The following is a 57,360-nucleotide window of genomic DNA, read 5'->3' on the forward strand; positions in this document are numbered from 1 at the left end:
ACAAGCTCCTGGATCAAGCGGGGAATCCCTGACATGACCTATGCGAATTCTCCCCTGCTGCAGTCGGGCAGCCAGACATCTTCGAAGACGAACCTCTCAGGAAACCAGCAAAAGGGAGACGGTGGTGAGCCGTCCTCAGGAAAACCAGTTCCTGAACCTGATGCGATCGCTCACGGGTAAGAATCCGGGCACAGCACGGACCGGAACCGGTCAGGGCTCAATCGCAAGGCTGTGGTGCCGCTGAAAAATGGCGATGGGGCGGCATTGACAACAGGATCGGAGGCCGGTCCGCAAACGCAGTCGGCTAATGCCGGTTTCCGGTGTTCCTGCAAAGTCCGGTGGGGCAGGGGCCATAACCCCTGGCGTTCTTGCAAATGGAACGAAAGATTCCGATGCCCACTCCTGCAGACGGTGAAGGAGCGGACACAAGCGGTACGAAGGCGTCGGCTATTGTTGATGGAGATGTTCTTGCCGGCGTACTGGAACAACTGGCGGGTAGGGGCACGCCAAATCCCCAGGCCGGAAGGACCGGTGCTACCGGGCAGCCTGCCGGACAGCCAACGCCACAGAGTAATGCGCCAGCCGCGCAGGCGGGCAATGCCAAGCCACAGACCGGGCACCGGGACAACAGCTACGGGCGACAACGGGGTCCGAAGACCTTTTCGCCAAGTTTCGGCATCAAACCGCGAAACGTTTGTTTCCGAGGGCCGGGGAACCGACAAGCAGACCGTTGGATTGAAATCTCCAATCGATGCGGCGTCGGTCAAGATCGTTCGGCAGGAAACCCATTTCGCGCCTTCCTACCGCCTGTCGCCCATTCAGCAGGTGGGTGAGGGGATTGTGGCAAGCCTGAAGGCGGAAGCCTCACGAGCCGCGGCCGAACCGCAAGGGCTTTCGATAAAGCCGGAGGGCGAGGCCGTCAAAACGCTGGGAATCAAGCTGACGCCGATCGAACTCGGCACGGTCAAGGTTACCCTGAAGATTACCGGTGGCAATGTCGAAGTCACGATGACGGCCAGCAATCCGCAAACCGCGGAATTGCTGAAGGCAGGATCGACAATTGCTCGACCAGATGCTTCGCGCCACGGGCCACAAGGCGGACTCGATAACAATCCAGGCTGCGGGCCGATGACCGTATTACCGGCCCGCAGAATACCGGACAATCCCAGTCCTCCGGGGGATCTTTCTCCCAGACGGACCAGAACTCCGGTAACGGTTCGCTCCCGAACCAGTTACAGCAGGGTGGCCGCCAGGAAAATCAAGAGCAAAGCCGTCAGGCCCAGGATCAATCCGCAAGCGATGACCGCACTAGGAGTATTGAAGATGAGAAAACTGGTGATCAGCGCCACGATGGCGGCGTCTATCTTTTAGTAGCCTGTCGGTTTCGGTTACGCCGGCATCTGCGGGAAATCCAGAACATCTGCGAACAGGAAATGGTTGCGGCCGCACGGAAGTACCGGGTTCCGCTCGGGGTGCTTTATGCGGTCGGCCTGACCGAAACCGGCCCGGCGCAATTCCCTTTACCCTTACGCGCTCAACATTGAAGGCGCGGCCGAGTTTCCGCCCTCGGCGGCCGCCGCTAAAGCCGATGTGATCAAGGCGCGCAAGCAGGGCAAGAAACTGATTGATATCGGTTGCATGCAGATCAACCAATACTATCACGGGTCCAAATTTACGTCGGTCGATCACATGCTCCAGCCCCGGGCCAATGTGCAGTATGCGGCGCGTTTCCTGAAGGAGCTGCGTCAGCGCCAGGGATCCTGGACGATGGCGGTCGCACGCTACCATGCCGGCCCGAACAACGATCCGGCACAAAAGCGGTATGTCTGCAAGGTGATCCAGAACATGGTTGCGACCGGCTTCGGAAAGTGGACCCAGAAGTCCCGGGAATTCTGCGGCTGAAGCGGGGAGCGGATGTATTGCTTTGAATAATATTTAAAATTAAAATAATTAGTTTCAAACTCAAATAAAATATCCATCTATTTTTCAATGCAACAGCTTCGCGCAAGATAAACCCTCTTGAATGGTCTCCAGTAAGTTTTGGTAACGGGAGACGTTCCATGGGTCTTTATGGAGTAATGCGCACAGGTGTTTCAGGCATGAATGCTCAGTCGAGCAAGCTTGGAACGGTTGCGGACAATATCGCAAATTCCAGCACCACCGGCTACAAGCGCGCGGCGTCGGAATTCTCCTCTCTGGTTCTGTCCCAGGGAAGCGGCACCTACAATTCAGGCGGTGTCGAGGCCCAGACGAAATACGCCATTACCGACCAGGGTGCCTTGAGTTATACGACGTCCAGCCTGGACCTTGCGGTTGAGGGCAACGGCTTCTTCGTCGTGTCCGACAAGGACGGCAGCCCGATGCTGACCCGGGCCGGCTCCTTCGTTCCCACCGATGAAGGCTATCTGATCAACACGGCCGGCTATTACCTGCAAGGGTACCCGATTACCAACGGCGCGACGCCGACGACCGTTGCCAACGGCCTGGGCGGCATGGAACGGATCAACATTTCCAGAACCGGCTGGAAGCGGTCCCGACCGACGAAGCGACGCTCTGGACCAATGTGCCCGAAGACGCGACGATTGTGGCGGCCGCGGACCTTCCCTCCGCCAACGCGGCGACCGCGACCTATTCGGCCAAGACCTCTCTGGTCGTCTACGACAATCTCGGCAACGAAGTGACGCTGGATGTCTATTACTCCAAGGTCACGGAAACCGCGGCGGACTCCGATTGGGAAGTGGCCATCTACAATGCCGCGGATGCGGCGGCCGGTGGTGGATTTCCATATTCTGCCGCGGCGCTGTCCACCCAGACCCTGACCTATGATGTCACGACCGGCGACCTGGCTGCGGCGAGCCCGACTGTCATCAACGTGACCGTTCCCAACGGCGGCACCTTCGACATCGACCTGGCGGAATCCACTTATCTGGCCGCAGATTTTACCGTGACCGAGGTCAACGCGAACGGCAATGCCCCGAGCTCGGTGGAAGACGTCGAGTTCGATGAAAACGGCACCCTCTATGCCCTTTATGCCAATGGCGACCGGCGCGCGATCTATCAGATTCCGCTCGCCGACGTAGCCAGCCCCGACAAGCTGACCCCGGTCTCGGGCAACCTCTACCGGGTTTCCAACGAGTCCGGTGACGTCCGTGTCGGTTTCCCGGGTGAGGGCGGTCTCGGCAGCCTGGTCGTCGGCGCCCTGGAAAACTCCAACGTTGATCTAGCCAGTGAACTGACCTCGATGATCGAGTCCCAGCGCAGCTACACCGCGAATTCCAAGGTGTTCAAGGCGGGCTCTGATCTTTTGGAAGAACTGGTCAACCTGGTCCGCTAAGGCACGGTAAAATTCGAGAGTAATATGTCATGAGCCTGTCAGTCGCACTCCAGGTCGCCCAGTCCGCGCTCGCGGCCCGACAAGCGGAAACCGCAACGACCTCCCGCAATATCGCGGGAGCGCAGGATGCCGGGTATTCGCGCAAGTCCGTCATGCTCAGTTCGGTCTATTCCGAAGCCGGGCAATCCGGCGGGGTCAGGGTAGAGGGCGTGGCCCGTACCACCGACAGCGCGCTTTATACCTCGCTGTTGACCTCCACGTCCGTGGGATCTTCACAGCAGGCTGTTCTCGACGGCCTGGAACGGCTGCACGAGACCGTCGGCGACACGGCGTTGGAAATGTCTCCGTCGGCACGCCTCGGCGATCTCAAGACCTCGATCCAGGCCTATGCCGCGGATCCGAACAATACCATCCTCGCTCAGGATTTTCTGCAGACCGCCAAGGACATGGCCAGAGCCCTGAACGAGGGCACCGATCTGATCCAGTCCGTCAGAGCAGACGCGGATGCTGCCATCGCGGATTCCGTCGATGAAATCAACCAGCTGCTTGGCCAGCTTGAGAACCTCAACACGGTGATTGTCCGCGGCACCCAGAGCGGTGCGGATGTGACCGATGCTCTGGACAGCCGCGATCAGGTTCTGCTCTCGTTGTCGGAAGAAATCGGCATCCGGACCCTGAAGCAGGACGACGGCGGGATGGTCGTCTACACCGACAGCGGTGTGACCCTGTTCGAAACCACGGCCCGAACAGTCAGTTTCGACAGGACCAACACATACAGCCCAACAACCGTCGGCAATCAGGTCTATATCGATGGGGTTCCGGTCGCCGGACCGAATGCGATCATGCCGATTACGAGCGGGCGGTTGCAAGGCTTGACGACTCTTCGCGACGATGTCGCGGTGACCTATCAGAGCCAGCTCGACGAAGTCGCGCGCGGATTGGTGGAAGCCTTCGCAGAAAGCGACCAGGTTGCAGCGGGTCCGGATCAGGCGGGTCTCTTCACCTATTCAGGCGGGCCTGCAATTCCGGCGGCGGGTACGCTCGTCGTCGGGCTGGCCGGCGATATCCAGATCAACGCCAATGCCGATCCGGATCTTGGCGGAGAACTGGATCTGCTCCGGGATGGGGGCATTTCCGATCCGCTTGATCCGAACTACGACTACAACCCGAGCGATCTCGCCGGTTACAGCGGCCGCTTGCAGGAATACCTCGACGCCCTGGATGCGCCCCGGGTCTTCGATAGCGGCGTTGAGCTCGATCCGACCGATACCCTTTCCGGTTTCGCGTCGTCATCCGTCAGTTGGCTGCAAAGCCGGCGCCAGACGGCGACCAGCGACCTCGAGGTTCAGTCCGTCATCGTTTCCAGAACAGCGGAATCCCTTTCCAACACCACCGGCGTGAATCTCGATGAGGAGATGACCCGTATGCTCGACATCGAACGAGCCTATGCGGCCGCCGCCAAACTAATCACCGCCGTCGACAGCATGCTCGACGACCTTCTGGCCGCTGCGAGGTAAGCCGCTATGAAAATGACCTACATTTCGACCATATCCATGTCGGACGGAGCCCGGCGCCAGATGATGGGCCAGGCCAGCAACGTCAACAAACTCCAGACGGAACTGTCCTCCGGCCGGAAGTTCGATGTCGGGCTCGATCTGGGCAGCAAGACGGGCGAAACCGTTTCACTGCGCTCCGAGTTCGAGTTTCTCAACACCATTGCCGACACGAATGGTCTGACGGCATCGCGGCTCGATGTTTCACAGGCCGCCATGGATGATATCCGCACCGTTGCGGAAGACTTTCTGGCGACCCTCGTCGCGGTGCGAGACAGCAACGGCAGCAACGCGGTGACCCAGACCGAAGCGGCAGGCAATCTTGAATTGCTGATGTCCCGTCTGAACACCCAGTTGAACGGCAATTACCTTTTCGCCGGGATCAATTCCGACGTGGCGCCGATCAACGACTATAATGATCCCCTCCAGCCCAACAAGGTCGCGGCCGATGCTGCGTTTCTCGGACAGTTTGGGTTCACCCAGGCCGATCCGAACGTATCGACCATATCCGGAGCAGCCATGACGGCCTATCTGAACGGGCCGTTCGATGCGCTGTTTGCCGACCCGAATTGGGGCAATGATTGGTCGAGTGCGTCCGATCAGACCGTTGTCAGCCGGATTTCCGCGAGCGAGGAACTGACCACGTCCGTCAGTGCCAATGAGGACGCCTTCCGCAAACTGGCCCAGGCCTTCACCATGATGTCGGATCTGGGCAACGAAAACCTGGGACCGGATGCCTACAAGGCCGTTGTCGACAAATCTATTTCTCTGATTGGCGAGGCGATCGTTGGCGTAACGAACCTGATGGGGTCCATGGGGACGGCCCAGGAACGTGTCTCGGTGGCAAACGACCGGATTTCCATCCAGACGGACATTTTGAACGAACGCATCAATGCGCTCGAAAACGTCAATCTGGAGGAGACGTCGGTACGCCTGAACACCGCGATCACTCAGTTGGAAACGACTTATGCGATCAGCGCCCGGATCCAGCAGCTAAGCATTCTCAACTATTTCTGACCGCGCGCCGGCAATCTGGCCCCCAAGCAACGACCTGAATAACGAGAGAGGGTTCCATGTACAACTTGTCCTATGCCGAGACCATGGACGATATCTGTGCCGACGAAAAACTGAACGAGCTCGAGGCGATGAACATCGTCATCGCCAAGCTTGAGCAGGCGAAAGACAGCGGTCCAAACTCCCGGGAAACCATTGAAGCCCTGTTCTTCACCCGGCGTCTATGGGGCTACTTCCTGGAAAGCCTGACCGACGACAACAATGAACTTCCGACCGCGTTGCGCGCGCAGCTGATTTCGATCGGTATCTGGGCGATCAAGGAAACCGAGCGGATCCGACAGAACGAGAGTGAAAGCCTTGATCCGCTTATTCAGATCAACTCCATCATTCGCGACAGCCTGAACGGATAAATCTATGAAAATTGGTATGAAAGCGGGCGAGCGCCTGTTCGTGAACGGAGCCGTCCTGCGCGTGGAGCGCAAAACCAACCTGGAACTGATGAATGACGCGGTCTTTCTCCTGGAGAACCATGTCCTTCAGCCGGAAGACGCGACGACGCCCTTGCGCCAGCTCTATTTCGTTCTGCAAACCATGGTCATGGATCCGGTCGCCGCACCGACGGTCCAGGGCTTGTTCGAAATGATGATGCGGTCCGCCAAATCCGTCTTTTCCAATGCGCACATTCTGGAGACCTTGCAAGAGGTCGAAACCCTGAACGAGCAGTCTCGCTGGTTCGAGGCCATGAAGGTCGTGCGCAGTCTCTATCCGACAGAAGCCGCCTTGATGAGCGGCGGCGAGACCGAAATCGAACAGGTCGTTCGCCTGGCCTGTGCCTGAAAGGAGTTTCCGACATGACCGTATCCGCAGTATCCGCAGCGACCGAAACGGGGCAGTCCACGACGGCCAATGCCGCCAAGGAACAGCTTACCGTCGATTATAATGCCTTCCTCCAGCTGATGATGGCGCAGATGCAAAACCAGGATCCGACCGACCCGGTGGATTCCACCGAGCAGCTGGCCCAGCTCGCGAGTTTCTCCCAGGTGGAGCAGTCGATAGAAACCAACTCCAAGCTGGAGACCATGCTGACCAACATGTCTTTCGGCCAGGTGGATGACCTGATCGGCCGCACGGCGACCGATACCAATGGCACTTCCGGCACGGTCACTTCCGTCGAAATTTATTCCGACGGCACGGTCCTGGGTCTGGACACCGGCAAGGGCATCCTGCTGGGTGCCGGCGTGACGATCAGCTGACCATGAATGAAGTCGATGCACTCGACCTGGTGCGGGCGGCGATCTGGACAATCATTGTCGGCTCGGCGCCTGCGATCGTACCCGCGATGGTCGTCGGGATTGCCATTGCCTTGTTGCAGGCACTGACTCAGGTTCAGGAAATCACGCTGACGTTCATCCCGAAAATCGTCGCGATTCTGGTGATGATCATCATCGCCGGCCCCTTCATCGGCGGCCAGATATACGGCCTGACCGTGCTGATTTACGGACGGATAGAGAACGGCTTCTAAAACGTTCACTTGGTATTGGAACTCGGATCGAACATCTTTCAGGTGCTTCGACCGAGTGCTTCTTTCTACAGTTGAAGCGCTTCGGCTATTCGGTCGGTGAAGGCCTTGGTGCCGAGCGGCCCGCCGAGGTCTTTGGTACGGGTATCCGGTACGGACAGAACCATGTCGATCGCTTTCTCGATAGCATTGGCGGAAGAGATAAGCCGGTCGTCGGTTTCGCGCCGGCCAATCCAGTTCAGCAACATGGCACTGGATGAAATCAGCGATACCGGATTTGCAATATCCTTACCGGCGATATCCGGAGCGGACCCGTGTTGCGCTTGAGCCATGGCATGGTCGGCACCCGCATTCAACGAAGCGGCAAGGCCAAGTCCCCCGGCAATTTCGGAGGCCTGGTCGGACAGGATGTCACCAAACATGTTGGTGGTCACGACAACATCGAATTCGCCGGGGTCGCGAACCAGATAGGCCGCCATGGCATCCGCGAGGCGTTCTTCATAGTCAACGTCCGGAAAGCCTCTCGCCACCGAACGCACGCATTCCAGAAACAAGCCGTCCGAAACGCGCAGCACATTCGCCTTGTGCACGGCCGTGACCTTCTTCCGCCGTTTCCGAGCAATGGTAAAAGCCGTTTCGGCGATACGCAGCGAAGCTTCCCGCGTGATTTTTCGAACGGATAGTGCGATGTCCGGCGTCGGCATGAATTCACCCGGTCCGAGATACATGGATCGATCTGAATAAAAACCTTCGGTGTTTTCGCGCACGATGACGAGGTCGATGAGTTTGTTCAGGAGAGACTGCAGACCTGGACGGGAATGGGCCGGCCTGATGTTGGCATAAAGATCGAGTCCGACCCTGAGTGCACCGGACGGATTAATCCCGCCTTTTTCGCGTGCCGGATACTCATTGTGGGAAACCGGACCCATGAGTATGCCATCAGCCTCGGCGGCTCTTGCTAGGGTATCATCAGGGAACGTGGTCCCGTGGTTTTTGAGAGCCTCGAAGCCGGTTGGTAGATTTTTGTAAGCAATGCCAAATCCGAACTTGGAGGCAGCTGCGGACAGAACGGTACGTGTGGCAGCCGTGATTTCCGGGCCAATGCCATCGCCGTCCAGGACGGCTAACGTGAATTCGGGCGTAGAGCGGGTTTCCTTGGACAATCCGGGGTTCCCCTTTTTTTCAATTTTGTAGGCAGCCTAATTCCGGGCGGTTTTTGCCTTGTTAACAGCTGGGGCTTTCCCCAAACTACCCTGATTTCTGATTAACGAACCCGTTATCGGGGCAGGGCACAAAGTTCACGCAAGCTTCGCCGGTCATGGTGCCGACAGTTCTTTCCGATCGAGAGAAGGCATGTCTGACACCACCCTTACTTCAGCCGGCACGAGTACACCCGACAGCCGGCGCGATATCGGCTTTGCCGTCGGCATTGTCCTGATCCTGGCAGTCCTGTTTCTGCCTATCCCGACCTTCCTGATCGATGTCGGTCTGGCCATGTCGATCGCACTGTCCGTGTTGATCCTGATGGTGGCGCTCTGGATCCAGAAACCCCTGGATTTCTCTTCTTTCCCGACAATCCTGCTGATTGCGACCATGCTGCGCCTGTCGCTGAATATCGCGACCACGCGCGTCATCCTGGCCAACGGCCACGAAGGCCTGACCGCTGCCGGTTATGTCATCAACGGCTTTTCCCAATTCGTGATGAGCGGCGACTTCGCGATCGGTCTGATCGTCTTTGCCATTCTGGTGACGGTGAACTTCCTGGTGATCACAAAGGGCGCCACCCGTATCGCGGAAGTGGGCGCCAGATTTACCCTCGATGCCATCCCGGGCAAACAGATGGCGATCGATGCGGATCTGTCCGCGGGCCTGATCAACGACAAGGAAGCGCAGCGCCGGCGTAGCGAACTGGAGGAGGAAAGCTCCTTCTTCGGCGCCATGGACGGTGCCTCCAAGTTCGTTCGCGGCGACGCGATCGCGGGCCTGATCATCACCGCCGTCAACGTTCTGGGCGGCATGGTCATCGGGGTGACCCGTTACAGCATGAGCCCGGGTGATGCGGCTGACGTCTTCACGAAGCTATCGGTCGGCGATGGTCTGGTTTCCCAGATCCCGGCGCTGATCGTTTCCCTGGCCGCCGGTCTTCTGGTCTCCAAGGGCGGGACGAGAGGGTCCACGGACAAGGCGGTTCTCGGACAGCTCGGCGGATATCCGCGCGCGCTTTATGTTGCTGCGATCCTGATGGCGATCTTCGCCCTGATGCCGGGCCTGCCAATGCTCCCGTTCGCATTGCTCGCCGGCCTGATGGGTTTCACCGGTTACGCGATTCCCAAGCGTATAGCGGCGAAGAAAAAGCAGGAGGATGACCAGAAGGCCCTGGACGATGCCCGCAACAAGCAGGAGACCCGGGAGTCGGTCAAGGAATCTCTGAAGACCTCGGAAATCGAGCTCTGCCTGGGCAAGCAGATTTCCAGTCAGTTGCTCGCAAACCACGGCGAGCTGGCTCGCCGGGTCGGCAAGATGCGTCGCAAATTCGCCGAACAATACGGTTTCGTCGTACCCGATGTCCGGGTGACGGACAGCCTGACCCTCGATCCCAAAAGCTACCAGATCAAGATCCATGGAACGATCGTGGCCCAGCAGCAGCTCAAGGTGGGTGAATTGTTGGTCATGCCGTCCTCCGATGCCAATCTGCCGGTGCCGGCGGAGGAAACCCGGGAACCGGCGTTCGGCATGCCCGCCTTCTGGGTGCCGCTCGCCTATAGGGACGAGCTGAAGCGCGACGGCCTTGAACCTGCAGACAACAACACTGTGATCCTGACCCATCTGAGCGAGGTGATCCGGAACAACCTGCCGCAGCTCCTGTCCTACAAGGACATGCGCAACCTGTTCGACCGGCTGGATCCGGAATACCGCAAGCTGCTGGACGATATCTGTCCGGCACACACATCCTATTCGGGCCTGCAGGCGGTGCTGAAGCTGTTGCTGTCCGAACGGGTATCGATCCGCAACCTGCACCTCATCCTGGAAGCGATCGCAGAAATCGTTCCGCATGTCCGCCGTTCCGAACAGGTGGCAGAACATGTCCGCATGCGCATCGCACAGCAGATTTGTGGCGACCTCTCGCAGGGAGGGCCGCTGAACGTGCTACGGCTGGGAAACCGCTGGGATCTGGCGTTCCACAACGCGCTTAAGCGCGATGCCAAGGGCGACGTGATCGAATTCGACATTGAGCCCCAGCTGGTCGAAGAGTTCGGTAACGAAATGTCCGAAGCTGTCCGCAAGCATCTGAAGGCTGGCCGGAGCTTTGCAATCGTCGCCACTCCGGACGCACGGCCTTATGTGCGCATGATCGTGGAACGGATGTTCCCGACGCTACCTGTGTTGTCTCATCTCGAAATCGCCCGGGGCGTGGATGTCGCTTCCCTGGGCAGTGTCTCATGATCGCCAGCGGCCTCATCCTTGGCGAGGCTGGAACCGGGGTCCTGTTGTCGGTGTTTCTGCTGTTCTGCCGGATCGGCGCCTGCCTGATGGTGATACCGGGCTTTTCGAGCGAACGCGTCGCTATGCGCATCCGTTTGTTCATCGCGCTCTCGGTCACTCTTGCGCTGACGCCGTTGCTCTTGCCGACGATGCAGGCAGCGCTTCCCGACCAGACGCTGGCGACCACCGCGCGAATGATTGCCTCGGAACTTTTTATCGGATTTCTGATCGGTTTCCTCGGCCGGATTTTCCTGGTTGCCTTGGAAACGCTTGCGACCTTCGTGTCGATGGCCGTTGGCTTGTCCAACATGCAGGGCGTGGCGATCGAAGGCAGTGAGGTTCTGCCGCCATTGGCGAACCTGATGACACTGACCGCGACTGCAATGATCTTCATATCAAATCAGCACTGGGAAGTGCTGAGGGGGCTAGCGGCGTCCTACACGGCCTTGCCGCCGGGCGGGCCGATGGATGTGGGCAGCGCTGTGGAACGGTTGAGCGAGCAGCTGGACACCACCTTTGTCCTTGCGCTCAGAATCGTCAGCCCATTCGTTGTCTATACCGTGGTGGTCAATCTGGCGATCGGGCTGGTCAACAAGCTCACTCCGCAGATCCCGGTCTACTTCATTTCCATGCCGTTCGTGATCGCCGGCGGCATGTACTTCCTCTATCTGGTCTTCTCGGAAGCGATCACCCTGTTCCTCGACGGATACTTCACCTGGCTCAAATTGGGATAAATGAAATGGCACGCACCAGCCACGACATCGAACGGATTTTCAAACTACAGAAACAGATCCATGTCCTGTCATCATGGCTTCTTCAAAAACTCGACGGGCAGGCAACGGAACTGGCCGACAAGGAACAGCGAATCCTGTTCGCACTCTCCAATGGCGACCTGGCGCGCCATGACATTTTCATTGCAAGGGCCGCCGACCGGCTGAAGGCCATTCTGGCGGAGCTCGGTGAGTTGACCGAAGCGCGCGACAAGGTTCAGACAGAATATGTCCGCCAAAGGATGATGCTCAAGGTCATGGAACAGCGCCTGGCCAGGATGCGCGGCGACGAACAGCGCAAGACGGAAGACCGGGAGCTGACCGACCTTCTGGAGCATCACCTGCGCAGGTCCGCGTAAGGCTGCCGCAAGTTCCAGGCGATAGAGATGTAGAGAGACGGCGAGGGCGCATTTAGCCCCGCTATTCGGAAAAACACGGTCCATAAAGGGCCGGGATGCATAGTGCAGGAGTGTCCTTATGGCAATCGCGCCTCCATCCGACCTCGTTCTCGACGTGGTTCGCGCTGCCGATCCGGTGGAACGAAGTGCTGCGGCCGGTAAGCTGCAGCGCCTTGCCACGGCAGGCTATGCCGACGGGTCGGGCTTCCGTTCCGCAATCGACGACACGATGTCGTCCTCGTTTCGCACAAATGGGGCTTCCGGTGCTGCGGGGGGTAAATCGCCGGCCGAAAAATTCGAAGCGCTGGTTCTGCATCAGTTTGTCGAGACCATGCTGCCGGATGATGCCGGTAACGTTTTCGGCGAAGGCGCGACCGGTGAAATCTGGAAATCGATGCTGGCCGAACAGGTCGCCAATCAGATGGCGGCAAGCGGCGGCATCGGGATTGCCGATCTCATGTCGGATACATTGAAGCGGGGGACTGAATCCTGATGTCGGAAGAGCTTGACCGGGATGTATCCCTGACCGTGTCCAGTCCTGTGGCAGAGGCTATCCTGAAAGCCGCGATCCATCGTGCGTTGAACGTGGTGGAAGCGGAAACACGGGCCTTGCGTGACGGCGGGGGGACTGATCTGAAGTCTTTTGAATACCGCAAGAGCCAGGCGCTTCTGGATTTGAGCCGTGCCCGCCAAACGGTTTCTTCAACAGGTTTAGGCCAGGAGATCCGGGACCTGTTGGAAAACCTTCGCCTGGCCTTGAAGGACAATCTGCTCTTGTTGTCCCGCCATCTGGCCGCCGTAAAGGAAATTGCCGACCTGGTTGCGCAGAACATGCTGGACGCCGATTCAGACGGCACCTATGCCCGCCCGTTCCCGGAGTATCTTCATGATTAAATGGATCTTCGTCGGGATCTGGATGCCGCTTGCAACGGTGGCATCCGGTTACGGGACCCAGTACTGGCTGAATGACAGGATGGCCCAGGGTGCGTCCCAGCAGGCCCAGCTCGGTGGCCTGGACTACGAGACCGTCCAGCCGGTAAACGTGCCGATCCTGAAAGACGGTGCGCTGCAGGGTTATGTGGTGGCCAATCTGGTGTTCACCGCCGACGCAGACGTTCTGCGAAGCCTGTCTGTTCCGCCGCACCCGTTTCTGGTCGATGAAGCGTTCCGGCTTCTTTATGCCGACAAGGCTTTGGATTTCAAAAACCTGGAACGATATGACCTGGACGGCCTGACCAGGCATCTAAGGCAGGCTGTCAATACCCGCATCGGTGACGATGTGGTCAAGGAAGTGCTGGTCGAGGAATTCAATTACTTCACCAAGGCCGACGTGATCACCCACTAGACAACGGTCTACTGATCCGGCTTTGGACACTGTCACGCGCACCGGAACGGCCCGTTCCGGTGCTTTTTGTTTGACAGTCGTTTCCGTCCGTTGGCAGCAAGCGCTTGAAAATGTCGAGGTTCAAGGAGCGGTCAGTATATCGGCAGATCCTGTCGCGACGATGGGTAAGGTTATTTGGGCCGGGTAGCGAAATACGGAAACTGTCAGTGCCGGTACTGTTGCGCGCCTATGCCTGGCAGCGGCTTCACGACGTCTGGCCTCTCGGTTCCGCACGTGCATCGTCCAGGGCGTCCAGGAGCCGGCGGGTGTTTTTCGCAGGATCGTCCGATGCGTTGGTGAACTCGATGTAGGAGACATTCACCGCATTCTCCGGTTCGCCCAGAACCAGCGAGAAATAGACCCAGACACCCTGGTGGTAGAACTCCAGGTCCAGGCTGATGGTGGGTGGCCGATCCCAGTCGAGATCGACGCCGGCGGCCATGCCATAGCGCAGCGTATCGTCCTTGAAGTAGAGTTCGGCCGAGGATCGGACGAGGTCCGCAATGTTACCGTGCTGTTCGGTGCGGACAAATGCCACGAGATCGACAACATCGACCAGCTTCATTTCGCTGGTAAAATCCTTCAAGGCCGCCGCGAGAGCTTCCTTGCGTTGTTCATCGGCGGTTGCGGTTGCGGCGGCTTTGCCGTTCCCTCCCGAATGATCCTGCATCGCGCACGTTTCCTGATGCCAGAGAATGTCCGACTGCTTGATATCACTACCCTGCACGGCGTGAGTACACATAGCAGATGATTTCTGCAACAGCGCGATAGAATTCTGGAGGAATCATTCGGTCGATTTCCGTGTTCGCGTAGAGCGAACGGGCAAGCTCGCGGTCTTCTATGACCGGAACCTGGTTTTCTTCCGCGATCTGGCGGATCTTCAAGGCGATCAGGTCTTGCCCCTTGGCGACCACGATCGGAGCGGCGGATTGTTCATTGTCATAACGCAGGGCGACCGCAAAGTGGGTCGGGTTTGCAACGACAAGTGTAGCGCCGGGAACGGCGTTCATCATACGGTTGCGTGCCCGGTCGCGGGCGAGAGAGCGCTGGCGGGCCTTCACGATCGGATCGCCCTCCATCTGCCTGTACTCGTCCTTGATCTCCTGCTTGCTCATGCGCAGGTTCTTGCGCCAGCTAAAGCGGGACCAGACGATATCGACGGCCACCAGCAGGATGGTGACGATGCAGACGCCGCCGACCAGCTTCATGGACAGCTGGAGAATGATTTCGGGAAGGGCGCTCGGGTCGGTAAACATGGAATTCAGCAAGCTCGGAAGACCGGCCTTGAACTGGAGAAAGGCCACGATGCTGACGGTTGAGAACTTGAACGCGGCCTTGAGAAATTCGACAGCGCCCTGCATGCCGAAAATCCGGCTCCAGCCTTTTGCCAGGGAAATGCGCGACGGGTCCGGTTTGATCCGGTGCGCCACGATACGGGGTTTGTTCTGAAGGAAAGCCGCCGCGAGACCTGCCAACGTGAGCGTTCCGATGATCGGTGCGAGGAACCGCATGGTTTCCATCGCGAGCGCATGGGTGAGCAGAATTGCATCGGCACCATTTCCAAGTTTGAATCCTCCCGCGTTATCGATCAGGTGCATGAGAGCCGATCTCAATGTCCCGGTATCGGCGGTTATGATGAAGGCTCCGATCAGCAATGTGGCCAGGAACGATGCCAGGATGGGCGCTTCCTTGGATGTCGGAATGTTGCCCTTCTCGATGGCGTCCTGGATCTTCTTCTCAGTCGGCTCCTCTGTTTTTGAGTCCTTGTCGGTATCTTCCGCCATGGATGGGCTATCCCGGTTCCGCTTTCAGCTATCGGGTTCGGACCTATGCGAAATAGGCGCCTTCATCCTGCTTCGGATTGAGGTCGATTTCCCCGCGCCCCGCCATTTCCAGCGCGAGATTGGTGATGAAACTGCGGGCTTCGAGAACATCGCGTTGGGCCGCCGGTTCGCCGCCGGCCAGTTCGTGTTCCGCGATCCTGCGCGAGCGCGACGTCAGCGAGGACAGTATGACCTCCCGGAATGTAGGATCTGTGCCCTTCAGGGCCATCACAATCCGGTCCGTGGGGATCTGGTCGAAAATCGCCATGCGCGTCCGCGCATTGAGATTGATGATGTCGTCGAAGGTGAACAGGAGGCCCTTGAGCATCTCCGCTGTTTTCGGGCGCACCTCGTTGAGGTTGTCCAGCGCGTCCTCCATATGGTCGCGGTCCATCTTGTTCAGGATGTCGGCCATCCGGGCATAGGAATCCGCTTCAAGCGTACCGGACAGATTCATCATGAAGTCCTCATGCATGGTCTTTTCGACCTCCCGCATGATTTCCGGAACCACTGCCTTGATGGAAAGCATCCGTCTGACCAGCTGGTTGCGCATCGGCGCGGAGATCTGACCGAGGACCTTTGCCGCGGCTGCAGGTCTGATCTTGGTCAGGATGAGCGCAGCGGTCTGCGGATGCTCCTTGGTCAGGTAATTGGCGAAGACAGTTTCGGAAACTGTCGCAAGCCGGTCCCAGATATTCCGGTTCGAATTGCCCAGAACATCCGACATGATATCGGACAACTGGTCATCCGACAGAACACCTTCCAGCAGTTTCTCCACTTCATTGGCCGACCCGTAGAGGGTCGGACCGTTGGAAAACTGCTCGATGAATTGCTCCGCGAGCTTGTCCAGCTCTTCGGATGCCACGGTGCCGAGCTGCGCGGCCGTCACCGTGATCATCCGTATTTCTTCCTGATCGAAATGCCGCAGCAGCCTCGACGAACTTTCCTTGCCGAGCGACAGCAGAATTGCGGCTACGCGTTCTACGCCATTCAGCGGTTTGGCAGGCAGTGTTGCCGGTACAGTTGCAGTGGCATTCATCGTTTATTATCCGTCCTCAGGCTTCCAGCGCGCCGGTTTGGGAACTGATGATTTCGGTCAGGGACACACCGAAACGGGAGTTGTCATCTTCGACGACCACCACTTCGCCTCGGGCGATCACTCGGCCGTTGACGACGATGTCGATCGGCTCGCCGACACGGTGGTTCAGGGGAATGACAGCGCCCCGGCCGAGTTTGAGCAGGTTGGAAACCAGCATTGTCGCAGATCCGAGGACCACCTGGATGTCGACCGGGATCCCGAGGATCGTGTCCAGGTTGCGATCATCGCCCATCAGTTCGGTATCGGCCTTGCCTCCGTGCGCTTCTGGCGCTTCGACCTTGGCGAAATTGGCAGGCTTGGCGGCATGGATACCGTTGTCCTTTTCGACCACGTCGTGGTCAATCGTAGTATCATTCATCACAGATCATCCTTCTGGGACATGGAGACGGAACGAAACGGGCTACCGAACGTGTCGTCGATCCGGTGGATCCGCGTCGCCCTGGGTGCGGCAACGCCGGCGGTTTCGGGGCGCGGCGCGGAGGCCAGCAACGGATGGGGAAGGTGCTTTTCGGCCTTCGCCTTCTCGCTGAAACCGGCACCGTCGTCGGGTTTTCGCTGTGCCATCATGGCGGTTGCCTTGGACAGTTCTTTCAGTTCTGCGCGAAGAACCGATTGCTGCCTTTTTGCCTCGCGGGTCAGGCTGTCGATTTCGGCAATCAGTTCGCGGGCATCATCCATGCGGCTGCCAAGTGCATTGAGCACCTGTGCTCCGCGGACATTCAGTTCCTGGATCGAGACCTCGATCCCGTCGAGCGCCAGCGCGGTCTGATCGAAGATACGCTGATAATCCATGTGGTAGGAGCCGAGCCGTTTCAGCTCGCGATACATGGCAACCATTTTCCAGGTCGTAATGACCAGGGCGAGCAGGAGCACGCCATCAACGAGAGCGGAGATCATCGATTAGATCCTTTTCTTCATGGATCAGGTCTTCGACCTTGAGGGTGTAGGACCCGTCGAGCTGACCGAGCTGACATGTGAAAATCGGCTGTCGGTTGCACTTCAGGGTGACCGGCGTGCGCGCGGTTGCCTGGAGCTCAATGACCTGCCCGATTTCCAGGTTGCAGATTTCGGCAAGGGTCAGTTGCCGTTCTTCCAGGATCGCCTGCAGCTTCACCTCGGTCCGCTGGATCTCGCTGTGGAAGTGCTGGGTCCATTTCTTGTCACGCGTCGACATCTCGCCGGAAAGCACCTGCGACAGGCCCTGGCGCAGCGGGTTGAGCGTGGAGTGGGGCATGACGACGAAGACTTCGCCGCCGCGTCCGATCGCCTGCAACAGCAAGCGGGCGACAACCGCCGGATTGTTGCGGCGGCCGACCACCGCGAAATCCATTCGGCTTTCGATCCGCTCGATCTTCAGGGTTGTTTCGGCGATCGGCTTGAAGGATTCCTCCAATGCCTTGGCCGCGACCTCGAAAACCGTCCGCGCGATCCGCGTCTCGATATTGGAAAAGGTGCGTTCCTCGTCGATGGGCGGTTCGGTGCCATCGGCCCCGAACAGGACATCGACCATGGTGAAGATGAAATCCCGGTCGAAACCGACCAGCACCCGGGAATCCCATTCGGGAGAATAGAGGACGGCAACCAGGGCGTTGGCTTCGAATTCGTCGAGAACGTCTCCGATCCGGTCGTTTTCGATGCAGCTCACCGAAACGTAGGACGGGGATGCGGACTTCTGGCGCATTGCATCGGCCATGACCCGGGCCATCCGGTCGAAGACCACTGGCAGCATGGGCAGACGGTCCACCGAGATCCCTGCGGCATCGAGCAGCCGGTCGGTGATCATGGCGCGTTCGGAACTGGATGCGTCCATTTGGGCGGTATGAGCCTCCAACATGACTTAGGCGGCTCCCTTCTGACGCATTTCCTGCACGTTTTCTGAAACCGGCGTACTGGCGCTGAGCGTTTCGCTCTCCACTTCGTCGATGGTCGGACGATCCGTATCGGAAATGGTCTTGCGGCCGTGTTCCAGGGCAATCTGGGGGGCGGCGCCGTTCATGAAGGCGAGCAGGGTCTGCTTGACGACGATATAGGGGCGCAGCCGGGCTTCGCGAACACCCTTGATCTTGTTCGCCAGCGGCGCGACCAGGGCATAAGACAGAAGAATTCCGAGAAAGGTTCCCACCAGCGCCGCCCCGATCAGGGAGCCGAGCAACTGCGGCGACTGATCGATTGCGCCCATGGCCTTGATGACACCCAGCACGGCGGCAATGATCCCGATTGCCGGCAGAGCTTCCGCAAGGGCGCTCATGGCATGGTAGGGCTTCATCTGGTCCCGATGAATGGTGTGCAGTTCCTCGTCGACCAGCGCCTCGATTTCATGCGCCCGAGCGTTGCCGACGATGATCAGCCGGAAATAGTCACAGACGAAGGTCGTCAGGCTCTTGTTACGCAGGACCGAGGGAAAATTCTGGAAAATCGCCGAATTGAACGGTTCCTCGATATGGGGCTCGACTTCGTTGCGGCCCTTGGCGCGCAACTCGCGCATGAGACCGTAAAGAAGGGCAAGCACATCGAGATAATCCCGCTTCTTCGGCACTGCGTTTCGGGCCGCTTCGCCGCTGGCCGTCACCGTGTCGAGGATCGACTTCATGGGATTGCCGACAATATAGGTGCCGATTGCGACGCCGACGATGATGACGATTTCCCAGGGTTGCCAGAGAACCGACACCTTGCCGCCGAGGGCGGCGAACCCGCCGATCAAAGATACGCCTGCAATGATCAGGCCCAATAAAATAGTCACCGAGCAGCTCCTTGATGGTGCATGTGAGGCTTCGATGACGGAAGATTAGGAAACGAGACTTGCCTGAAGCTGGCGCCGGAAAAGCCGACGGCGCGACCAGCCTGGCGTAAGCTCCGCGCGCAATGGTTCTTCCACGCAAGTGAATGAGCGAAAGAAGACCGCCATGATCAGCACGCTGCTTCAATACCAGTTGGTGACGTCCGACCTGTCCAGGTCGCTGAAGAACGTCACTGCCGACCCCATGGTCGAACGCAATACCGAGTACTATCTGGAAAACATCGACTCCATTAAATCCATCGATGATTTTCTCGGTGACGACCGGATCTTCGGCTACGCGATGAAGGCGTTCGGCCTGGAAGACATGACTTATGCCAAGGCCTTCATGCGCAAGGTCCTGGAAGAAGGTATCGATGAGCGCACCTCTTTCGCCAACCAACTGACCGATGACCGCTACCGGCAATTCGCCGAGACGTTCAATTTCGATCGTTACGGCGAGACGGCGACCATCTTTTCCCGAGCGCAGGAAGGCGTCACCGAAGCCTACGTACGCCAGACGCTGGAAGAGAAAGAGGGAGCGTCGAACGAAGGCGTTCGTCTTGCGCTTTATTTCTCACGCAAGGCGGAGGAAATCGATTCCGCATATGACATTCTTGCCGACAAGGCGCTTGCCGAAACCGTCTACACGGCTCTTGGTCTGCCGGACGAATTCGCCATGTCTGATCTTGGAAAACAGGCGGCCTATATCGAAGACCATATCGATATCGAAAAGCTTCAGGACCCCGAGTACCTGAATGATTTCCTCGAGCGGTTCTCAACGCTTTACGACCTGGAAAACGGCCAGAACCTGCAAACCGTGCCGAACCTGCTCGTGTCGGGCGGGTCCACGTCAGTTGTCAGTTTCGGCGAAAACCTGCTGGCCAGCATCCAGAATCTCAAGCTTGGAGGATCGTGACCCATGCAATCGGCTCTTTATGTGGCGCTGTCCGCCCAGGTTGCCCTGTCGAAACGGCTCGAAACCGTGTCGCGCAACGTCGCCAATATGAACACGGCCGGGTACCGGGCGGACGAGGTCAAGTTCAAGGAGATCCTGGACAAGGCGGGGCCGGATAAGGTCAGTTTCGCCAGCGGCGGTGAGGTTTTCATATCGCGCCAGGTCGGCAGCCTGAACAAGACGGACAATCCGCTCGATATCGCCGTGGAGGGGGAAGCCTTTCTCGCGGTCCAGACACAGAACGGTGTGGTCTATACCCGCGACGGCCGGATGCAGATGGGAACCGATGGCGTACTGAGGACCCTCAACGGCCATGACGTTCTGGATGCAGGCGGATTACCGGTCATCATCGATCCGGAAGGTGGCCCGCCGAACATTTCCCAGAACGGCGAAGTCACCCAGGGCGAGGACGTGCTCGGCACCATCGGTCTGTTCCAGTTCGCGCCGGATGCCAAACTGTCCCGCCGCGATAACTCCGGGGTCATCCCGGACAAGCCTGCCATCCCGGTTCAGGAGTTCAGTTCGGATGGCATTCGACAGGGGTATGTCGAAGGCGCGAACATCAATCCTATTCGGGAAATGACCAAGCTGATCATGATTACCCGCGCTTTCGAAGGGGCGACGGCAATGATCGACCAGAGCAATGACACTCAGCGAACGGCGATCCGGGAACTGGGAGAAACGTCATGACCTGGGTGGCGCCTGTTTCTGTCGAGCCGACCGGTCCGACCGGTAAAACGGGTGCCCCGGTGCCGAAGCCGACGCTTGAGACCGCCTCGGCCGAAAAGGCGCAGAGTTTCGGTTTCAAGGACTTTCTGGACGTCATCAATCCGCTCCAGCACATTCCAGGCATTTCCGAACTCTATCGGGCGGTGACCGGTGACGAGATATCCGATGGCGCGCGTTATTCGGGCAATGCTCTTTACGGCCTGGCGCTCGGTGGACCGATCGGCTTCAGCGTCATGACCGGCTATTCCATCGCGTCGTCGGCAATTGCCGGCGAGACAAAAGGCGCTGGTCCGGATCCCCAAATGGCTTCCATTCCGGTTCCGCAGGAAAAGCCCGTACCGGTCTCACAGGCGGCCGAAGTAAACACTTCACCGACCGGTGGCGAGGTTCTCGGCGCAGAGGTTGCCCGGGTGACCGGGCCCGGCAATGGAACGCCCTTCGACCTGACCGCTCTGCTGACCGGGATTGCCCCGGACCCGAAACCGGCAACCGCCGTGGAACGGACAAAGGACGCGGATGCAAACAAGGATGCGCAAACGGTTTCACCTGAAGTCAGTCTGGAAAAAATCGCCGCTCACAAGGACAACCACCTTCCGGTCGATGTCCTGAAGGCCCTCCAGGAGAGGTATCTGGCACGTGCCAATGATGAATCGGCTTGAGCGGGTCGCGGTTTCACTGTCGACCGCTGAAAATGAATTCGGGGCGGTCAGGATCGGCGGGCATGTGACGCAGGTAACGACTGGCGCTATCCGGGTATCCGGGTTGTCCAGGTCGGTCTGTCTTGGGGATCTTGTTCTCATTGAAGGCCAGGACCGGGTCAGGCAGGGGGAAATCATCCTGCTCGATGAAAAGGATGTCCTGGTCAAACCGTTTGAACGATCAAGCGACATCGGTATCGGCGCGTCGGCCTGGCGCATGGGCGGGCTTGCGGTCCATCCGGATCCCTCGTGGAAAGGGCGGGTCGTCAATGCGCTCGGCAAACCGATTGACAGCAAGGGACCGCTCAAGACCGGTCCAGCCGGATTTCTTCTCGACCGGGATCCGCCCCAGGCCATGGAAAGGGCGCGGGTCAGCAAACCGGTCCGGACCGGGGTGAAGGTGATCGACCTTTTCACACCGCTTTGCGTTGGTCAGAGGATCGGCATTTTCGCCGGCTCCGGCGTCGGGAAATCGACCCTGCTTGGAATGTTGGCCGGCTTCGGCGAATTCGATACGGTCGTCGTCGGCCTTGTCGGCGAACGCGGCCGCGAGGTGCGGGAATTCATCGACGATGTGCTTGGCGATGCGCTGGAAAATTCCGTTGTCGTGGCCGCAACAGGTGACGAAAGCCCGATGATGCGCCGGCTTGCACCAAAGACCGCCATGAGTGTTGCGGAGTATTTCCGTGGGCTCGGCCATTCCGTTCTTCTGATCGTGGATTCCGCGACCCGCTTCGCCCATGCGGCGCGCGATGTCGCCATGGCGGCCGGAGAACCGCCGGTTTCACGCGGCTACACACCGAGTGTCTTTTCCGACCTGGCCAAATTGCTGGAACGGGCCGGCCCCGGCGCAGAAGGCGAGGGGACGATCACCGGTATTTTTTCCGTTCTCGTGGATGGCGACGATCATAACGATCCGGTTGCCGATAACCTTCGCGGGCTTCTGGATGGTCATGTCATCCTGGACCGTGCGATCGCCGAAGCTGGACGCTATCCGCCGGTCGACATTCTGAAGTCGACCTCGCGCCTTTCCCAGCGGGCATGGACCGACGATCAGCGCGAGCTCATTCACCGGCTGAAAGGCATGATCGCGCGGTTCGAGGAAACCAGGGATCTTCGACTCATGGGCGGCTATCAATCCGGTATGGATGAGAGCCTGGACAAAGCCTGCGAACTCGTGCCGAAGATCTATGAGGCCCTGCGCCAGTCGGCAAAGCCGGCGGAGGCCAGCGATCCGTTTACCGATCTTGCACGCGCATTGTCCGCCTGACCTTTCAAAGCATGCAAGGTCTTATGTGCTGCCTGTCCGGGGACATACCATCCTGTTCGGGTTGTTGCGCGGGCTAATAAAAATACCAATAATTTTCTGGAAAATTTTACAAGAGATGTTATACTTGCAGAGAAAAAGAAATAAATAAAATACAGTTTGAATTTTAGGTTCTTTTTGCAACGAATTTTCGGTTATATAAGCTTTGATTTTATTATGATATTGTCGCCTATGATAGACTTTTGGCGACTCTAGTATTCAATTTCCAGTTTGTTTACACTTGGAAACGTTGAACAACCTCCAGCAATAAAATACGACTCTCTGTAACGTGATAATTGCGGAGTGGGCTAATGTTTGTGATTGTTGACGACAGGGAAATTGTGACTGCGGGATACGCATCGGCTTTCGAACGGGAAGGCTATGCTTCTTTGGAATTACATTCTTCGGAACTTGTTGATTGGCTGAACATTGCGCCGGAATCCGATCTGCAATCAATCGAAGCTGTCCTGCTGGGCGCAAGCGAGGATCGCCTGTCATTTCCCGCGCAGATTCGCAGCCGATGCAGTGAAGCCCAGATCATAGCTCTGGAAGACAATCCCAATCTTGAACGCACGCTGGAACTGTTTGCCGTTGAAGTCGATGACGTCTTGCGCAAACCGGTCCATGTGAAGGAAATACTGGCAAGGGTAGGCGCCTTCCGACGCCGCCGGACGACCGAGAGCAAGTCCGTCGATGCCGGACCGATCCAGGTCTTCTTCGACGGCCGCGATCCGGAAGTCGGCGGCGACGTTATGGAATTGCCGCGCCGCGAACGCCGGATCCTGGAATACCTTGTCCGGAACAAGGGGCGCCGGGTCACCAAGACCCAGATCTTCAACGCCGTCTATGGCATGATGAATGAAGGCGTCGACGAATGCGTCGTCGAAAGCCACATTTCCAAACTTCGTAAGAAGCTGCGCATGCGCCTCGGCGAGGATCCAATCGAATCCACCCGTTACATCGGTTACATGCTGAAGACATCCGCGACTGGTGACATGGAGCAGCCTGCCTCAAAAGCGAAAACGCTGGACGCGGAAGCGGCTTCCGACTGGCTCAAAACTACAGCAGTAGGCAAGAAGGCTGTTGAGCTGGTGGCCTGATCGGGGGGCAGTCGTTTTTCAACGCGGACGGGTATTGATCGCTTCGATCCAAGATCCGTTTTGTGCGAAAGGTTTTGACAAGTCCTCCTTGTTTTGGTCGAGTTGGGCCAAAGAGCAGGTTAAAGCCTGCCTCTGAGGGAGGAAATGCTGATGCATTCAGCGAACCTGACCAGGTCCCATGCCGATCTGGTCGAAGCGGCGGTTCGGGAAAGCATCGCCGCGGCCATGTCGGGCGTTGTGGCGTCCTGGCGGCGGTCGATGGTATACCACGGACTGGATCCGAGCCTGCGCGGCCCGGCTAAACGGGTTGCTGAGACCGATTTGCGACAAGCGCGGGACAAATACGGCGCGCTTCTGGACATTGCCGGTCCCAGTCTCGAACATCTCTTTCGAATTGCCGGTCAGGCCGGGTGTTGCGTCGTGCTGACCGACGATACAGGGTTGATCTTGGACAGCAGAAGCAATGCGGGCGACCGGCAAAGCTTTGAAGGCTGGGGGCTGACCGAAGGCGCCGTATGGAGTGAATCCGCGGAAGGCACGAACGGGATTGGAACCTGTCTTGCCGAAAAACGCCCGGTTATCATTCACAAGGACCAGCACTTTCGGGCCGATAATACAGCGATGAGCTGCATGGGCGCCCCGATCCATGATCCCCAAGGCCAGTTGATTGCCGTTCTGGATGTGTCCAGTTGCCGGAACGATATGTCCACCTCCTTCGCCCAGGTGCTCGGCGCGGTGGTCAACGACAGCGCGCGGACGATGGAAAACGACCTGTTCCGGGCAGCCTTTCCGAAAGCGCGTATCCTCGTTGCCGACGGGAACAACGGCCGTAACGGTCTTTCTCTCCTGGCGGTGGATGAAGACGATCTTGTGATAGGCGCCACGCGACAGGCCCGCAAGCTTCACGGTCTGACCAGCGAACGGATCGAGCAGACATTGCCGCTGTCCGATGTTCTGGGAGATAGGGCGGGCAGGAGCCCGGAATCGGGCGCTCAGAAAGCCGAATTGCGCAGGGCCTTGTCTCGCTGCCGCGGCAACATATCCGCCGCCGCGCGTTTTCTCGGGATCAGCCGGGCAACGATGTACCGCCGGATGCAACGGTGTGGGCTGGCGTCCGACTAGGCGTAGTGCCTTCCGCATCTTGCAAGTGTCTCAAAAGTGAAACACCTGAATGACAGCGGATGAACGCGGCTCTTTCGGCTGATGCATGCGTCATGCACAATTCACGTTAACGGTATGTCTTGTAAACGGTAGCGTGTATTGTCAGAACTGACCTGCAGACGAACACAAAGGGAATTGGTCGCATGGATATGAATGGCAGTTACCGCATTCCGGCATCACGGGAGACTGTCTGGGCCGCACTGAACGATCCTGAAGTGCTCAAGGAGTGCATTCCGGGTTGCGAAAAGCTGGAAATGACCAGCCCCACCGAAATGACCGCCACGGTGACCTCGAAGATTGGCCCGGTGAAAGCCAAGTTCAACGGTGCTGTCACGCTGGAAAACATCAACCCGCCGGAAAGCTATACAATTGCCGGTGAGGGCAAGGGCGGCGTTGCTGGTTTCGCCAAGGGGTCAGCGGACGTGAGCCTGGCCGAGGACGGCGCCGAAACGGTTCTGACCTACACCGCTCGCGCCCAGGTCGGCGGCAAGCTCGCTCAGCTTGGCAGCCGTCTGATCGATTCCACCGCCCGCAAGATGGCCGATGATTTCTTCGGGAAATTTACGGAAAAGGTCGGTGGCGGCGCAGCCGCAGACGACGAACTTGATGCAGGCGTGATGGAAGAGGCCAAGACGAAGGCAATCGAGGAATTGCCGTCCGAAGCCTTCAAGGCGGTGCAGGAAGCCGAGCATGTCATTGAGGAACGACTGCACGACGTGGAGGAAAAGGTTGAGGTCGCCGCCGGCAAGGGCGTTCTCGGCGGTCCGATCGTCTGGGGTTTGATCGCCCTGGCCGGCGTCATAGCGATCCTTGCTGTCATGAGCTGAGCGAAAGGTTGGTCGGGCGCTGTAGTTATTCAAGCGCTGAAGGAACGGACCAGAATTTTTGAGTTTATCCCGGGTGGCGCATCAATGACCCGGGTTGAAAAATGAGGGAGAAAAAAGATGTCGAAAGTGACGATGCGACTGAACGGCAAGACCGTGTCCGCCGATGTGGAAGACCGGACACTGCTCGTTCATTTCATCCGTGAAACCCAGGGCCTGACCGGCACGCATGTCGGCTGTGACACATCGCAGTGCGGCGCCTGCGTTGTCCATGTGGACGGCAAGGCCGTCAAGTCCTGCACCATGCTGGCCGCCCAGGCAGACGGTTCCGACGTCCTGACGGTCGAAGGCCTCGCCAGCGGCGATGAGCTGCATCCGGTTCAGGCGGCCTTCCGTGAAAACCATGGCCTCCAGTGCGGGTTCTGCACGCCCGGTATGATCATGACCGCAGTCGACATGATCGAGCGTCATGGCGCCAATCTGGACGAAAAGACCATCCGCCACGAGCTTGAAGGCAACATCTGCCGCTGCACTGGCTACCACAACATCGTGAAGGCGATCAAAGCGGCCGCCGACCAGATGGCTGGGATGAAGACGGCTGCGGAATAATTCGTAACGGCAGGGCTGCCGTTTCGCGGCAGCAGGTATTTTCACATGACTTAGGCCTATTTCGGAAAAATCATGGGCAACTACCGTCTTCCCGAGGAGGGGAACGGTGCCATGCAGCAGATCCGGTAATCAGGCGGGAATGATTTTCCAGGGAGGAAAACCATGGGAGTTCAAGGTATCGGGGCACGCGCCCTCAGGAAAGAAGACAAGCGCTTCATCACCGGCAAGGGCCGGTATACCGATGATATGGTTCTGCCGCGCATGACCTATGCGGCCTTTGTCCGTTCGCCGCATGCCCACGCGAAGGTGAAAGGCATCGATGCCAGCGCTGCGCTTGCCATGCCGGGTGTAGAAGCGGTCCTGACCGGGGAGCAACTGGTCGGCGACGGGATCGGAAACCTGATTTGCGGCTGGATGATCCATTCCAAGGACGGATCGCCGATGAATATGGGCGCATGGCGCGCGTTGGAACCGGAGACAGTCCGTTTCGTCGGCCAGGCGGTCGCCGTGGTGATTGCCGACACCCAGGCACAGGCCCGTGACGCGGCCGATGCGGTTGTCGTCGATTACGAAGAACTGCCCGCCGTCGTCGACATGAGCGCTGCCATGGCGCCCGGCGCACCGCAATTGCATCCCGAAGCACCGGGCAATCTGATTTATGACTGGGAAATCGGTGACGAAGCCGCCACGAATGCGGCATTCGAAAGCGCCGCCCATGTCACGCGCATGGACATCACCAACAACCGCCTGGTTCCAAACCCGATGGAGCCGCGGGCAGCCCTTGCCGACTACGACACGGCGGAAGAGCATTATACGCTCTATACCACATCGCAAAACCCACACGTTGCGCGCCTTGTTCTGTCGGCCTTTTATAATGTCGCCCCCGAGCACAAGCTCCGGGTCATCGCACCCGACGTGGGTGGCGGCTTCGGCTCCAAGATCTTCATCTATCCGGAAGAAATCGTAGCGCTCTGGGCCTCCAAGCGCGTCGGCCGTCCGGTGAAATGGGTCTCCGACCGGACCGAGGCTTTCCTGACGGACGCGCACGGCCGCGATCACAAGACAGAAGCGGAATTGGCGCTGGATGCCAACAACAAGATCACCGGCTTCCGGGTCAAGACGGTCGCGAACATCGGCGCTTACATGTCCCTGTTCTCGTCGTCGGTGCCGACCTATCTCTACGCGACGCTGCTGTCGGGCCAGTACGACATTCCGAACATCCACTGCAACGTGAAGACGGTCTATACCAACACGACGCCCGTGGATGCCTACCGCGGAGCAGGTCGGCCTGAGGCCACCTTCCTCGTCGAACGCATCATCGAAACGGCCGCCCGCGAAGTCGGTCTGTCGCCGGCGGACTTCCGCCGCAAGAACTTCATACACGCGTTCCCGCATCAGACGCCGGTTATCATGTGCTATGACGCCGGCGACTATGACGCCACGCTTGATGCAGCACTGAAGGCGATCGACTATAACGGTTTCCCGGCCCGCAAGGCAGAGGCCGCGTCCCGCGGAAAACTGCGCGGCATGGGCCTGTCCTGCTACATCGAGGCCTGCGGCATCGCGCCGTCGGCTGCGGTCGGATCCCTCGGCGCCGGTGTCGGTCTCTGGGAATCTGCCGAAGTGCGGGTGAACCCGGTCGGCACCATCGAGGTCCTCACCGGTTCCCACAGCCACGGTCAGGGTCACGAAACGACTTTCGCCCAGCTCATCTCCGAACGCTTCGGGGTGGATACCGATACGGTTTCGATCGTTCACGGTGACACCGACAAGGTTCAGTTCGGCATGGGTACCTACGGGTCCCGTTCCGGCGCGGTCGGGATGTCGGCCATTGTCAAGGCGCTCGACAAGGTTGAAGCCAAGGCCAAGAAGATCGCGGCCCATCTGATGGAAGCCTCGGAAGGGGACATCCAGATCGAGGGTGGCGAACTGAAGGTCGCCGGGACCGACAAGAAGCTGACTTTCACCGAAGTGGCCCTTGCCGCCTATACGGCCCACAACCTGCCCGAAGGTATGGAACCAGGCCTGAAGGAAGGTGCCTTCTACGATCCGAGCAACTTCACATTCCCGGCCGGCACCTATGCCTGCGAAGTGGAAGTGGATCCGGATACGGGCAAGACGGAAATCGTCAATTTCGTCGCCGCCGACGATTTCGGCAAGGTCATCAACCCGATGATCGTCGAAGGGCAGGTGCATGGTGGCTTGACCCAGGGCATCGGCCAGGCGCTGCTCGAAAACGCCGCCTATGACGAAAACGGCCAGCTGCTCACCGGGTCCTACATGGACTACGCCATGCCGCGAGCCGACGATGTGCCGTCCTACAATCTGTTGACCACCGAAACCATCTGCCCGGGCAACCCGCTCGGCATGAAGGGGTGCGGGGAGGCCGGTGCGATCGGTTCGCCGCCGGCGGTCATTAACGCAATCACCGATGCGATCGGAAACAACGACCTTTCCATGCCGGCGACGGCGGAGAAGGTCTGGTTGGCGGCACGGCCGGGCCTCAGTCAGGCTGCTGAATAGGTCGCAAAAGTTCAAACGCGGGGTCGGGAGAACTTGCCCGACCCGGCACTCTGGTTTTAATTTCCGGCATCGGAATCCATCCTGCCGGACACCTTGGCCGACAAGGGGAGAAAAACATGTACGAAACGACTTATCATCGCGCCGGTTCGGTGGCTGATGCCGCTTCCATGATGGCGTCTGCCGACGACGGCAAGTATCTCGGCGGTGGTCAGACATTGCTGCCGACCATGAAGCAGCGGCTTGCAGCGCCGAGCGATTTGATCGATCTGGCGAAAATCGCCGACCTCCAGGGCATCAGCGAAGCCGGCGGAGCGATCGTCATCGGCGCCGCCACGACCCATGCGGAGGTCGCATCCTCCGCGGCGGTCAAGTCCAAGCTCCCGGGCCTTGCGACCCTTGCCGCCGGTATCGGCGACCCGGCCGTCCGCCACAAGGGGACGATCGGCGGTTCGATCGCCAACAACGATCCTGCAGCGGACTATCCGTCCGCGCTCGTAGCCCTTGGCGCGACGGTCAAGACCAGCAAGCGCGAACTCGCCGCCGAAGACTTCTTCACCGGCATGTTCGAAACCGCCTTGGAAGACGATGAAATCGTCACCTCGGTGTCGTTCCCGGTCGCTGCGAAGTCGGCCTATGCCAAGTACCCGAACCCGGCATCGCGTTATGCCATGGCCGGCGTATTCGTCGCCAAGGGAGCGGACGGTTCGGTCAAGGTGGCGGTAACGGGCGCAGGACAGGACGGCGTCTTCCGCGTCGGTGAAATGGAGAGCGCATTGAGCTCGAACTGGTCACCGGATGCGGTCGCCGGAATTTCGGTCTCCGCCGATAACCTCCTGAGCGATATTCACGGTTCCGCCGCGTATCGGGCCAACCTGGTTACGGTCATGGCGAAGCGCGCAGTTGCCGCAGCCGACTGAGAAGAACGCTGCAGGCACTCGCTAGCTTTTTTAGGAACGTATCTGCTTGGGCCGTCCGGTTATTTTCCGGACGGCTATTTCATTTTACGGCCTCGGCCAATTAAGATATAATGTGTTTTGTTGTCGGGGTTTGTTCTCACGCCAACATTTCGAAGTTGCTTACGCGAGATTAGAGAAAAACTTTATATTTGTTTGTAGAATTGCCGCGCTAGCGAGAAAAGATCGCTAATACACTTTTTGTTCATCAGGTAAATCGGGATCCAATATTTGAAAATGGAGCAACGCGACAAAGAACACGGCAGACAGGCCCACGGGCACAAGCGTACAGAAAATCCAGTCAGTCAGGCATTTGCCCCCATTCGCTCGGCTTTTGTTGGAGTCGGGATGGTCAGCCTCGTGATCAATCTGTTGATGTTGACCGGCCCCCTGTTCATGCTTCAGGTTTATGATCGGGTGCTTGCTAGCAACTCTGTCCCCACACTCGTGGCGATAGGCATGCTCGCACTTGTCCTTTATATGTTTTACGGACTTCTTGAAGGGCTGCGTGGGCGGATCATGGCACGTATCGGGCAAAGAATCGACGCCCGCTTGACCGGTCCGGCCTATAGAATTTCCAACATTCTGCCCGTCAAAATCGGACGGAAGGCCACGCGGTTCAGCCCGATTTCGGATCTCGATGCGATCCGTCAATTTCTGTCCGGCCATGGCCCCGGAGCCATATTCGACATGCCATGGATGCCGATCTATCTGACTTTGATTTTCCTTTTTCATCCATTGTTGGGCATGGTTGCATCCGGTGGCGGACTACTGATCGTCGTGTTCATTGGACTGAATGAAGCCATGTCACGTCGACCGGTTGCGGATGCAAGCCGAGAGTCATCCCGACGTGCGGCTGATGTGGTAATTGGCCAGCGAAATGCAGAAGTCATCTATGCGATGGGAATGGATGATGCCCTCACTGCCAAGTGGCAGGCCGAGAATGACACCTATCTTGCTATGCAGCGTAAAGCCGCTGACCGGTCCAGCTTTTTCAGTACACTTATCAGAACGGTCCGATTAATTCTGCAATCAGGAATGTTAGGTACCGGGGCCTGGTTGGCAATCAATCAGGAGATTACGCCGGGCGTGATGATCGCCGCTTCGATCATGACTTCCAGGGCGCTATCGCCAATTGAACAGGCGGTTACCCATTGGCGCAGCTTCGTCGCCAGCCGTCAGGCGATCGTGCGTTTGCGTGAAGTTCTGGCAGCCACGCCGTCGAGTGCGGACATGCTGGAGCTTCCGCTCCCTTCCAAGATACTCGAACTGGAGCAGGTCGCTTGTGGCCCCTTCGGGGAACAGTTGCCCTTCGTCGTCAATGTGTCTTTCAAACTTCAGGCCGGGGACGGCCTCGGCATTATAGGGCCGTCCGGGTCTGGCAAATCGACCCTGGCGCGGTCATTGGTTGGCGCGGTTCCAGCGCTGAAAGGTGCTATTCGCTATGATGGCGCAGAACTCGGCCAATGGTCTTCGGAGCGCCGAGGTGAATTTATCGGCTATTTGCCCCAGGATCTGCAGCTGTTTGACGGGACGATTGCCCAGAACATATCAAGGTTCCATAAGGATGCCGACCCCGGCGCAATTATCGAAGCGGCCAAGCTCGCCGATGTGCACAATTTGATCGTCTCCCTGCCTGATGGCTACAATACCGTAATAGGGCAGTCGGGGCGTAACCTATCGGGCGGTCAGAGGCAAAGGATCGCCCTTGCTCGTACCCTTTACGGAAATCCTTTCTTGATCGTGCTGGACGAGCCCAATTCCAATCTGGATGCAGAGGGAGAAACCGCACTCGTCAACGCAATCAAGACGATGCGGGACCGCAAATCGATCGTAATCATCATCGCGCACCGTCCAAGCGCCATTGCGACAGTTGACAAGATCCTGTGCATGCGGGAAGGACGAATGACAGCTTTTGGGTCGAAGGACGAAGTCCTGAAAAAGGTCGTGCAACCGGTGCCAGCCGCAGCAGCTGCGCGGGGATAACTATGCAAGATAGCAAGAAAGCACCACTTGGATTGAATAGCGACCAGTTTTTGCGGCGAACGATCAGGCGCCATCTGCTGATTGCCGCTTTCACGGCGCTAATCGTGGTCGGAGGCATTGGCGGGTGGGCTGCAATTGCCGAGATTTCGGGAGCGGTTATCACCCCCGCAACCGTTGTTGTGCGGAGCAACGTGAAGCATGTGCAACACTGGGAAGGCGGGATCGTTAAGGAGATCTTGGTCAAGGACGATGACATCGTCTCAGAAGGCGATCTCCTCATTAGCTTGGACGATACGGTGACACGCGCGAATCTTGGCGCAATCACTAAGCAACTCAACGAACTAAAGTCACAGGAAGCGCGACTTCTAGCCGAACGAGACGGTCGAAAACGGATCGCATTATTGGAAGATACTATTCCGGACGACATCATGCGGGGTCAACAGCTGTTGCTTGAAGCGCGTCAGGCCAGTATTGCCGGCCGGAAAGACCAGTTGGAGGAGCAGATCCGCCAATTCAACAAACAATCGGAGGGGCTGCAGGCACAACTGGAAGCCAAGGATGCGGAGATAAAACTCATCGATGATGAACTTGTAGATCTTGATGCCCTGCTCGCAAAAAAACTGGTTTCCAAGAGCCGGGTCAGCGCGCAACGTCGGGAACGTGCACGGCTACAGGGGCAATATGGTTCTCTTCTGGCGGATATCGCCCGGATTAAGGAAGGTATCAGCGAGCGCAAGATCCTGATCCTGCAGACCGAGGAAACCTATCGTGCAGAGATTTTGGAAAGTCTACATGAAACCCGCTCGCAGATTGCCCAGTTGGAAGAGCAAAAGATCACCGCGGAAGACACACTGACTCGCATCGATATCCGTGCGCCACAGGACGGGTATGTTCATGAATTGGCCGTCCACACCATCGGCGGCGTGATCTCGCCTGGCGAGACGATTATGTCTATTGTTCCCCGTGCTGATCTGCTTGTTATTGAGGCAAAGGTCAAGCCGGTGGACATTGACGACATAACACCAGGAATAGATGCCATAATTCGCTTTCCGAGCTTTGATCGGCGTACCACACCAGAGCTGAAAGGAAGGCTATGGACCGTGTCGGCGGACCTATCGGAAGATCAACGAACAGGCAACAGCTATTACACGGCTCGCCTAACCATTGAAGACGAAGAACTGGCTCTTCTGGAGGGAAAGGTTCTCGTCCCCGGTATGCCGGTGGAAGTGTTCATGAAGACACAGGACCGGACCGTTTTGAGCTATCTCATCAAACCCGTTACGGATCAGATCGCCCACGCCATGCGGGAACACTGATAGACAAAAAGTAGCTGACTAGGTGTGAGTTTCGAGGAGGTTGTTCATCCGAATTGCAAACCTGAAGGTGTTTGTCGCCAAACTCTCACCGGAAGGTTTCAAGGCTGAACAACCCGCACAAGAATGCCCGAACTACTCCGTTGAGTTGATCAGGAATGAGCCCCCGTGTTGTTGAAGAGGGGGCGGCCTTTGAAGACCGGCGTCGCCGAATTCGCGCTGAGCGAACGTCGAACACTCAATTGGCTGATAACTACTGTAGCTCCGAGCAGATGGTTTGAAAAATCGATCCTTCCGTGCGAAGTGACCGGCGCGAGCCCTCGAACGAGCTTCTGCATCTGGACATCAAGAAACTCGGCCTGTTCGAGCGGACAGGACACCGGATTACCGGATCGCGCCAGGGCCGCAACCAGGGCGCTAGCTGGGATTATGTGCATGTGGCCATCGATGATGCGACACAGCTTGCCTATGTCGAGGTTCTGCCCGGCGAGACCCGCCGCTCGACGGCGTGTTTCCTGATCCGGGCTTTGCGCAAGTGCAGGGCTAGGGGCGCCATGGTACAGCGTGTCTTGATCGACAAATGGCTCCAGCGATATTGCCGAGCTATTCCCAAAGGCCATGGAAAGGCTGAACGTTTCATCCTGACCAAGCTGCGTGAATGGGCTAACGCCATCCCCTTCAATCCCTCCCTCACACGAGAGATCAACCTGTCCAGATAGCTTGAATGGTACAACACAAAACGACCACCTATGGGCATCAGTGGCAAAACACCAATTTAGGCTCTCCACGGAACAAGCAGTTGAAAGCTAAAACCTAGAGCCGAATGATCGGCACGCTCGCTCCGGCCTTGAGGGCAGGAGCATGGGGCGGCCGGACGATCAGGGCACCGGACCGTGCGAGAAGGGCGAGCATGGAACTGTCCTGTTTGCCGAATGGCGTGGCGATCAGTTTGCCATCGGGGCCTTGCGAGAGATCGGCCCGGACATAGTCCTGGCGCCGATCGTTCTCGCCGAGATCGGCGCCGAGTATTGCCTGGACCTCGTGAGCGGCCGCCTGGCCTTGGCCAAGCATCGCTGCGAGCAGAGGTTTCAGGAACAATAGCCCGCAAACCAGGCTAGAGACCGGGTTTCCGGGAAGTCCCAGAACCTTGGTCCCACCCAGGTGCCCCGCCATGAGCGGTTTTCCGGGCCGCATGGCGATCCGCCAGAAGGCGAGATCCATGCCTTCGGCGCCGAGCACATCCTGAACCAGGTCATGATCGCCAACCGAAGCGCCGCCCAGGGTCACGAGGATATCCGCCTGCGCCTCGATCGCCTTACGGACGTGGCCGGCCATGGCAACGGAATCGTCCGGTGAGATGCCGAGGTCCAGGGGCACGCCGCCGCAATCCTCGACGAGTGCCGAAATCCCGAGATGGTTGGAGGCGATGATCTGGTCCGGACCGGGCTCCGTTCCCGGCTGCACCAGTTCGTCGCCGGTCGCGAGGATAGCGACCACCGGCTTCTTGTGAACCGGCAGGCGGGCGTGGTTCATGGCGGCGGCGAGAGCCAGGTCACGATAGTCGAGCTTGCGCTGCGCCTTTAAGAGAATTTCGCCTTCTTTGAAATCGAGCCCGGCCGGCCGCACGTAGGCACCAAACGCGGGGCATTCGAGCGCCGTTACAGTGTCGCCGTCCCGGGTTGTATCTTCCTGGATCAGGATCGTATCGGCCCCTTCCGGTACCGGTGCCCCGGTAAAGATCCGCACGGTCTCCCCGGCGCCGATGCTACCGGCATAACTGTGGCCGGCCGGCGCTTCGCCAATGACCTGCAACTGAGCCGGGATTTCGGCGAGATCCGCGTGCCGGACGGCATAACCGTCCATTGCCGACGCGGCGAACGGAGGCTGGGTCCGCGTCGAGGCCAGATCCTCACTCAGGATCCGTCCGTTGGCGTCTGCCAGCGAGACCCATTCGGTCGGCCGCGGTGTCACGCCATCCAGCAGATGGGCCAGCGCTTCGGCAACGGGCATCAGGCTCATGAGATTACGTCCCGCCGGTGCCGCCATCGGCGGACGTCCAGTGACCGGATTTACCGCCGGCTTTTTCCAGAAGCCTGATATCACCGATGATCATGCCGCGATCGACCGCCTTGGCCATGTCGTAGATGGTCAGGCAGGCGACGGAGCAGGCGGTCAGCGCCTCCATCTCGACGCCGGTCTGGCCACTGACCTTTGCGGTCGCCTGAACCCGCAGGCCCGGAAGCGTATCGTCCGGCGTGATGTCGATGCTGATCTTGGACAAGAGCAGGGGATGGCAGAGCGGGATCAACTCGTGGGTTTTCTTGGCCGCCATGATGCCGGCAATGCGTGCCGCACCGATCACATCGCCCTTCTTGGCATTGCCGGAGCGGATAAGCTCAAGTGTCTCCGGACGCATGATAACGGAGCCGCAAGCAACCGCGATCCGCGATGTAACGTTCTTCTCCGACACGTCAACCATGTTCGCCGAGCCGGTATCGTCCAGATGGGTCAGCTTGGGTGTCTGGTCATTCATGGATCGAACCTTACTCCGCTGCCTTCAGCGTGTTGTGCCGCAGGAGCGCACGCGTCGCTTCGGCTACATCGTTCTGGCGCATCAGGCTTTCCCCGATCAGGAACGTAGAGATGCCGACCTTGTTCATCCGATCCAGGTCGTCAGGTGTGAATAGCCCGGATTCGCCAACGATGATCCGATCGGACGGAACCATCGGCGCCAGATGCTCGCTTGTCTCGAGCTTTGTCTCAAACGTCTTGAGGTTCCGGTTATTGATGCCGAACAGCTTCGAATTGAGCCGGAGCCCGCGTTCCAGTTCCTCTTCGTTATGGACTTCCAGAAGGACGTCCATCCGCAGTTCGAAAGCCGCATCCTCAAGCGCCTTAGCGGTTTCATCATCAACGGCGGCAAGGATGATCAGGATGCAATCCGCGCCCCAGGCGCGCGCCTCGTGGACCTGGTAGGTGTCATAGAGGAAGTCCTTGCGCAGCGCGGGAAGGGTGACGGCACTGCGGGCCGCGTTGAGAAACTCAGGCCTGCCCTGAAAGGACGGCGTGTCGGTCAGCACCGAGAGACATGCCGCACCGCCGGCTTCATAAGCCTTTGCAAGGGCAGGGGGATCGAAATCCTCCCGGATCAGTCCCTTGGACGGGCTTGCCTTCTTGATCTCCGCGATCAGGGCGTAGTGGCCGTTTGCAAGCTTGGCCTCGATTGCCTTTTGAAATCCGCGTGGCGCTTCAACGTCCCGGGCTGCTGCCTTGAGGTCGGCCAAGGAGACAGAACTCTTGGCAGCATCGATCTCCGCCCGCTTGTAGGCTTCGATTTTTTCCAGAATATCGGCCATGTCTTTATCCGTTGGACGTTGCGACAAGCCGTTCGAGACGGTCTGCCGCCGAGCCGCTGTCGATCGATTCTGCTGCGGCGTCGACGCCGTCTTTCAAGGTGTCGCAGTGGCCTGCGACCATCAGCGAAGCCGCGGCATTGAACAGCACGACATCCCTGTAAGCGTTTTTGGCTCCGCTCAGAACCTCGCGAAGCGCCTGCGCGTTTTCCGCAGGAGTACCGCCCTTCAGGTCGGCCGGGTCTGCCACCGGAAGACCAACGTCGTTCGGGTTGATTTCAAAGGACGTGAGCTTGCCGCCATCAAGCTCCGTGACATAGGTCGGCCCGGTGGTGGTGATCTCATCCATGCCGTCAGACCCGTGAACCACCCAGACCCTCTCGGAGTTGAGGTTCTTCAGCACTTCCGCGATCGGCTCCACCCACTGATGGGCGAAAACGCCGACCAGTTGCCGTTTGACTCCTGCCGGATTGGACAACGGGCCGAGCAGATTGAAGATCGTCCGCGTCGCCAATTCGACGCGGGTTGGACCAACGTGCTTCATGGCGGCATGGTGCAAGGGCGCGAACATGAAACCGATCCCGGCCGACTTGATGCAGTCTGCGATCTTGTCCGGGCCGATATCGATATTCACGCCCAGTTCCGCAAGCGCTTCTGCCGCGCCGGATTTCGACGACAGGGACCGGTTGCCGTGTTTGGCGACCGGAATCCCGCAACCGGCGACCACAAGGGCCGTACAGGTGGAGATGTTGTAACTGCCGGTGTTGTCACCGCCGGTGCCTACAATATCGATCGCATTTGCCGGAGCGCTGACAGGCAACATCTTGGAACGCATGGTCTCCACGGCGCCGGTCACTTCACCCACAGTTTCACCGCGCACCCGCAAGGCCATCAGGAAGCCGCCGAGTTGCGAGGGCGTTGCCTCGCCGGACAGGATGATCTCAAAGGCCGAGCGTGCTTCCACGGCGCTCAGGGCTGAACCGTCGGCAACTTTGGCAATGAAATCCTTGAACGTCTTCATATCCTGTCCACTCTTGCGAGGTTACCGCCGGGTATCAGTTGCTGTCTCCAAGACCCAGAACACTGGCAATACCGGCTTGATTGACCTGTATGCCAGCCTGGGTCTCGATATTGGAGATGTACTGATTGAGCAGTGAGTCCTGAAGCTGACTTGCGAGTTGCGTTTTGAGAGCCGCGTTCGTGGGGTCTGCCTCGTTGAATTCCGTGGTGTTCCGGCCTGTCACCTTGATGACCAGCCGCCCGGTCTTGTCCGCAGCTTCCACGTCAAACACGGAGCCTTCCGCCCCGTCGAATGCCTGGCTGGCAGCAGCTCCGCTGATATCTCCGGCCGCAACATTTCGGGCAATGCCGTCGGCGGTCTTCAATTCCAGACCATTGCTTTCCGCAAGAACCGCCAACTCGGTCCCGGATTTGGCCTTTTCGGCCAATTCGGTCGCCTTTTCGGCTAACCTCTTTTCGGATTCCGCTTCTTTCCAGGCCGCTATCACCTTGTCCTTGACTTCATCGAGCGTGCGGTCGCGCGACGGGATGACTTCGTCGACCTCGTACCAAAGGAAGCCGTGGGTGCCCAATTGCAGCGGATCGTTCTCTACGCCGACATCACTGTCGAAGACACCGGAGACCAGGCCCTTGGCGTTCGGCAGCTCGACCTCCGCCTCCGCCTGGTTCTTTCCGGTGGAATCGATTTCGTCAGGCGTGGTCGTATCCAGGTGGAAGCGTTCTCCAACTTCCTTGAGCGTTGCACCGCCCGCGCGGGCGTCTTCGATCTCCCCAAGCAGATCGAGGACTTCGCGTTCGGCCTGCTCTTTGGCGAGCAAGGCCTTGATATCGTCCTTGACCGCTTCGAAAGGCTGCGTCTTTTCCGGCTGAACTTCCAGAACATTGAGAATGACGGATGAGAAACGTCCGTCCACGATGCCGCTGGTCGCACCTTCGTCGAGCGAGAAGGCGGCATCGCCAATGGCCGTGTCGAGGAAGTCCCCCTTTGCCATCAGACCCAGATAGACGTCGTTGTCCGTCAGGTTGAGGTCCTTCATCAGATCATCGAAAGACATGCCGGCGGCCAGTTTATCCGCGGCCGCCTTGGCGTCTTCAGGCTTGGTGAAAGACAATTGCCGAACCTTGCGTTTCTCCGGATCGTGATACTGCTGTTTGTTGTCATCGTATTCGGCCTGCGCGTCGGCGTCGGAGACATCCTCCGGACGGGCAATGGTATCGGGCGTCAGCTGCAAAAGGGTGATCTTGCGATACTCGGGCGCCTTGAACTTCGCCTTTTCCGTTTCGAAAAAGGCCATCAGCGTGTCCGCGTCCGGTTCGGCGATCTCGCCGAGATGAGACGGCTCGATGACCACATAGGCGACATTCCGGGTTTCGCTCTGATAATCGTGCAGCACCTTCAGATAGGCGGTCGGAACCACCATTCCGCCGGAAATCGCCTGGGCGAGTTGTTGGCGCTCCGCGAGCGAGCGCTGTTCCGTGACGAAGTCGTCCTCGGACATGCCGTTGTTGCGCAAAATCTGCTTCAGCAAGTTGGGGTCATAGGAGCCGCCGGACTTGAACGAGGGATCCTGCTGAATTTGAACGGTGAGCTTTTCATCGGAAATACCGAGGTTCATCGTTCTCGCATTCTCGTTCAATGCAGCCTCGGCAATCAGAGTACCAAGGGTCTGCTGTGCGATCCCCAACTGGGCGCCTTCCCTCGTAGTTAGCTGACGCCCGAGCTGCTGGCTGAACCGGCTGAGATCGCGGCGATAGGCACGGTCGAAGTCGATCAGGGAGATTTCGGTTCCACCCACCTCGGCAGCGACATTTTGCCCAAAGCCTCTGAACACATCGGCAACGCCCCAAACGGCAAAGCTCAAAACCAGCAGGCCGATAAAGATTTTGGCAACCCAGGTGCCGGCGCCCTTGCGCAGCGCGTCGAGCATGATTTCTCCCGTCTTTTCCGTTTTGCCGGCACTATCACTGCACCGGAAATCCTTTTCGGCTCTTGGCCGAAGCGGGCGGATCATAATGAGGCATGCCCACTCCGGCAAGGCGCACAAGCAAATGAAAGCAACGCAATCGCATGCAATAATTTGCAAGTGCCCGGCTGTTATGGGTTATAGAGGCGCATCAGACGCAGAATTCAAGCTTTTCAGGGAGATTTCGTAGGGATGACAGCGCAGATCAAGCCGCTTGTAGCTGGCAATTGGAAGATGAATGGCCTGACCGCCAGCGTGAATGAACTGGACAAGATCGCTGCCGGCCTTTCGCCTGATCTCGCCGGCAAGGTCGATACGATGATCTGCGGTCCCGCCACCCTCACATATCTTCTGGCCAAGGCCGCCGAAGGAACGCCCCTGCAGATCGGTGGTCAGGATTGCCATTATGCCGAGAGCGGCGCACACACCGGTGACATCTCCGCGGAAATGTTTGCCGACATCGGAGCCAGTGCCGTCATTGTGGGCCATTCGGAGCGTCGGACGGACCATGGCGAAACCAATGCGACCGTAAAGGCCAAGGCGGAAGCAGCCTGGCGCGCCGGTCTGACGGCGATCGTCTGCGTCGGCGAAACGGAAGCCGAGCGCAAGGCCGGCGATACGCTCAAGGTTGTGGAATATCAGCTCGCCGGTTCCATTCCCGAGGATGCCACCCCTGAGAACTGTATTGTTGCCTATGAGCCGGTCTGGGCCATCGGTACGGGCCTGACACCGACCCCTGCTGACGTGGCTGAGGTCCACAAGGCCATGCGCCAAGCTCTGGCGGAGCGGTTCGGAGCTTCCGGTGAAAGCATGCGCCTTCTCTATGGCGGCTCGGTCAAGCCGGGCAATGCGGCCGAGCTCATGGCCGTCGCAAATGTCGATGGCGCCCTGGTCGGCGGAGCAAGCCTGAAGGCTGACGACTTCCTGGGAATTTGTGCCGCTTACGCCTGAGGACTTGTCCCTTCGGTCAGGAAACACACATTCAAGGGTGGAAAGGCGGCGATACCTGGTGTAGAAGGCCGCCAAACTTGAACAATCGGATTGGCCCACGATGGAAACCGTAGTCATCGTCATACACTTGATGGTCGTCCTGGCCCTGGTGCTCCTTGTCCTGTTGCAGCGCTCCGAAGGCGGCGCGCTCGGCATGGGTGGCGGCGGAGGCGGCGGCCTCATGAGCAGCCGAGGCACGGCGAACGTCCTGACCCGCGCGACCGCGATTCTCGCAGTCGTCTTCTTCGCGACCTCGATCGGTCTCAGCCTGATCGCTGAAATGAAGGATCGTCCCGGGGCGATTCTGGATGCGGCTCCTGTGGCAACACCGTCCGCTCCGGCAACCGGCGAAGGCGGAAGCGGCGTTCTTGATTCGCTCAAGCAGGAAGAAAACCAGCAGCAACAGCCCGCTGGACCGCAGGTTCCGACCGCTCAGTAAGCGTTTAAGGTGGTTCACCACCGGAATCATTCGACAGCAAATGCCCTGCGACACAAACGCAGGGCATTTTTATGTGCTTAACGAAACTCCTGAGTGGTCAATCGGCCCTCGGCAACGATATGGTATTGCTCCATGGCGCGATACATTTTCATCACTGGCGGCGTGGTTTCCTCGCTTGGTAAAGGTCTGGCATCCGCGGCTCTTGGAGCATTGCTTCAGGCGCGCGGATACAAGGTTCGGCTGCGCAAGCTGGATCCCTATCTGAACGTCGATCCGGGCACCATGAGCCCGTATCAGCACGGCGAATGCTTTGTAACGGACGACGGGGCCGAGACAGACCTCGATCTCGGCCACTACGAACGGTTTACCGGTCGACCCGCGAACCAGCGGGACAACATAACCACCGGCAGAATCTATCAGGACATCATCGCCAAGGAGCGGCGTGGCGATTATCTGGGCGGCACCGTTCAGGTGATTCCCCATGTTACCGATGCGATCAAGAATTTCGTCCTCGACGGAAATGACGATTACGACTTCGTGCTTGTCGAAATCGGCGGCACGGTCGGCGATATCGAGGGGCTGCCGTTCTTCGAGGCGATCCGTCAGCTCGGCAACGATCTGCCGCGCGGCGATGCGGTCTATGTCCATCTGACATTGATGCCGTTCATCGCGAGCGCCGGCGAGATGAAGACCAAGCCGACCCAGCATTCGGTCAAGGAACTCCGTTCCATTGGTATTCAGCCGGATATCCTTATGATCCGGTGCGATCGGCCAATTCCGGACAACGAAAAGCGCAAACTGTCACTGTTCTGTAACGTCCGCGAATCCGCGGTCATTCCGGCCTATGACGTCAAGTCGATCTATGACGTGCCGATTGCCTATCACAAGGAAGGCCTCGACGACGAAGTGCTGGCAGCCTTCGGCATCAAGGGTGCACCGGCTCCGGTGCTCGATCGCTGGGAAGGGATATCGAGTCGAATCGCCAATCCGGAAGGCGAGGTGACCATCGCCATCGTCGGCAAATACACGGTTTTGAAAGACGCTTACAAATCCCTGATCGAGGCGTTGGTTCATGGCGGCATCGCCAATCAGGTCAAGGTCAACATCGAGTGGATCGAATCGGAAACCTTCGAAAAGGAGGATCCGGGTCCGTATCTCGAAGGCGTTCACGGTATCCTTGTTCCCGGCGGCTTCGGCGAACGCGGATCGGAAGGCAAGATTGCAGCGGCGGCCTTCGCCCGTACCCGCAAGGTTCCCTATTTCGGCATCTGTTTCGGTATGCAGATGGCGGTGATCGAGGCCGCTCGCGATCTCGCCGGCATCAAGGACGCAAGTTCAACCGAATTCGGTCCGTCAAAGGAACCGGTCGTCGGGCTGATGACTGAATGGACCAAGGGAAACAAACGCGAGGTGCGCGGCCAAGATGACGACATGGGCGGCACCATGCGCCTGGGCGCCTATCCGGCAGCGCTGAAGCCCGGATCCCGAATTGCCGAGATCTACGGGACGACGTCGATTTCCGAACGCCATCGCCATCGTTACGAAGTCAACATCGGCTATCGCGAACAGCTGGAAGCCTGTGGCCTGATTTTCGCCGGAACCTCACCGGATGGTGTGCTGCCTGAAACAGTGGAGATCGCGGATCATCCCTGGTTCATCGGCGTACAGTATCATCCGGAGCTGAAATCCCGGCCGTTCGAACCGCATCCGCTGTTTGCGTCGTTTATTGAAGCCGCAATACACCAGAGCCGTCTGGTCTAAGACGTCGATACCGAACGGAGAAGCGGGATGGTGCATGGACTGGATCACATGGTCGTTGCCGTCCAGGATCTCGATGCGGCGGGCAAGGCCTGGGAAGACCTGGGTTTCACGGTCACGCCGGAAGCCCGCCATCCCTGGGGAACCGCCAACCGCTTGGTCCAGCTCGACGGATTTTTCGTCGAACTGCTTTCGGTCGCGGACGAAAGCCTGATCAGGGAAGCCGGGGAGGGTGAGTTCTCCTTCGGGGCTTTCAACCGCGATTTCCTGAAGAGTCGAGAAGGCGGATCGATGGTGGTTTTCGAAAGCCGCGATCCGGATCAGGACCGCGCGTCCTTTGAAAAACATCATTTGCAGACCTATGCGCCGTTTTCGTTCGAACGCGAGGCGAAAGCTCCGGATGGTTCGAAGCGCAAGGTCGCCTTCGATCTGACCTTCGTGACGGATCCGTTGGCGCCGGCTATCGGCTATTTCACCTGTCGAAATCGCTTTCCGGAAAACTTCTGGAAAACGGAATACCAGATCCATGCCAATGGTGCCGTTTCAATCGACGAGATCGTCCTTGTTGCCGGGGATCCGTGCGATCATCACGAATTTCTCGGTGGCCTGATGGAGCAGCGGGAAATGCGCGCGACCAGCCTCGGACTGGAACTGAAGACGCCGCGCGGTCGCATTCAGGTTCTGACACCGGACGCCTATTCCCGGTTGTTCGGCCAGGAGGCATTCGACGGATTGCCCGCGGAGCTGCCGGCAATTGCGGCCCTGGTTATCAAGTGCCGGGGAATCATAGCCCGCAAAGTAATCCGGGCGCAGTCCTTTTTCGGCCTTACGCTGGTGCTCGATCCGATGGATTCCGGCAACTGAATAGGCTCTTGAGCCGTCCATAACGGCTATGTCTTCCCATTAAACCCGTAAAAGTCAGCCTTCGTTCATTAACCGCTTGTTTTGGCAGTGATGTCGCTTTTAGTTTGGCGTAAAGTCAGACCATCGCCTGCGGAATTTTTTTGGGGGAGCCAGATAGTGGCACGTTTTCTTTCGACCAAACACTTTAGCCGTTTGATGATCCCCGGCCTGATGCTTGGAGCCCTGGTCGCCTGTCAGAAAAAGGAAGAGCAGGCCAAGGCACCGCCACCTGCGGTCGCCGTTGCCGGCATCCAGGAAAAGACCATTCGGGACAGCACGACGTTCATCGGTCAGGTTGCCGCGATCGACAAGGTTTCCCTGGTCGCGCGCGTGAGCGGCTTTCTCGAGGACAAGGCGGTTCAAGACGGCAAGAAGGTCAAGAAGGACGAATTGATCTTCAAGATCGAGAAAGATCAGTATTCGGCCGCCGTCGATCAGGCCAAGGCCGACCTTGCCAGTGCGCAGGCCGATGCCGCGCTGAAGGCTGCAGACCTCAGCCGCGATCAGGACCTTTATCAGAAAGGCCATATTTCGCTGGCTGCCTTCCAATCGACTCAGGCCCAGAAAGCTCAGTCGGACGCCTCGGTCCAGGCGGCTCAGGCATCTCTAGAACAGGCTAAATTGAATCTGAGCTATACCGATATTTCCGCGCCTTTCGACGGATTGCTCGGCAAGACGACCTACAGCGTCGGTGAGGTGGTCGGCCCGTCGTCACAGCCGCTTGCGACTCTGATCCGCGTCGCTCCGGTCTATGTCAACTTCGCCGTCAGCGAAGCGCAGTATCTGAATGCCCTTAAGACCCACGGCATCAGCCCGGACGATATCAAACCGGAGAACTCTCCGAATCTGAGCCTGATCCTCCCAAACGGCGACACCTTCGGCGAGAGCGGGAAGGTGGTCTTCATCGACAACAAAGTGGACCCCAAAACCGGAACCATTTCTTTCCGCGGTCTGTTCGAAAACAAGGACTGGACACTGCTCGACGGCACATTCGTGAATGTGGTCATCGAAGCCCAAGATGAGAAAAAGGCGCTCGTCGTACCGCAGGCCGCGGTGCAGCGCGATCAGCGCGGCAGCTTCGTGCTGGTGGTCAATGCGCAGAATACGGTGGAGCAGAGATACGTCGAGCTGGGCCAGCAGGTCGACGCCGATTTCGTCGTCAAGACGGGTTTGCAGAGCGGCGAGAAGGTCATTGTCCAAGGACTGCAGAAAGTCCGGCCCGGCGTGCCTGTTGACGCGTCCCTTGCCTCCAAGCCGGCGGAGTAACGCGCATGTTCTCCGTTTTCTTCATCTACCGACCTAAATTCGCACTCGTCATTTCGCTGGTGATCACGATCGCCGGCTTGCTCGGTTACATGGCACTGCCGGTCGAGCAGTTCCCGAATATCACGCCGCCGGTGGTCAACGTCTCGGCGACCTATACGGGCGCCAATGCGGAAGTCCTGGAAGAAACGGTGGCGGCGCCCATCGAGGCGCAGGTGAACGGCGTCGACAACATGATCTACATGTCGTCGAACAGTTCCGACAGCGGCAACTACTCCTTGAACGTGACCTTCGCCGTCGGCACCGATCCCGACATTGCAACCGTCAACGTCCAGAACCGGGTCAGCCAGGCGACGAGCCAATTGCCGAGCGAAGTCACGGCGAACGGCGTCACGGTTCAAAAGGCATCCACCAACATGTTGCTGGTGGTCACGCTTTACTCGCCCAAGGGGACCTATGATGAGGTCTTCCTGTCCAATTACGCCTCGATCAACCTCAAGGACGCCCTGGCGCGTGTGCCGGGTGTCGGCAAGGCCGACGTCCTGACAGATTTTGCCTATGGCATGCGCATCTGGCTCGATCCGGACAAGCTCGCCAACCTGGGCATGGCACCTGCGGATTTCATTTCCGCCGTCCAGGACCAGAACATCCAGGTCGCCGCCGGCCAGATAGGCGCGCCGCCCGTGCCGCCGGGCCAGCAGTTCCAGTACACGATCAAGGCAAAGGGCCGCCTGTCCACGGTCGAGGAATTCGAGAATATCGTTCTGCGAACCGGGGACGACGGTGCGGTCGTGCGCATCGGCGATGTTGCCCGTGTCGAACGGGGCGCACAGTTCTATTCGGCAAGCGGCGAATTCAACGGCAAACCGGCCACGGTTCTGGCGATCTACCAAGCGCCGGGAGCCAATGCGATTGCGGTGGCTGAGGGGGTTGTCAGCCGGTTGAAGCAGCTTTCGCAGGCATTCCCCGATGACGTCGATTATCAAATTCCCTTCGATACCACGGAGTTTGTCCAGACGTCACTCGACGACGTGGTCACCACGCTGTTCATCACCTTTGCCCTGGTGGTGTCCGTGGTCTTCATCTTCCTGGGCAACTGGCGAGCCACCATCATTCCGATGGTCGCGATCCCTGTTTCCCTGATCGGGACCTTTGCCGTGCTGCTCTTGTTCGGCATGTCCCTCAATACCATTTCCCTGTTCGCTCTCGTGCTTGCCATCGGCATCGTGGTCGACGACGCCATTGTGGTGGTGGAAAACGTGGAGCGGATCCTGACCGAGGAAGGCCTCGATCCGAAGGCCGCAACGGCCAAGGCGATGCAGCAGATCATGGGGCCGGTAATCGCCACGACGCTGGTCCTGCTGGCGGTTTTCGTGCCCACCGTGTTCATGCCGGGCATTACGGGCAAGCTCTACTCCCAGTTCGCGGTGACGATTTCCGTGTCGGTCGTCATTTCCTCCATCAACGCGCTCACCTTGTCGCCTGCGCTTTGCGGCCTGATCCTGAAACGGCGAAGCGGTCCCCCAAAGGGGCTGATGGGTGTCTTCGACAAAAGCATCACGGGCGTGAGAAACGGGTATTCGGCGATCGTCAGCCGGCTGGTCCGGGTTGCTGTTATTGGGGTGATCGGCGTGGGCGGAGCGCTCGCGCTCATCGCGTTCCTGGGCGGCCGTCTGCCGCAAGGCTTCCTGCCGCTTGAAGACCAGGGCTACCTGATGGTCGATATCCAGCTGCCGGACGGCGCGTCGCTACAGAGAACCAAAGAGGTGACCAAGGGACTGGTGGAAACCGTTTCGAAAACGCCTGGTGTCGCCAGCGTCGTGACGGTGAACGGTTATTCGATCCTGAATTCGGCTGTCTCCTCGAACGCGGCCATGATCATCGCAACGATGGACAACTGGAACGAACGTAAAGCGCCCTCGCTGAGTATCGATGCGATCCTGTCCAAGTTCCGCGGGGATTTCGCCACCGTTCCGAGCGCGAACATCATCCCCTTCAACCCGCCGCCCATTCCGGGGCTGGGAACGACCGGCGGGGTCCAGATGATGGTCCAGCAGACCGGGGGCGGATCGCCTCAGGATCTGGCGTCCGCGACCGGTTCCCTTGTTTATTCGGCAAACCAGGATCCCGACATAGCGCTTTCCTATACGACCTACCGGTCCAACGTGCCGCAAATTTTCGTGGATTTGGACCGGGAAAAGGCAAAGTCCATCGGTGTCGATGTCGCCGATGTCTTTTCCACCCTTCAGGCGTATCTCGGATCTTACTACATCAACGATTTCAATCTCTTCGGTCGGGTCTACAAGGTCATGATCCAGGCGGAAGGGGACTTCCGCAACAAGGCGGATGATATCGGCAAGCTCTATGTCAGAGCGTCCGACGGCACAATGGTGCCGATGCAGTCGCTGGTGACGATCAAGAACGTCTTCGGGCCGCAAACGCTCACCCGATACAACATGTTTCGCTCCGCATCGGTGAACGGCGAACCGGCGCCGGGGGCTTCCACCGGCGTCGTAATCAACGGCATGCAGTCGGCTGCCGTGACCGCGCTTCCGGCCGGCTACACCTACGAATGGACCGGAACGGCGTTGCAGCAGGAGGGCTCGGGCAATCTGGTCATCTACATTCTCCTGCTTTCGATCCTGTTCGCGTACCTGTTCCTTGTGGCCCAGTACGAAAGCTGGAGCATGCCGTTCGCAATTCTGATGTCGGTGTCAATTGCACTTCTGGGCGCCTTCGTCGCGGTCTTTATCACCGGCGGCGATGTCAACCTCTATACACAGATCGGCATGATCATGCTGGTCGGCATGGGGGCCAAGAACGCGATCCTGATTGTCGAATTCGCCATGGAACAACGGGCGGACGGGAAATCCATTCTCGGCGCGGCAAAAGAAGCGGCCCACTTGCGGTTCCGGGCTGTCATGATGACGGCCTTGTCGTTCCTGCTGGGCGTGGTGCCGCTGGTAACCGCGAGCGGGGCAGGGGCGGCCAGCCAGAAAGCCATCGGCATTGCCGTCTTCGGCGGCATGGCTTTCGCGTCCAGCCTAGGCGTGCTGATTATCCCGTCGCTCTATGTGGCCTTGCAGGTACTTCGCGAGCGGGTCAAAGGCCAGTTCCGGGGTGCGGACACCCCGGGCGGGCCCGGCAGCGGTCAACCGGATCAGGAACCGAGCGAAGACGAGGCGGCACCTTCGACCGCCTGACGCCTTCGCGAACGGAGAATTCCGTTACCGGGCCTCTTCCAGGATGGCCCGGTATTCTGCTTCTGTTGCGATCCGCGGATTGGTGCCATGGCAGTGATCGAGCAGCGCCGCCTTGGCGACCCGGTCCAGATGCGCCGAAGTCATCCCTAGCGCATCGAGGCCGGACGGAATGCCGATGTCCCGATTCAGTTTTTCGATGACCGTGTCCGGTTCACCGCCAAGGATCCCGGCCAGGACTTGCCATTTGTCTCCGATCGCCTCCCGGTTGAACCGCAGCACCGGGGCCATCAGGATCGCGTTCAGCGTCCCGTGATGCAGATTGAGTTCCTTGATAGCCCCTGCCGGGTGCGTGAGGGCATGGACTGCTCCCAAGCCTTTCTGGAAAGCCATGGCGCCTTCCATGGAAGCCATCATCATATCCCAACGGGCCTGCCGATCGGAGCCGTCGCGAACGGCGACCGGTAATGCCTTGAAGCCGCGGGTGAGCCCCTCGATGGCAATGGCATTTGCCGGAGGATTGTTCGCCGGCGCCATATAGGTCTCAAGGCAATGGGAGAGAGCATCCATACCGGTAGCCGCCGTCAGAAAGGGCGGAAGACCAAGGGTCAGCTCCGGATCGCAGAGCGCAATGTTAGGCAGCATATGCGGGCTGAGCAGTCCCACCTTTCGTCCATCCGCCAGATTGATCACGGAACCCCGGCCGACTTCCGAACCGGTGCCGGACGTGGTCGGAATGGCAATCATCGGGCAGATGTTGCTGGTAATCCGGGCGAGCCCCCCTTCGATAACGGCATATTGGGCCAAGGGCGGCTCGTGGCCGGTCAGCAGCCGGACCGCCTTCGCCAGGTCGATGACCGACCCGCCTCCGAATGCGATCACGCCGTCGCAGTTTTCGCTGTCATACTGCGCCTTCGCAGCCATCACCGCCTCTTCGGTCGGATTGGATGGCGTACCGTCAAAGAGGGGTAGGGAGACACCATAGGCCTCAGTCAGGCGGTCCAGCAGACCCGTCGAGACAAGTCCTTGATCACTGACCACCAGGGGACGCTTCATCCCGAGTTGCTCGCAATAGGCCCTCACGTTGGAAATCCCACCGAAGTCGAACTCGATGCGCGTCAGATATGTAATTGTTGTCATGGCTAAACCGTTTCCTCCCGAAAAATGCTGATTGTTTTTCCGCTAGGAATGCGTTCGGCGCAAGAGGATGCGGATGAGAGGAAGGGGATTTTCTGAGCGGGCGCTGCTGGCAAGTCGTGCTCGGTGATCCATCAGCCGTTCAGAAATGGCTGATCGCGGGCAATCAGGTCACGGAAAAAAGCGGCCACTGTATTGACCCGGGCGAGATGCAGAAGGTCCTCATGAACCGTCAGCCAGATATCCCGTTTGACCGATATCTTGTCCGGCAACACCCGGCTCAGATTCTTGTCATGGGTGGCAACGAAGGTCGGCAACATGGCGATGCCGCCATCGGAGGATGCGCTCATGAACTGTGCGATCAGGCTGGAACTGCGGAAGGATGGCGTGACTTCCCCCACCGCATCCGACAACCAACGCACCGCATCGATCTGGACCTGGTCGTCGATATAGTCGATGAACCGATGATCCTTCAAGTCCTCCACTTTTTGCGGCTCGCCGTGGTCTTTTAGATAGGTCGGAGAGGCATAGAGCCAAAGCCGAAATTCGCCGATCTTGGTCACGTTGAGACGCCGTCCGGTTGGCGCCGGGAAGCTCAACAGGATATCGGCCTCCCGCTTGGACAGATTGATCCAATGGGCGGCGGTGACGAGTTCGATGGTGATGTAGGGATTGCGGCGGTTGAATTCCGTAATCGCCGGCGCGAGATAAAGACTGCCGAGGGCCTCCATCGTCGCAACGCGCACGATGCCTTTTGCTTCCTCATCGAAATGCCCGATCACGGTGGAGATCGATTGCGTCTTGCTTTCGATCGCTTCCGCATAGTCGAGCAGCTTGACGCCCGCGTCCGTGAGATTGAAGCCCTGCCGCGTCCGGCTGAACAGTTTCACATTGAGCGCGTTTTCAAGCTCGCGGATCCGCCGGCTTACCGTCGTATGATCGACATGAAGCCGTCGGGCCGCACCGGACAGATTGCGTTGCCGCGCCAACTCCAGGAAGTAGACAAGGTCGTTCCAGTTGAAAAGAACGCTTTTCGGCCCGGAATAGCGGTCGCCGTTTTTCGGATCGTCAGCCACGTTAGACGCCTGAACCTCAATCGCTTATGGCGTTGTCACACCGTATCATTGTCTGTCCACTTCGCCCCAATCAGATAGCGGGGGCGAGGGACCAATCATGACCCGAAAACCCTAACAGGGTCCTGTGATATACCGCGTCAGGCGGATTGTGGAGAAGGAGCCCCCTCGGGCTCGATGAGCTCTTCATAGGGATGGGCTCGAAAGTTTTCCCGTCCGACGATTTCAATGGGGGCTTGCGGTGTGGCGTCGAATTTCAGATGGAAGATATCGAAACGGTTATAATAACCGACCACGTCGTGAAACTGTTTGGCTTCCACGCAATTGGCTAGATCGATCTCGCAATAAAGCAGGCCCTCGTCGTCCCGCAGCGTGTCTCCGATCACTTCTCCCGAAGGCCCGATCAGCATGGTTTCCCCGCTCGGCGTTTCCTTGATGATGCGGACGGCTTCTTCGCCAAGATGGGCAATCGCCTTCAGCATCGTGTCATCGACCAGCGCTGAGGAAACCAGGTTGAAGACCTTCGCCTCGAAAGCATGGGCGCCGGCGCGAATGCGGATCGCGGATGACAGATCGTATCGGCCGGCCTCTTCCGGCGGCCGGGTGGGCCATGTCGGCGGGTAGGTTGAAATGTGAAACTGCTCGCCCTGCGCCATGAGGGCGTAGCGTGCCAGAGGGTTGGTGTTTTCGCCGCAAATCAGCATGCCGACCCGGCCGATTTCGGTTTCGGTTACGCGCAGCCCGGCACCGTCGCCATTGGCCCAGATCATTTTCTCGTAGAAGGTCGGAACGAGCTTGCGGTGGTGGTTCAGGATACTGCCATCCGCGCCGATCAGGAGATTGGAGTTCCAGAGGCAACCGACACTTGTCCGGGTCGCTTCGCTGATGCCGATTGAAACGAAAATCTCGTGGCGGCGGGCAGCCGTGCAGATTGCCCTTATCTCGGGGCCGGGGACTTCGACGGAACTGGCCGCCAGGATCTTAAACATGTCGTGCGACCTGATCGGCGATTGCACCGCGGCCCAGACGGGAAAGCCCGGCAGAAAGGATTCGGGAAAGGCGATCAGGCTGGCGCCATTGCGAGCAGCCTCGGCAATCAGGCTGCAGGCCTTGTCGGTCGTTGCCTGCGGATCGAGGTAAACAGGAGCGGCATGTGCAGCACAGGCTTTGAATTTCGGATATTTTTTCATCTGGTTGTTCGTCCACAGCGCTCGTTAAATCCTGGGCAGCGCCGGTCAGACGGGGACTGGCGCTGTCCTGTTTTTGCAGTGTGATGGTGTCAGAGCTTTTCGGTGGTAAAGTCGTACCGAGGGGGAAGCTTCGCCATCAGGTCTTCCTTGGAGATGCGTTTCTTCATCTGGAATTTGCCGTCCTGGACCTGGCTGATGTAGCAGTCGATCATACCGCTGTGATCCTCGGCGCGCAGGAGCTTAGACCCCTGGGGGAAGGCGATGGAGTTTTCCATGGCAAGGCCTTCCAGCGCTTCGATTACCGCCGGTGTATCCTTCGCCGTTTTCCATCCAGCCGCTTCGATCGCCGCTTTGAGCGCAAAGCAATTTTCATAGGACTGCCAGGCGTGGCTCTTGGCCATCACACGGTCGGAATCCAGTTCCTTGGCCTGCTCCGGATCGATGTTCATCAACTTGACGAATTCGCGGTGGAATTCATCGTCCTTGTATTCGACAGGGCGGGGGAAGTTCTCGACGAAATAGACACCTTCCGCCGCCCCCTTGATCTGCTCGGGGCTGATCGCCTCGATGGTGCCCATGACCGAGTATTGTTTCATTTTCTCGTCGAGGCGCATGGACTTCATCTGGGTGTAAAAGGCGATCGACAGGGCGCCGAAGAACACGGAGAACAGAACCTCGGTTTCTTCCGGTATCTTGGCGAGATAAGGCACGAGGTCCTTGGCATCGAGCGGCACGGCGATGGGGTCGTTGACCTTGCCGCCCATGGCTTCGATGACCTTCTTGTGCTCCTGGTAGTGACTGTGACCCCAGGCATAGTCCGGGAAGATCATCGTCCAGTTCTTGCCGAGGTTCTCCACGGCCCACGGGGCGCCGGCTGCCGCCAGGGCATAGGTGTCTGTGCCGGTTCTGAAGCTGTAACGTGTGCCCTTGGATCCGGTTGCTTCCGTTGCTTCGCCTGCGGAGAAATAGGGCGTTTTCAGTTCAGTCGCGATCGGAATGGACGCAAGCATCACGCCTGAATGCACCGAGCCGACGATGAAGGATGCGCCGCGGCGCTGAACGAGGGAACGCAGCTTGCGCGCGCCGATTGCCGGATTGGATTCTGTGTCCTCGACGGCCAGTTCCACCTTGCGTCCGGAAATGCCGCCGCCTTCGTTGATGAGGTCCACAGCCTTCTTGGCGCAGACATCATGCCAATATCCCCAGGACGAGAAACCGCCCGTCAGTTCGCAGTGGTGGCCGATTACGATCGGACCGCCATCGCTGGCGAAAAGGTCTTTCGTCAGTCCCAGGTAAGACGTTCCGGCAGCCACACCGCCTGCGAGCGCGTGCTGGAGGAAACTGCGGCGGGTCTTCCCATTTTGCGTCATCGATTAAACTCCATCTGGTCGGTTTTGTTATGTGTTTGCGGGCCGGGATGCCCGATTGGGCTTCTCAGAGCGACAGGCCCAAATAGCGGTGAATGATCTCCGTGTTCTGCCGCAGGTCCTGCGCCGTTCCGCTGTGGACGATCACGCCCTTCTCCATGATGACGATGCGCGAACACAGCCGGAGCGCGGTCTTGACGTTTTGCTCGACGAGCAGGATCGACATGCCCTCGCCATTGATCCGGGCAATCTCCGCCCGGATATCGGCGACGAGGCTGGGCATGATGCCCTCGGTCGGTTCATCGAGGATGAGCAGTTTGGGCCGCATGACGAGGCAACGGGCGATCGCCAGCATCTGTTGTTCGCCACCCGACAGGGTACCCGCCTTCTGCCTTGCGCGTTCCTTCAGTCGGGGAAAGCGTTCGTAGACATGATCCTCGAGATCGGCCGGCGGCTTCCCGGGCAGCCCGATCGCCAGATTTTCGGTGACGGTCAGATGACCAAACAACCCGCGTCCCTGGGAGACGTAGCCGATGCCGTGACGCGGGATCTTGTGCGCGGCGAGTTTGGTCAGTTCCGCCCCGTCGAAACGGACGGAACCGCCAGCACAGGGCATCAGCCCCATAATGGTCCGCAGGGTCGTCGTCTTGCCGACGCCGTTCCGACCGAGCAGAGCGACGGCTTCGCCCTCGCCAACCGTCAGGTCGACCCCTTGCAGGATTTTCAGTTTTCCGTATTGGGCCCGGACCTGCTGAAGCTCAAGCATATTCAAGGTCCTCGTCCTCTTCGCCGAGATAAACCGCACGCACATGCGCATCCTCGGCAATCTGTTTGGGCGTGCCTTGGGCAAGAATGCTTCCCTGGGCCATGACCGTGATGTCGTCCGCTACTTCGAACACCACTTCCATGTCATGTTCGATGATGACGATTTCGCAGGTCGACGACAGTTCCTTGATCCGCTCCACCGTCTGGTTGGTCTCCGCCGGGCTCATGCCGCAGACCGGTTCGTCGAGGAGCAGCAGCTTCGGTTCGGTCGCAAGCGCGATCCCGATTTCAAGAAGGGCGACATCGCCATAGGACAGCGTGCCTGCCTCCCGTTTGGCGAAAGGCAACAGGCCGGTCCGGGTGAGGACGGCTTCGACCTTGTCCCGCGTTTCGGAAATCGAGTCGGCCGATACGAAGGGACGGAAGACAGAACGTCTGGACTGAGCTGCAATCCAGATGTTTTCTTCAACGGTCATTCCCGGAAAGACGCTCTTGATCTGAAGTGTCCGGGCTAACCCCATTTGGCTGATGCGATGGGACTTCAGGCCTGTGATGTCCTTGCCATTGAAAATGACCTTGCCCGTATCGGGCTTCAGAAACCCGGAAATGAGATTGAAGAAGGTTGTCTTGCCGGCGCCGTTAGGTCCTATCACCGCGTGCAGCCGGCCCTTCGGTAAGGTCAGGTCGACCTTGTTGACGGCAATCAGGCCACCGAAGCTCCTGGTGAGTCCGGAAATTTCGAGAATGGAATCTGTCATGGTTCAGTCCTCCCCACGTGCTGGTGGCACATCAGGGGCCAGGCTCTCATCGGCGGGCGTGTCGGTATCCGGGTAGCCAAAAATCCGATTGAGGATCGCCCGGTAGATACCGACAAGGCCGTTCGGCGCGAAAATCGCGGTCAGGATCACGATGACGCCGACAGGCAGCAGGTAATGCTCCCAATAGAGGGATAGTTGTTCACGGAGAATGATCAGGAGGCCGGTGCCGAAGACCGGGCCGAGGAGGGTGCCTGCACCGCCGACGATGGTCCAGACGACGCCCTCTCCGGAGACATGGTAAAACATGTAGGAGGCAGACGCGTAGCGGCCGAAGAAGGCGAACAAGGCACCGGCCGTGCCAGCAAGGAACCCGGCAAAAACGAAGGCGGTGAGGCGCAGCAGGTAGACATTGAGGCCGATCAGTTCCGCACGGACGTCGTTCTCCCGGACTGCGATGAGCGCACGGCCGAGCGGGCTTTTAAGCAGACGGTGTTTCAGGAAAAAGCAGAGCGCGACCACAGCCAGGATGAAGAAATACTGGACGGTCTGGTCCGTCAAAGAGAGCTCGAACTCGCCGAAGGAGAAAACCGGGGGCAGGGAGAACCCCATTCCGTCGTCGCCACCGGTTATCGGCTTGGACGTGAGGGCCAGGAAGTAGAAGATGAGGGAAAAGACGACGGTGATGATGGCGAAGTAGTGCCAGGTCAGCCGCACCGCGAGCGCCCCCGTTACGACCGCGATCAGAACAGCCGCCAAAATCCCGACAGCCAGTGCGGGCCAGAAACCCAGGTCGAAATGCGATATTCCGATCGCGACCCCGTACATGCCGAAGCCGAAATAAAGCGCCTGACCGAAGGAGAGCAGGCCGACATATCCGAAGAGCAGGTTCACGCTGGCCGCGAACAGCGACCAGATCAGGATTTCCGCCGTGATGTCGATCCAGAAACTGCTGACGAACAGCGGCAGGACCCAGGGGGCGGACAGGAACAGGACACAGATAAGTGCTGCGACGAGGCTATCGATTTTCCGGGTCATAGTCATCACCGCACCAACCCTGCGAACAGGCCCTGCGGACGCAGAAGCAGCACGCCGCACATCAGGCAAAGGGAGGTAATACGCGCAACTGTCGGATCGGCGACACTGGTGATGACGCCCTCCATGAAGGACAAGAGGACGGCGGCGGCGACTGTGCCCTGAAGGTTGCCGAGACCGCCGATGATCACCGCCATGAAGCAAAAGGGCAGGATGTCGACGCCAGCACGGAAGTCCACGGTGGTGATGGGGGCCGCCACCGCGCCTCCAAGGGCCGCGAGCGCGGTGCCAAGGGCAAAGGTCGCCGTGAAAATGCGCCCCGCCGGGATGCCCATGGTAATGGCGGCTTCCCGGTTCTGACGCACGGCCCGCATCCAGGTGCCGAACTTGGTCTTGTGCAGAAAGAGGAAGAAACCCGAGATCGCAGTTATTGAGATCAACGCGGCGACGAGGCGGTAAATATCGTACTCGATACCGAGCAGGGGAATGGTGCCATCGATCGGCGGCAGTAGGCGCCTCGGCGTCGCGCCGAACGTTGCACGCGTGCCTTCCTGGAGGATAATCGAAAGGCCGAACGTGGCGACGATCGTCAAGGCCGCCTGCTGGCCGATAGGTTTGATGACAAGCAGATGAACGGCGATGCCTAAAAGCAACCCGAGAAGCGGAACGATCAGGAGGGCGAGCCAGAAATTACCGGTCAGCTCAAGGATGCCCCAGGCAAACACCGTTCCGACCATGAAGAAGTCCCCATGGGCAAGATTGATGACATCGAGCAGTCCGAAGATGATCGACAAACCAACGGCGATCAGCGCGATGATCAGTCCCCATACGATCCCGTTGATCGCAAGGGCAATGACGAGATTCAGCACAATTTCAGTCCCTTCCGGCATCCCGTTTCGATTGAGCGGGAATGGAACTCCAGCATTGGAAGTCATGGGAGTTCTTTGATGGGACGTATCCTTGAATGTGCAAAATTGCCTGTAAATCAGAAAAAACTGCAAAGACGTGTGCAAAAATACATATTCTGGCCAGTGTTTAAACAATGGCCAGCCTGTTCAATCGGTAAGCAGGGTATGTGATTGAATATATTCGGAAAAATACGGTTGTGATCAAATTGTATTCATGTTGAGGCCTTGAAGGTACCTGACATATTTCGGCATTCCTGAAGAAGACCATCTTGGGAGCATGAAGACTTATCGATGTACCCGGCATCTCTATGACCGCATGGGTTGCGAACAGTAGAGCCGCTGTCCGGGAATCTGCGCCATCCCAAACCAGCATGAAGCGGTTCGTGCCATCAGCGCCGTTTCCGAAATAGGACATAGAAATTCAACTAACCTTCGTCCTAACGCTCGAAGGTTGCCTTGGTCAGGCTCGTAGAATGTTGAGTTGAACTGACAAAAGATCGGAAATCAGCCGCCAGCCCAGACTGCCAGGATTTCATCCGATCGCATCACCAGCCCGGTGTGCAGGGAAACCATCTTGAGCGCGGCGTCTTCCATCTCTTCGTTCGATCCGCGAACGAGATCAGCGGCCACACAGACGCGGTAGCCGAGGTTGGATGCGTCGAAAGTGGCGTTGAGAACGCAACAGTCGGTCATTCCGCCGTTCAGGACGACGCGCTTGATCCCCATGGAGCGCAAAAGAAAATCCAGATCTGTCGGATAAAAGGGCGACAGCCTGCGCTTGGTCTCGACGATCAGGTCGGTCTCCAGGACTTCGGTCGCAAACTCGGTCCATTTAGACCCCTGGATCGCGTGTTCATCGATTCCGGGAATGGGTTCGGCATAGAGGGACACAAGAGAACGCCACGCGGCCGGGTGCTGGCCTTTCAGATC

The 57,360-nt window shown here is 58.6% G+C and carries 54 protein-coding genes and 2 pseudogenes (1 of these 56 only partly in view); 34 read left to right on the forward strand and 22 right to left on the reverse strand.

The window, feature by feature from the left end; genetic code table 11:
* Positions 1–456 precede the first annotated feature (456 nt).
* The 9 genes and pseudogenes from ABIN98_RS03275 to fliQ all read left to right on the forward strand — a co-directional run bounded on the left by ABIN98_RS03275 (position 457) and on the right by fliQ (position 7,423).
* Positions 457–1,371, forward strand: a complete 915-nt coding sequence (locus ABIN98_RS03275) for a flagellar hook-length control protein FliK (protein ID WP_346907374.1) — start codon at positions 457–459, stop codon at positions 1,369–1,371.
* A gap of 62 nt (positions 1,372–1,433) precedes the next feature.
* Positions 1,434–1,902 (forward strand): annotated as a pseudogene (locus ABIN98_RS03280) (transglycosylase SLT domain-containing protein).
* 158 nt (positions 1,903–2,060) lie between these two features.
* Positions 2,061–3,334 (forward strand): annotated as a pseudogene (locus ABIN98_RS03285) (flagellar hook protein FlgE).
* 29 nt (positions 3,335–3,363) lie between these two features.
* Positions 3,364–4,851 carry a flagellar hook-associated protein FlgK gene (flgK, locus tag ABIN98_RS03290; protein ID WP_346907375.1) on the forward strand — a complete coding sequence of 496 codons (1,488 nt, stop codon included), beginning with the start codon at positions 3,364–3,366 and terminating at the stop codon, positions 4,849–4,851.
* Between the two features lie 6 nt (positions 4,852–4,857).
* Positions 4,858–5,904: a flagellar hook-associated family protein gene (locus ABIN98_RS03295; protein WP_346907377.1), complete on the forward strand. Its 1,047-nt coding sequence runs from the start codon at positions 4,858–4,860 to the stop codon at positions 5,902–5,904.
* Positions 5,905–5,960: 56 nt separating this feature from the next.
* A complete protein-coding gene (gene flaF / locus ABIN98_RS03300) occupies positions 5,961–6,311 on the forward strand; it encodes a flagellar biosynthesis regulator FlaF (RefSeq protein ID WP_346907379.1) in 351 nt (116 codons plus the stop codon).
* A 4-nt stretch (positions 6,312–6,315) separates the two neighbouring features.
* Positions 6,316–6,738: a flagellar biosynthesis repressor FlbT gene (gene flbT / locus ABIN98_RS03305; protein WP_346907381.1), complete on the forward strand. Its 423-nt coding sequence runs from the start codon at positions 6,316–6,318 to the stop codon at positions 6,736–6,738.
* Positions 6,739–6,752: 14 nt separating this feature from the next.
* Complete coding sequence (gene flgD, locus ABIN98_RS03310; protein WP_346907383.1) at positions 6,753–7,154, forward strand: flagellar hook assembly protein FlgD; 402 nt, start codon at positions 6,753–6,755, stop codon at positions 7,152–7,154.
* Positions 7,155–7,156: 2 nt separating this feature from the next.
* Positions 7,157–7,423 (forward strand): flagellar biosynthesis protein FliQ, encoded by a 267-nt coding sequence (gene fliQ / locus ABIN98_RS03315; protein WP_346896952.1) that lies wholly within the window; start codon positions 7,157–7,159, stop codon positions 7,421–7,423.
* Positions 7,424–7,488: 65 nt separating this feature from the next.
* Here fliQ and ABIN98_RS03320 read toward each other — a convergent pair whose 3' ends face one another.
* Entirely contained in the window at positions 7,489–8,583 is a 1,095-nt protein-coding gene (locus ABIN98_RS03320) for an isocitrate/isopropylmalate dehydrogenase family protein (protein WP_346907384.1), read from the reverse strand.
* Positions 8,584–8,773: 190 nt separating this feature from the next.
* Here ABIN98_RS03320 and flhA point away from each other — a divergent pair, with 190 nt between their 5' ends.
* From flhA to ABIN98_RS03350, 6 genes are all read left to right on the forward strand, one after another.
* Complete coding sequence (flhA, locus tag ABIN98_RS03325) at positions 8,774–10,864, forward strand: flagellar biosynthesis protein FlhA (RefSeq protein ID WP_346907386.1); 2,091 nt, start codon at positions 8,774–8,776, stop codon at positions 10,862–10,864.
* On the forward strand, positions 10,861–11,637 hold the full coding sequence (gene fliR / locus ABIN98_RS03330) for a flagellar biosynthesis protein FliR (RefSeq protein WP_346907387.1): 777 nt from the start codon (positions 10,861–10,863) through the stop codon (positions 11,635–11,637). The genes flhA and fliR overlap by 4 nt, the downstream gene beginning before the upstream one ends.
* Positions 11,638–11,642: 5 nt before the next feature.
* Positions 11,643–12,032 carry a flagellar biosynthesis protein R gene (locus ABIN98_RS03335; RefSeq protein ID WP_346907388.1) on the forward strand — a complete coding sequence of 130 codons (390 nt, stop codon included), beginning with the start codon at positions 11,643–11,645 and terminating at the stop codon, positions 12,030–12,032.
* Between the two features lie 118 nt (positions 12,033–12,150).
* Entirely contained in the window at positions 12,151–12,564 is a 414-nt protein-coding gene (locus ABIN98_RS03340; RefSeq protein WP_346907390.1) for a rod-binding protein, read from the forward strand.
* Positions 12,564–12,965, forward strand: a complete 402-nt coding sequence (locus tag ABIN98_RS03345; RefSeq protein WP_346907391.1) for a hypothetical protein — start codon at positions 12,564–12,566, stop codon at positions 12,963–12,965. The genes ABIN98_RS03340 and ABIN98_RS03345 overlap by 1 nt, the downstream gene beginning before the upstream one ends.
* Entirely contained in the window at positions 12,958–13,416 is a 459-nt protein-coding gene (locus ABIN98_RS03350; RefSeq protein WP_346907392.1) for a hypothetical protein, read from the forward strand. Before ABIN98_RS03345 ends, ABIN98_RS03350 begins: the two co-directional genes overlap by 8 nt.
* 244 nt (positions 13,417–13,660) lie before the next feature.
* Here ABIN98_RS03350 and ABIN98_RS03355 read toward each other — a convergent pair whose 3' ends face one another.
* From ABIN98_RS03355 to motA, 7 genes are all read right to left on the reverse strand, one after another.
* Complete coding sequence (locus ABIN98_RS03355; protein WP_346907393.1) at positions 13,661–14,125, reverse strand: hypothetical protein; 465 nt, start codon at positions 14,123–14,125, stop codon at positions 13,661–13,663.
* Between the two features lie 46 nt (positions 14,126–14,171).
* Positions 14,172–15,239 (reverse strand): flagellar biosynthesis protein FlhB, encoded by a 1,068-nt coding sequence (gene flhB, locus ABIN98_RS03360; protein WP_346907395.1) that lies wholly within the window; start codon positions 15,237–15,239, stop codon positions 14,172–14,174.
* Between the two features lie 43 nt (positions 15,240–15,282).
* Positions 15,283–16,317 (reverse strand): flagellar motor switch protein FliG, encoded by a 1,035-nt coding sequence (locus tag ABIN98_RS03365; RefSeq protein WP_346907396.1) that lies wholly within the window; start codon positions 16,315–16,317, stop codon positions 15,283–15,285.
* Between the two features lie 16 nt (positions 16,318–16,333).
* Positions 16,334–16,609 (reverse strand): flagellar motor switch protein FliN, encoded by a 276-nt coding sequence (gene fliN / locus ABIN98_RS03370; RefSeq protein WP_209011591.1) that lies wholly within the window; start codon positions 16,607–16,609, stop codon positions 16,334–16,336.
* Between the two features lie 125 nt (positions 16,610–16,734).
* Positions 16,735–17,274: a hypothetical protein gene (locus ABIN98_RS03375; protein WP_346907398.1), complete on the reverse strand. Its 540-nt coding sequence runs from the start codon at positions 17,272–17,274 to the stop codon at positions 16,735–16,737.
* Positions 17,255–18,211, reverse strand: a complete 957-nt coding sequence (locus tag ABIN98_RS03380) for a FliM/FliN family flagellar motor switch protein (protein WP_346907400.1) — start codon at positions 18,209–18,211, stop codon at positions 17,255–17,257. Before ABIN98_RS03380 ends, ABIN98_RS03375 begins: the two co-directional genes overlap by 20 nt.
* Positions 18,212–18,214: 3 nt before the next feature.
* Positions 18,215–19,117 carry a flagellar motor stator protein MotA gene (gene motA, locus ABIN98_RS03385; RefSeq protein WP_346907402.1) on the reverse strand — a complete coding sequence of 301 codons (903 nt, stop codon included), beginning with the start codon at positions 19,115–19,117 and terminating at the stop codon, positions 18,215–18,217.
* Between the two features lie 163 nt (positions 19,118–19,280).
* On the opposite strand from motA, the gene ABIN98_RS03390 reads away from it, so the two are divergent.
* The 13 genes from ABIN98_RS03390 to ABIN98_RS03450 all read left to right on the forward strand — a co-directional run bounded on the left by ABIN98_RS03390 (position 19,281) and on the right by ABIN98_RS03450 (position 34,029).
* Entirely contained in the window at positions 19,281–20,069 is a 789-nt protein-coding gene (locus tag ABIN98_RS03390; RefSeq protein WP_346907404.1) for a DUF1217 domain-containing protein, read from the forward strand.
* A gap of 3 nt (positions 20,070–20,072) precedes the next feature.
* Positions 20,073–20,798, forward strand: coding sequence for a flagellar basal-body rod protein FlgF (gene flgF / locus ABIN98_RS03395; protein WP_346907406.1), 726 nt, complete (start codon positions 20,073–20,075; stop codon positions 20,796–20,798).
* Positions 20,795–21,496 carry a hypothetical protein gene (locus ABIN98_RS03400; RefSeq protein WP_346907408.1) on the forward strand — a complete coding sequence of 234 codons (702 nt, stop codon included), beginning with the start codon at positions 20,795–20,797 and terminating at the stop codon, positions 21,494–21,496. The genes flgF and ABIN98_RS03400 overlap by 4 nt, the downstream gene beginning before the upstream one ends.
* Complete coding sequence (fliI, locus tag ABIN98_RS03405) at positions 21,483–22,805, forward strand: flagellar protein export ATPase FliI (RefSeq protein ID WP_346907509.1); 1,323 nt, start codon at positions 21,483–21,485, stop codon at positions 22,803–22,805. The genes ABIN98_RS03400 and fliI overlap by 14 nt, the downstream gene beginning before the upstream one ends.
* A gap of 347 nt (positions 22,806–23,152) precedes the next feature.
* Positions 23,153–23,941: a response regulator transcription factor gene (locus ABIN98_RS03410; protein WP_346907410.1), complete on the forward strand. Its 789-nt coding sequence runs from the start codon at positions 23,153–23,155 to the stop codon at positions 23,939–23,941.
* A gap of 150 nt (positions 23,942–24,091) precedes the next feature.
* Positions 24,092–25,063 (forward strand): GAF domain-containing protein, encoded by a 972-nt coding sequence (locus tag ABIN98_RS03415; RefSeq protein ID WP_346907412.1) that lies wholly within the window; start codon positions 24,092–24,094, stop codon positions 25,061–25,063.
* 182 nt (positions 25,064–25,245) lie between these two features.
* Entirely contained in the window at positions 25,246–25,929 is a 684-nt protein-coding gene (locus ABIN98_RS03420; RefSeq protein ID WP_346907414.1) for a carbon monoxide dehydrogenase subunit G, read from the forward strand.
* A gap of 117 nt (positions 25,930–26,046) precedes the next feature.
* On the forward strand, positions 26,047–26,535 hold the full coding sequence (locus ABIN98_RS03425; protein WP_346907416.1) for a (2Fe-2S)-binding protein: 489 nt from the start codon (positions 26,047–26,049) through the stop codon (positions 26,533–26,535).
* Between the two features lie 162 nt (positions 26,536–26,697).
* Entirely contained in the window at positions 26,698–29,058 is a 2,361-nt protein-coding gene (locus ABIN98_RS03430; protein WP_346907418.1) for a xanthine dehydrogenase family protein molybdopterin-binding subunit, read from the forward strand.
* A gap of 116 nt (positions 29,059–29,174) precedes the next feature.
* Positions 29,175–29,975, forward strand: coding sequence for a xanthine dehydrogenase family protein subunit M (locus ABIN98_RS03435; RefSeq protein ID WP_346907420.1), 801 nt, complete (start codon positions 29,175–29,177; stop codon positions 29,973–29,975).
* A 273-nt stretch (positions 29,976–30,248) separates the two neighbouring features.
* The gene (locus tag ABIN98_RS03440; protein WP_346907510.1) at positions 30,249–31,997 is read left to right on the forward strand and encodes a type I secretion system permease/ATPase; all 1,749 of its coding nucleotides are present in this window, start codon (positions 30,249–30,251) and stop codon (positions 31,995–31,997) included.
* A 2-nt stretch (positions 31,998–31,999) separates the two neighbouring features.
* A complete protein-coding gene (locus ABIN98_RS03445) occupies positions 32,000–33,313 on the forward strand; it encodes an HlyD family type I secretion periplasmic adaptor subunit (RefSeq protein ID WP_346907422.1) in 1,314 nt (437 codons plus the stop codon).
* Between the two features lie 293 nt (positions 33,314–33,606).
* Entirely contained in the window at positions 33,607–34,029 is a 423-nt protein-coding gene (locus tag ABIN98_RS03450) for a hypothetical protein (protein ID WP_346907423.1), read from the forward strand.
* A gap of 94 nt (positions 34,030–34,123) precedes the next feature.
* Here ABIN98_RS03450 and glp read toward each other — a convergent pair whose 3' ends face one another.
* Genes glp through ABIN98_RS03475 form a run of 5 tightly spaced genes read right to left on the reverse strand, consistent with a single transcriptional unit; the run spans position 34,124 to position 39,611 of the window.
* Complete coding sequence (gene glp, locus ABIN98_RS03455; RefSeq protein ID WP_346907425.1) at positions 34,124–35,329, reverse strand: gephyrin-like molybdotransferase Glp; 1,206 nt, start codon at positions 35,327–35,329, stop codon at positions 34,124–34,126.
* 4 nt (positions 35,330–35,333) lie between these two features.
* The gene (gene moaC, locus ABIN98_RS03460) at positions 35,334–35,843 is read right to left on the reverse strand and encodes a cyclic pyranopterin monophosphate synthase MoaC (RefSeq protein WP_346907426.1); all 510 of its coding nucleotides are present in this window, start codon (positions 35,841–35,843) and stop codon (positions 35,334–35,336) included.
* A gap of 10 nt (positions 35,844–35,853) precedes the next feature.
* A complete protein-coding gene (gene trpC / locus ABIN98_RS03465) occupies positions 35,854–36,666 on the reverse strand; it encodes an indole-3-glycerol phosphate synthase TrpC (RefSeq protein WP_346907428.1) in 813 nt (270 codons plus the stop codon).
* 4 nt (positions 36,667–36,670) lie between these two features.
* Positions 36,671–37,684: an anthranilate phosphoribosyltransferase gene (trpD, locus tag ABIN98_RS03470; protein ID WP_346907430.1), complete on the reverse strand. Its 1,014-nt coding sequence runs from the start codon at positions 37,682–37,684 to the stop codon at positions 36,671–36,673.
* A 34-nt stretch (positions 37,685–37,718) separates the two neighbouring features.
* Positions 37,719–39,611 (reverse strand): SurA N-terminal domain-containing protein, encoded by a 1,893-nt coding sequence (locus tag ABIN98_RS03475; protein WP_346907432.1) that lies wholly within the window; start codon positions 39,609–39,611, stop codon positions 37,719–37,721.
* A gap of 228 nt (positions 39,612–39,839) precedes the next feature.
* Between ABIN98_RS03475 and tpiA the strand changes: the two genes are divergently transcribed.
* The 6 genes from tpiA to ABIN98_RS03505 all read left to right on the forward strand — a co-directional run bounded on the left by tpiA (position 39,840) and on the right by ABIN98_RS03505 (position 48,203).
* Positions 39,840–40,598 carry a triose-phosphate isomerase gene (tpiA, locus tag ABIN98_RS03480; protein ID WP_346907434.1) on the forward strand — a complete coding sequence of 253 codons (759 nt, stop codon included), beginning with the start codon at positions 39,840–39,842 and terminating at the stop codon, positions 40,596–40,598.
* Between the two features lie 100 nt (positions 40,599–40,698).
* Positions 40,699–41,076: a preprotein translocase subunit SecG gene (gene secG, locus ABIN98_RS03485; protein ID WP_346896895.1), complete on the forward strand. Its 378-nt coding sequence runs from the start codon at positions 40,699–40,701 to the stop codon at positions 41,074–41,076.
* A 132-nt stretch (positions 41,077–41,208) separates the two neighbouring features.
* Complete coding sequence (locus tag ABIN98_RS03490; RefSeq protein ID WP_346907436.1) at positions 41,209–42,837, forward strand: CTP synthase; 1,629 nt, start codon at positions 41,209–41,211, stop codon at positions 42,835–42,837.
* Positions 42,838–42,864: 27 nt separating this feature from the next.
* The gene (locus ABIN98_RS03495; RefSeq protein WP_346907438.1) at positions 42,865–43,698 is read left to right on the forward strand and encodes a VOC family protein; all 834 of its coding nucleotides are present in this window, start codon (positions 42,865–42,867) and stop codon (positions 43,696–43,698) included.
* A 156-nt stretch (positions 43,699–43,854) separates the two neighbouring features.
* Positions 43,855–45,003: an efflux RND transporter periplasmic adaptor subunit gene (locus ABIN98_RS03500; protein WP_394701418.1), complete on the forward strand. Its 1,149-nt coding sequence runs from the start codon at positions 43,855–43,857 to the stop codon at positions 45,001–45,003.
* A 5-nt stretch (positions 45,004–45,008) separates the two neighbouring features.
* Positions 45,009–48,203 (forward strand): multidrug efflux RND transporter permease subunit, encoded by a 3,195-nt coding sequence (locus ABIN98_RS03505; protein ID WP_346907440.1) that lies wholly within the window; start codon positions 45,009–45,011, stop codon positions 48,201–48,203.
* 24 nt (positions 48,204–48,227) lie between these two features.
* Here ABIN98_RS03505 and ABIN98_RS03510 read toward each other — a convergent pair whose 3' ends face one another.
* The 9 genes from ABIN98_RS03510 to ABIN98_RS03550 form a co-directional block, all read right to left on the reverse strand.
* Positions 48,228–49,340, reverse strand: coding sequence for an iron-containing alcohol dehydrogenase (locus ABIN98_RS03510; RefSeq protein WP_346907442.1), 1,113 nt, complete (start codon positions 49,338–49,340; stop codon positions 48,228–48,230).
* A gap of 131 nt (positions 49,341–49,471) precedes the next feature.
* Positions 49,472–50,413: a LysR family transcriptional regulator gene (locus ABIN98_RS03515; RefSeq protein WP_346907444.1), complete on the reverse strand. Its 942-nt coding sequence runs from the start codon at positions 50,411–50,413 to the stop codon at positions 49,472–49,474.
* A gap of 137 nt (positions 50,414–50,550) precedes the next feature.
* Positions 50,551–51,600, reverse strand: a complete 1,050-nt coding sequence (locus tag ABIN98_RS03520; protein ID WP_346907446.1) for a carbon-nitrogen hydrolase family protein — start codon at positions 51,598–51,600, stop codon at positions 50,551–50,553.
* 89 nt (positions 51,601–51,689) lie between these two features.
* Positions 51,690–52,970: an ABC transporter substrate-binding protein gene (locus ABIN98_RS03525; RefSeq protein WP_346907448.1), complete on the reverse strand. Its 1,281-nt coding sequence runs from the start codon at positions 52,968–52,970 to the stop codon at positions 51,690–51,692.
* A gap of 64 nt (positions 52,971–53,034) precedes the next feature.
* Positions 53,035–53,733: an ABC transporter ATP-binding protein gene (locus tag ABIN98_RS03530; RefSeq protein WP_346907449.1), complete on the reverse strand. Its 699-nt coding sequence runs from the start codon at positions 53,731–53,733 to the stop codon at positions 53,035–53,037.
* On the reverse strand, positions 53,726–54,490 hold the full coding sequence (locus tag ABIN98_RS03535) for an ABC transporter ATP-binding protein (RefSeq protein ID WP_346907451.1): 765 nt from the start codon (positions 54,488–54,490) through the stop codon (positions 53,726–53,728). Before ABIN98_RS03535 ends, ABIN98_RS03530 begins: the two co-directional genes overlap by 8 nt.
* A gap of 3 nt (positions 54,491–54,493) precedes the next feature.
* Entirely contained in the window at positions 54,494–55,525 is a 1,032-nt protein-coding gene (locus tag ABIN98_RS03540) for a branched-chain amino acid ABC transporter permease (RefSeq protein WP_346907453.1), read from the reverse strand.
* 5 nt (positions 55,526–55,530) lie between these two features.
* The gene (locus tag ABIN98_RS03545) at positions 55,531–56,391 is read right to left on the reverse strand and encodes a branched-chain amino acid ABC transporter permease (RefSeq protein WP_346907455.1); all 861 of its coding nucleotides are present in this window, start codon (positions 56,389–56,391) and stop codon (positions 55,531–55,533) included.
* Between the two features lie 543 nt (positions 56,392–56,934).
* Positions 56,935–57,360: the 3' portion of an isochorismatase family cysteine hydrolase gene (locus ABIN98_RS03550; RefSeq protein WP_346907457.1), read on the reverse strand. The gene runs 255 nt beyond the window's last position; 426 of the gene's 681 nt are visible here — the last part of the coding sequence; its start codon lies off the right edge, out of view — the gene reads right to left on this strand; the stop codon is at positions 56,935–56,937.

Origin of the sequence: uncultured Roseibium sp. (assembly GCF_963675095.2) — a bacterium.
GTDB lineage: Bacteria > Pseudomonadota > Alphaproteobacteria > Rhizobiales > Stappiaceae > Roseibium.

Excerpts from the sequence above, each read along its gene's own strand:
- ABIN98_RS03510 (WP_346907442.1), bottom strand. The coding sequence starts at position 49,340 with ATGACAACAATTACATATCTGACGCGCATCGAGTTCGACTTCGGTGGG.
- flgD (WP_346907383.1), top strand. The coding sequence starts at position 6,753 with ATGACCGTATCCGCAGTATCCGCAGCGACCGAAACGGGGCAGTCCACG.
- flgF (WP_346907406.1), top strand. The coding sequence starts at position 20,073 with ATGCAATCGGCTCTTTATGTGGCGCTGTCCGCCCAGGTTGCCCTGTCG.
- ABIN98_RS03490 (WP_346907436.1), top strand. The coding sequence starts at position 41,209 with ATGGCGCGATACATTTTCATCACTGGCGGCGTGGTTTCCTCGCTTGGT.
- ABIN98_RS03520 (WP_346907446.1), bottom strand. The coding sequence starts at position 51,600 with ATGAAAAAATATCCGAAATTCAAAGCCTGTGCTGCACATGCCGCTCCT.
- ABIN98_RS03375 (WP_346907398.1), bottom strand. The coding sequence starts at position 17,274 with ATGATCTCCGCTCTCGTTGATGGCGTGCTCCTGCTCGCCCTGGTCATT.
- flaF (WP_346907379.1), top strand. The coding sequence starts at position 5,961 with ATGTACAACTTGTCCTATGCCGAGACCATGGACGATATCTGTGCCGAC.
- ABIN98_RS03295 (WP_346907377.1), top strand. The coding sequence starts at position 4,858 with ATGAAAATGACCTACATTTCGACCATATCCATGTCGGACGGAGCCCGG.
- flhA (WP_346907386.1), top strand. The coding sequence starts at position 8,774 with ATGTCTGACACCACCCTTACTTCAGCCGGCACGAGTACACCCGACAGC.
- ABIN98_RS03425 (WP_346907416.1), top strand. The coding sequence starts at position 26,047 with ATGTCGAAAGTGACGATGCGACTGAACGGCAAGACCGTGTCCGCCGAT.
- fliN (WP_209011591.1), bottom strand. The coding sequence starts at position 16,609 with ATGGGCGATGATCGCAACCTGGACACGATCCTCGGGATCCCGGTCGAC.
- trpC (WP_346907428.1), bottom strand. The coding sequence starts at position 36,666 with ATGGCCGATATTCTGGAAAAAATCGAAGCCTACAAGCGGGCGGAGATC.
- fliI (WP_346907509.1), top strand. The coding sequence starts at position 21,483 with ATGAATCGGCTTGAGCGGGTCGCGGTTTCACTGTCGACCGCTGAAAAT.
- glp (WP_346907425.1), bottom strand. The coding sequence starts at position 35,329 with ATGAGCCTGATGCCCGTTGCCGAAGCGCTGGCCCATCTGCTGGATGGC.
- ABIN98_RS03350 (WP_346907392.1), top strand. The coding sequence starts at position 12,958 with ATGATTAAATGGATCTTCGTCGGGATCTGGATGCCGCTTGCAACGGTG.
- ABIN98_RS03335 (WP_346907388.1), top strand. The coding sequence starts at position 11,643 with ATGGCACGCACCAGCCACGACATCGAACGGATTTTCAAACTACAGAAA.
- ABIN98_RS03340 (WP_346907390.1), top strand. The coding sequence starts at position 12,151 with ATGGCAATCGCGCCTCCATCCGACCTCGTTCTCGACGTGGTTCGCGCT.
- ABIN98_RS03495 (WP_346907438.1), top strand. The coding sequence starts at position 42,865 with ATGGTGCATGGACTGGATCACATGGTCGTTGCCGTCCAGGATCTCGAT.
- fliQ (WP_346896952.1), top strand. The coding sequence starts at position 7,157 with ATGAATGAAGTCGATGCACTCGACCTGGTGCGGGCGGCGATCTGGACA.
- fliR (WP_346907387.1), top strand. The coding sequence starts at position 10,861 with ATGATCGCCAGCGGCCTCATCCTTGGCGAGGCTGGAACCGGGGTCCTG.
- ABIN98_RS03420 (WP_346907414.1), top strand. The coding sequence starts at position 25,246 with ATGGATATGAATGGCAGTTACCGCATTCCGGCATCACGGGAGACTGTC.
- ABIN98_RS03365 (WP_346907396.1), bottom strand. The coding sequence starts at position 16,317 with ATGAATGCCACTGCAACTGTACCGGCAACACTGCCTGCCAAACCGCTG.
- ABIN98_RS03400 (WP_346907408.1), top strand. The coding sequence starts at position 20,795 with ATGACCTGGGTGGCGCCTGTTTCTGTCGAGCCGACCGGTCCGACCGGT.
- ABIN98_RS03475 (WP_346907432.1), bottom strand. The coding sequence starts at position 39,611 with ATGCTCGACGCGCTGCGCAAGGGCGCCGGCACCTGGGTTGCCAAAATC.
- flgK (WP_346907375.1), top strand. The coding sequence starts at position 3,364 with ATGAGCCTGTCAGTCGCACTCCAGGTCGCCCAGTCCGCGCTCGCGGCC.
- flhB (WP_346907395.1), bottom strand. The coding sequence starts at position 15,239 with ATGGCGGAAGATACCGACAAGGACTCAAAAACAGAGGAGCCGACTGAG.
- ABIN98_RS03435 (WP_346907420.1), top strand. The coding sequence starts at position 29,175 with ATGTACGAAACGACTTATCATCGCGCCGGTTCGGTGGCTGATGCCGCT.
- ABIN98_RS03430 (WP_346907418.1), top strand. The coding sequence starts at position 26,698 with ATGGGAGTTCAAGGTATCGGGGCACGCGCCCTCAGGAAAGAAGACAAG.
- ABIN98_RS03345 (WP_346907391.1), top strand. The coding sequence starts at position 12,564 with ATGTCGGAAGAGCTTGACCGGGATGTATCCCTGACCGTGTCCAGTCCT.
- ABIN98_RS03525 (WP_346907448.1), bottom strand. The coding sequence starts at position 52,970 with ATGACGCAAAATGGGAAGACCCGCCGCAGTTTCCTCCAGCACGCGCTC.
- ABIN98_RS03355 (WP_346907393.1), bottom strand. The coding sequence starts at position 14,125 with ATGCAGGATCATTCGGGAGGGAACGGCAAAGCCGCCGCAACCGCAACC.
- ABIN98_RS03415 (WP_346907412.1), top strand. The coding sequence starts at position 24,092 with ATGCATTCAGCGAACCTGACCAGGTCCCATGCCGATCTGGTCGAAGCG.
- ABIN98_RS03275 (WP_346907374.1), top strand. The coding sequence starts at position 457 with ATGGAGATGTTCTTGCCGGCGTACTGGAACAACTGGCGGGTAGGGGCA.
- ABIN98_RS03540 (WP_346907453.1), bottom strand. The coding sequence starts at position 55,525 with ATGACCCGGAAAATCGATAGCCTCGTCGCAGCACTTATCTGTGTCCTG.
- ABIN98_RS03440 (WP_346907510.1), top strand. The coding sequence starts at position 30,249 with ATGGAGCAACGCGACAAAGAACACGGCAGACAGGCCCACGGGCACAAG.
- tpiA (WP_346907434.1), top strand. The coding sequence starts at position 39,840 with ATGACAGCGCAGATCAAGCCGCTTGTAGCTGGCAATTGGAAGATGAAT.
- trpD (WP_346907430.1), bottom strand. The coding sequence starts at position 37,684 with ATGAAGACGTTCAAGGATTTCATTGCCAAAGTTGCCGACGGTTCAGCC.
- ABIN98_RS03530 (WP_346907449.1), bottom strand. The coding sequence starts at position 53,733 with ATGCTTGAGCTTCAGCAGGTCCGGGCCCAATACGGAAAACTGAAAATC.
- ABIN98_RS03410 (WP_346907410.1), top strand. The coding sequence starts at position 23,153 with ATGTTTGTGATTGTTGACGACAGGGAAATTGTGACTGCGGGATACGCA.
- secG (WP_346896895.1), top strand. The coding sequence starts at position 40,699 with ATGGAAACCGTAGTCATCGTCATACACTTGATGGTCGTCCTGGCCCTG.
- moaC (WP_346907426.1), bottom strand. The coding sequence starts at position 35,843 with ATGAATGACCAGACACCCAAGCTGACCCATCTGGACGATACCGGCTCG.
- ABIN98_RS03535 (WP_346907451.1), bottom strand. The coding sequence starts at position 54,490 with ATGACAGATTCCATTCTCGAAATTTCCGGACTCACCAGGAGCTTCGGT.
- ABIN98_RS03390 (WP_346907404.1), top strand. The coding sequence starts at position 19,281 with ATGATCAGCACGCTGCTTCAATACCAGTTGGTGACGTCCGACCTGTCC.
- ABIN98_RS03505 (WP_346907440.1), top strand. The coding sequence starts at position 45,009 with ATGTTCTCCGTTTTCTTCATCTACCGACCTAAATTCGCACTCGTCATT.
- ABIN98_RS03380 (WP_346907400.1), bottom strand. The coding sequence starts at position 18,211 with ATGTTGGAGGCTCATACCGCCCAAATGGACGCATCCAGTTCCGAACGC.
- ABIN98_RS03445 (WP_346907422.1), top strand. The coding sequence starts at position 32,000 with ATGCAAGATAGCAAGAAAGCACCACTTGGATTGAATAGCGACCAGTTT.
- flbT (WP_346907381.1), top strand. The coding sequence starts at position 6,316 with ATGAAAATTGGTATGAAAGCGGGCGAGCGCCTGTTCGTGAACGGAGCC.